Genomic DNA, 57,671 nt, shown 5'->3' with positions numbered 1-57,671 from the left:
CGAGGTTAGAATAGCGCGTTACGTGTGGCGATTAGAACGCCCTCCCACACCTTTTGCAGATAGAAGATTCATGGAAAATTTCTGGCAGACCTGCTCCGCCCAGTTGGAGCTTGAGCTGACGCCGCAACAATTCATGGCCTGGATTAAGCCGCTTGTGCCTCTCGATTTCGAGAACAACAAGCTGCGTGTTGCCGCGCCCAACCGTTTCAAGCTGGACTGGGTGAAGACCCAGTTTGCCAGCCGTATTACGGCCCTGGCCTGCCAGTATTGGGAAACGCCGATCGAGGTGCAGTTCGTGCTCGACCCGCGCCTGAACGCGGTCAAGAAGCCGGCCGCGCCGGCTGTGGTGGCCGGTCCGCTGGGCGATTCGCGTCCGGAAGCGCCTGCCCAGGCCGCTGCGCCGACCGCCGCTGCCGAGTACGCCAACCCGAAAGGCCGCGAACAGAGCCGCATCAACCCCGACCTGACCTTCGAAAGCTTCGTGACCGGTAAGGCCAACCAGCTGGCGCGCGCTGCAGCGATCCAGGTGGCCAACAACCCTGGCGTGTCCTACAACCCGCTGTTCTTCTATGGCGGCGTGGGCCTGGGTAAGACCCACTTGATCCATGCCATCGGCAACCAGGTGATGGCCGACCAGCCGGGCGCCCGCATCCGCTACATCCACGCCGAGCAGTATGTGCGCGACGTGGTGACCGCTTACCAGCGCAAGGGTTTCGACGACTTCAAGCATTACTATCACTCGCTGGACATGCTGCTGATCGACGATATTCAATTCTTCGGTGGCAAATCGCGTACCCAGGAAGAGTTCTTCTATGCGTTCGAAGCCCTGATCGCGGCCAAGAAGCAGATCATCATCACCTCGGATACCTATCCGAAAGAGATCACCGGCATGGATGACCGCCTGATCTCCCGCTTCGACTCCGGCCTGACCGTGGCGATCGAACCGCCCGAGCTGGAAATGCGCGTGGCGATTCTGCTGAAGAAAGCCAAGTCGGAAGGCGTGACCCTGAACGACGACGTGGCCTTCTTCGTCGCCAAGCACCTGCGCTCCAACGTGCGCGAGCTGGAAGGCGCGCTGCGCAAGATCCTGGCCTACTCGCGTTTCCACGGCAAGGACATCACCATCGATATCGTGAAGGAAGCGCTGAAGGATCTGCTGTCCGTTCAGAACCGCCAGATTTCTGTGGAAAACATCCAGAAGACCGTGGCCGACTTCTTCAACATCAAGGTGGCCGATATGTATTCCAAGCGCCGTCCGGCCAACATCGCCCGTCCGCGCCAGATCGCCATGTATCTCGCGAAAGAGCTGACCCAGAAATCGCTGCCGGAGATCGGCGAACTGTTCGGTGGCCGCGACCACACGACCGTGCTGCACGCCGTGCGCAAGATCGCCATGGACCGCACCAAAAACCCGGAGTGCAATCACGAGTTGCACGTTCTGGAACAAACCTTGAAAGGCTAGTGTCAGCCACATCGTGGCTGACACCTGGTTTTAGCCTTGGGTTGTAAGCAAATTGCTATACTGCTGGGCTAGCAAGATTTAAATCGTACTAACTTTTTTGAGGACATTTATGCAACTGGTCAAAACCACCCGAGATACCCTTCTCCGGCCACTGCAGATCGTGAGCGGTATTGTCGAGCGTCGGCACACTATGCCGATTCTGGCCAATATCCTCATCCGCAAGGAAGGCGAAAGCGTCTCGTTCCTGTCCACCGACACGGAAGTGCAGATCACCACGCACGCTGACATCGGCTCGGGTGCCGACGTCACCGGCACCACCGTGGCCGCGCGCAAGCTGCTGGACATCCTGCGCGCCCTGCCGGAAGCGGGCGACGTATCCATCACCCTGGCCAACAAGCGCCTGACCGTCCAGAGCGGCAAGTCGCGCTTCGCCCTGCAAACCCTGGCCGCGGAAGAGTTCCCGACCGTGCAGCAGGCCGACAGCTTCAACGCCTCGTTCGAACTGCCGCAAAAGACCCTGAAGCACCTGTTCAACATGGTGCACTTCTCGATGGCCCAGCAGGACATCCGCTACTACCTGAACGGCCTGCTGCTTGTCCTGGACGGCAAAAACGTCATCGCCGTGGCGACCGACGGCCACCGTCTGGCCTTCTGCCAGGTGGAAACCGAACAGGCTTTCGAGCGCCAGGAAGTGATCATCCCGCGCAAGACCATCATCGAACTGCAGCGCCTGTTGGAAGAATCCGACGACGCCGTGAAACTGGACATCGCCGCCAGCCAGGTCAAGCTGCAATTCGCCGACATCGAACTGATCTCCAAGCTGGTCGAAGGCAAGTTCCCCGACTACACCCGCGTGATCCCGAAGGGCTACACCAATAACTTCACGATCAGCCGCGACGAACTGCTGCGCTCCCTGCAGCGCGCCGCGATCATGACCAGCGATAAATTCAAAGGCGTGCGCTGCATCATCAGCCCCGGCTCGCTGAAGATTTCCTCCACCAACGCCGACCAGGAAGAAGCGGTGGAAGAACTGGAAATCGACTATGGTGGCGACAACATCGACATCGGCTTCAACGTCACCTACCTGCTGGACGTGCTGAACAACCTCAAGTGCGACCAGGTCAACGTAGCCCTCGGCGACAGCAACAGCTCCGCCCTGATCTCGATCCCGGAAAACCAGGACTTCAAATACGTCGTCATGCCAATGCGGATCTAACAAAGATCCGTAGTGCAGCGTAGGGCGGATCATCCGATCCGCCGCAGCAGACCAGTAACATCGTTAATTGAGAAAGCAGTGTCAATGTCCGAAAGCCATAACGAACAACCGAACAAGTCTGAAGAATACGGCGCCTCCTCGATCCAGATCCTGGAAGGTCTGGAAGCGGTGCGCAAGCGCCCCGGCATGTACATCGGTGACACCTCGGACGGCACCGGCCTGCACCACCTGGTGTTTGAAGTGCTGGACAACTCGATCGACGAAGCGCTGGCGGGCTACTGCTCGGAAATCCACGTCACCATCCACAGCGACAACTCCATCTCCATCACCGACAACGGCCGCGGCATTCCGGTCGGCCTGAAGATGGACGACAAGCACGAACCGAAGCGCTCCGCCGCTGAAATCGTGCTGACCGAGCTGCACGCCGGCGGCAAGTTCGACCAGAACGCCTACAAGGTGTCGGGCGGCCTGCACGGCGTGGGCGTGTCCTGCGTGAACGCACTGTCCAAGCTGCTGCGCGTGACCATCCGCCGCGACGGCAAAGTGCACCAGATGGATTTCGTGCGCGGCATCCCGCAGAACCGCGAAATCGAAATGATCGATGGCGTGGCCGTGTCCCCGATCAAGGTGATCGGCGAGACCGACAAGCGCGGCACCGACGTGCACTTCTGGGCCGACGAAGAGATCTTCACCCACGTGGAATTCCACTACGAGATCCTGGCCAAGCGTATCCGCGAACTGAGCTTCCTGAACAACGGCGTCAACATCAAGCTGACCGACCAGCGCACCGGCAAGGAAGAGATCTTCGCCTTCGAAGGCGGCACCCGCGGCTTCGTTGAGTACATCAACAAGGCCAAGACCGTGCTGCACCCGACCGTGTTCCAGGCCACTGGCGAGCGCCAGTCCGACCAGGGCACCAATATCTCGGTCGACGTGTCCATGCAATGGAACGATGCCTTCAACGAACAGGTACTCTGCTTCACCAACAACATTCCGCAGCGCGACGGCGGTACCCACCTGACCGGCCTGCGTGCGGCGATGACCCGTGTCATCAACAAGTACATTGACGAGAACGACTTCGCCAAGAAGGCCAAAGTCGAAATCAGCGGCGACGACATGCGCGAAGGCCTGACCTGCGTGCTGTCCGTGAAAGTGCCGGAGCCGAAGTTCTCGTCCCAGACCAAGGACAAGCTGGTGTCCTCCGAAGTGCGCGGCCCGGTGGAAGAAATCGTGGCCAAGACGCTGACCGACTTCCTGATGGAAAAGCCGAACGACGCCAAGATCATCTGCGGCAAGATCGTGGAAGCGGCGCGTGCCCGTGAAGCGGCCCGCAAGGCGCGCGACCTGACCCGCCGCAAAGGCATCATGGACGGCCTGGGCCTGTCCGCCAAGCTGGCCGACTGCCAGGAAAAAGACCCGGCCCTGTCCGAACTGTACATCGTCGAGGGTGACTCCGCAGGCGGCTCGGCCAAGCAGGGCCGCGACCGTAAGTTCCAGGCCATCCTGCCGCTGCGCGGTAAGGTGCTGAACGTGGAAAAGGCGCGCTTCGAGAAGATGCTGTCCTCCGAGCAGATCACCACCCTGATCGCCACGCTGGGCACCTCCATCGGCGCCGATGAATTCAACATCGAAAAACTGCGCTACCACCGCATCATCATCATGACCGATGCGGACGTCGACGGCGCCCACATCCGTACCCTGCTGCTGACCCTGTTCTACCGCCAGATGCCGCAGCTGGTCGAGCGCGGCCACATCTACATTGCACAGCCGCCGCTGTACAAGGTGAAGGCCGGCCGCGACGAGCGCTACCTGAAGGACGACCTGGAAGAAGCCGGCTACATGATGAACGTGGCACTGAACACCGCCGTACTCACCCCGCGCGAAGGCGCCGACGTGATCCAGGGCGAAGCACTGGCCGCGCTGGCCGACAAGTACAACGTCGCCAACGCCGTGATGACCCGTCTGACCCGCGTGATCGACCGCGCCGCGCTGACCGCCATCATGACCGGCGTCACGCTGGACCTGTCCACCATCGACTCGGCCGAAGCCTCGGCCAAGGCGCTGGCAGCCAACATCAACGACGTGGCCGTGAAAGTGGGCGTGTTCACCGACGAGCTGTCCGAGAAGCACACGCTGCGCATCGAACGCCTGCACCACGGTAACGTGAAAGTGTCCGGCATCGACGCCGACTTTGTGCAAGGCGCCGACTACCGCGTGCTGGCCGACGCCGCCGCCACCTTCACCGGCCTGATCGGCGAAGGCGCCGTGATCCGCCGCGGCGAAGGCGAGCGCACCAAGGAAAGCGCCGTGGTCGACTTCCACCACGCCATGCAATGGCTGCGCGACGAAGCGGAACGCACCGTGTCCAAGCAGCGCTACAAAGGTCTGGGCGAGATGAATCCAGAGCAGCTGTGGGAAACCACCATGGACCCAACCGTCCGCCGCCTGCTGAAAGTGCAGATCGAAGACGCCATTGCCGCCGACCAGATCTTCACCACCCTGATGGGCGACGACGTGGAACCGCGCCGCAACTTCATCGAAACCAACGCTCTGCGCGCTGGCAATATCGACGTATAAACCCCACACGTTGATACTTAAAAAAGGCCCGCCACGTGCGGGCCTTTTTTTCGCCCCTGGGCTAATTCGGTCTAATTCGAGCAGAAACAAGCTAAAACAGTCGAAAAATCGGACCCGTTTATCTAAAACGGTCCCGAAAATCCCACCCGAAGTCTAATCCCTTTTCGCAAGCCGAAAGTCTAAAACGATCCCAATTCCCTTTCTCCGCTCCAAGTTTTAGACTGATTTCGAGGCCATATTGGCGGCCACCTCGCCTTATCATCCAGAATATAGTGTTGTAGATCGATCAATAGCGCCTACCGTTGTGATAGGCTGTAATGTACTTCTCAACATTCGGTAAATCGGGCAACTCAGTGGCTTCCAAATCGATCCAACTCGCACAGGCAATCCAGCGCGACCCAGGTCGAATGAGCACCGCCCTGCTGATCTCCCTGATCGTCCACGCCCTTCTGCTGAGCATCTCCATCGGCGGCCAAACCTTCGGCATGCCCGGCTTCAAATTCCCGTGGAAGGACGGACGCCTCGGTGCCGACGAGCTGCACGTCCTGCTCGCGCCCGCACCCGCGCCCGCTCCGTCCGCAGCCGCACCTGCAAGCGCCCTGCCACCTCCGCCGGACTCATCGCCGGTCCAGCAAATATCCAACCCGATCCTCGCCACCGTAGAAAAGCCAGCAATGGGTAGCACTGTCAGTTCAATGACGATTGCCCCGCGCACCGCCCCACCGCCGGCGCCCGCACAGGCACAAGCCAGCGCACCCGCGCCTGCAGTGGAACCGGTCATGACCGTGCAACAGCCCGCAATACCGATTCCAACCGCTCCTGCGCCACAAACCGCGCCCGTTCAAGTGAGTGAGGCGCCCGCCCCCACCAACGCGCGCGAAGCAGCACCAAAGCCCATCGAACAAGCCGCAAAAGAACAAGCCCTCGACCAAGCCGGCATCGAACTGGAAAAGCAACGCACCGAAAACCTGCGCCAAACCGAACTGATGGCCGCCGCACAGCAAGAAACCGCGCGCCAGGAACAACTACGAATCGCTACCGCACGCGACGAACAAGCCGCACGCGACGAAGCCGCACGACAAGAAGCCGAACGCCAGGAAAACCTGCGCCGCGACGCGCAACGCCAAGAGCAAGCACGCCAAGAAGAAAAAGCCCGCCAGGACGCCGCTCGTCAAGAACAAGAACGCGCCGAAGCCGCACGTCTTGAAGCCCTTCGCCAGGAACAAGCAAAGCAAGCGCAGCTCGAAGCAGCACACCAAGCCCAACAGGAAGCCGCAAGAAAAGAGCAGGCCCGCCTCGCCGAAAAAGCCCGCCAAGACGCCATCCGCCAGGAACAGGAGCGCGCCGAAGCAGCCCGCCTCGAACAGGTCAAGCTAGCCCAACAAGAAGCAGCGCGCCAGGCACAACGCCAACAAGAAGCCGCACGCCAGGAAGCCCTCAAACAAGAGCAAGCCCGCCAAGACGCCATCAAGGCCGAAGCCGCGCGCCAGGAGGCAGCAAAACAAGAAGCAGCCCGTCTGGAACAAGCCAGGAAAGACCAGATAGCACGCGAGCGCGCCGAAGAAGAAGCCAAGCGCGAAGAACGCCTGCGCCAAATCGGCAAACAACTCGACGCAGAACGCGCCCAGCGCGAAGCCGCCGACCGCCAATCAAAATCGCTGCTGCCAACCGTCAGCAGCCTCCGCCGCGGCTGGCTCTTCGGCCGTGCCGACCCGAACGCGGATCTGATCCTCTACGCGGAGACAATGAGCCGCAAGATCGAAAACAACATGACTTTCGACATGGTCCGCGAAGCGGTCAAGCAGCCTCACGCCAACCCGGTTGTGACGGTCGCAATCCGCGCCGACGGCACCGTGGAGAAGATAACCTTCGTAACCTCCAGCGGCGTGCCCGCACTCGACGAAGCCATCCGAAAGGTCGTCGCAAGCCAAGCCCCCTACGGCGCGTTCCCGCTCCCACTGGCACGCCAATACGACGTAATCGAAATCCGCCGCACATGGATCTTCGACATGGCCATCCGCCTGCAGTAAAGAGAAATCAAGAAGCTCCGCTCGGTTCGCTGTGTATGAATCACCCGCAGATCTCAGCAATTTAGGTCAAGTGGCCCTGGCCGAACCGAGCTAGTTATCTTGTAGTTATCTGTTGTTGTCGACAGGCCGAGCCCGAATTGAGCGAGTGATTCGATCCCAAAAGTAAAGCGCATCATCGTCGCTGATTGATGGCTTAGTTCCTCCAACCGTATTTCCAGACACACCTGTATGGGTACTCGTGCCGGACCATAAATTATCTCAGCGTCAGTTGGTACGTCCACAAGAAATCAACCTAAGCAAACTGTCTTAGATTGTTGAACGCTCGCCTTCAGTCGACCGATATTGCTAATCGCATCGTTCTCGATTACTTTCCGATCCTTCCCAAAGGTTAAAGCGCTGCTGTATGCAAGTATGGCCAAAGCCGCGGAACTCATTATATTTCGGCAAGTTCTCATTATCAGGCACGGTATTCTTGAGTTGGTTGACGATCCCACAGCCAAACAGTCCTTGAGAGGCCAAAGCCTGGCATCTACTCACACTACGAAGTAGCGCTCATGCTCAAATTGTCATCGCCGATACTCGCATTTATTGCGTCATCTGTACCTTGGAATCCTTTGCGATAACGCCAGTATCCGGTGGGCTCGACGATGCTTTTGCAGAATCCAGCGTAAGAATCGTGAACATATCGATCAAAGAAATTGGCAACGACCATTGATGGTTCACCCAAGGAGATAGCCCGTTTCAAGACCACTGTAGCCTCTGGGTCAAGCTTCGCCTTAGTGTTAATTGGGATTTCAATCCCCGCTTTGGGATCAAATACAAGGTCTTTGACCACGCGTTTACCTACTGGTTTCGCTAACGGTGCAAGCAACGCCTCAGCATCAGAGATAAGCTTGCGATTTGCAAGCAAAAGCAACTCGCGGTCTGTCGTGGCTAGTCGGACGTGGCTCACTTCTGCATATCGATTGCGAATCGCCCAGCGCCAAGCCAGATATACCTCCATCCAATCTGAGAGCTTTCTATGAACAGCTCCAGTGGCGAACATGAACGCATCAAAATCGCCCTTCAGTTTTTGTGAAATAGCAAACGGGTCGTACACACCAGGGTTGTTCGAAAGGTCCTTTTTTAGGGGAACGAGAGCGGTCACTGCATATTCGAAAAGGTGGTTTAAAGGTACTTGAGACAGCTTCATCGCATCACCGTTCTCTGACGTTTGATCAAAAGCTATACCTAGCACACCCGGTGCGTAACCACCTCCGACATCACTATGCGAGCCTGGGTATGCGACCTCTACTAGATTAGATTTAGTACCGCCTTCAACCGCAACTTTGTCAATTGGGAAGTTCTTTCGCAGTTCGTGCATCGCAACGAAGTGAACGCAATTTACTACTCCGTTCGGTATTAGGAGCGATTCTTTTCTCGCCCAGCCAGCATGCCCACCAGTCTGATTCCTTAACCCTGTTTCGAGCATCTCTCTCATGCCCGCAGACGCCACAGTGTCGAAGAGCCCCATGAATCGTATGCTCAACGGAATACCAGCGAACTTGCCGTCAACCAGAAGCTCACTTAACCACGAGGCATACGCCCGCGCCTCTGCAGCGCCTCTCGAAAAGCCAAAGATGTCGATCACCAGCTCAGTAAGATTCAGTTCTGATTCCGATAGCAGCCGGCGTAAGCGTTTCGTTTCGTTCGCAAGGCAGCCTCTTCGTGCTGCACCTCTATCATCACATTCGAGAAGGCCTTTTTCGTACCCCAGTCGACTGATTGCATGAAGATCAAATTCGTTTGCAGGCACGCTGTCTTTGCAGAGTATTCGCATCTCTTGCTTGCCAAACCTGGGGGCACCTTGCGTCACGAATCGATGAACAAAATCCACTGTCTTGAGTAGTGCAAAAAGAACCCGCGCCTCACACCCGATACCGAAGGCTGTACCTCTCCAACCCTCGGGCCGAGAGTTGATGGCGTGGAATGCGGTGCCTACACCTGGAACGTAAAGACTCTCGACACCACGGGTGAACTGGCTTGGATAGCATTTCCAAAGTCTAGCGATATTCGTGTGTGCAAATTGTGGTTGATCCCGCTCCAGATTATTATCGGTGCCATCAAAAAAGACACCAAATTGCAGCCCAATCTGACACTTCCGAGAATCAGTAGCACGCATATGATATGGCGTAATACGATCAAGAAAAGGTTCTGCCGAGGCGGGCTCAATGTAGCTCAGTAACGTCATCGCCAATCTCCATATTTTTTACGATGCTCCTCAACTTCCTTATCGATTGCAGCGCGATCTTCTTTCGTAATAAGTTCGGTTACATGCCTTCCCTTCGTGGCAAATTTTGCAGCAGCAGCTATATCTGACGTTGAGGCGTACGGCCCATCGAATCTTTGGATGCCTGGGCTCACCCGGATTAACCCTCCTTCAAAGAAATGTACAAATAAATCGTCTGCTTCCTCGTATTTCTCAACCGGTACGTCAGCCCGGTATAGGCCAACAACGCGAATTTTTTTCGCGTCAAAATGAGCCTTGTCGTCAATGGGCGTAAGCGTCCAGTCAGTGACTGACCAGCTAACGTCGACAGTAAGTCCGGGCCTCCACCGTTCAGGGATTGCGATACAGCATAGGCCACTTCCAGCAATGCCATCAAAGCTGCTTGATCCAAAGTAGTGATGATCTATATAGAACTCGTCCACTCTGTATTCGGACGGAAAATAGTGAACGGCATCTACACTGACCAAAACCGGATCGGGCTCCCGCATCAGGAGACAGCCAGCGAGAGGAATAAAAAACATGAACAAAGTGGCTACCCATTTGTGCCTCTGTAGTGCGAACATCACGCTACCTCGCATCTCGCTACAGCATCGTTCAAGTCCCGCCGAAAACGCGCGGCATCTTGATGCGCCAGCACTTGACGAAGCGATGAGGAGTCTAGAAGTCTTCCCTTAGAATCAAAGACTCCTCTTGCGAAAAGAAGGAGGTTCGTCCTATCGGTTTGCCCTGAGCCTTTCCATAGGCTCAGAATTTTTTCAGCCAGCTGAATCTCCAGTTGCGGAGTCTCTGCCCACTGATGGCCAAAGCGCATCGCTCGTAAGTTATGCATCAGCTGATTCGGTTCGTGACAGGCATCTAACGCACTTAACTGCTTCGCCGTAAAGTGAAGTGGCGGTGGCTCCACGTGCGTCTCGTCTGGACATGGCAGCGTCCATAATTTTCCATCAAGACTGTGCACCCTCCAGCGAAGGATTGGTTTGTGAATTGCGCCCCACTGTGACGCTGTCATAACTTGATGTAGCCATGGAACGACCAGGCAGTCAGCAATTCGCAACGTGAACTCGCAACCTTTAGGGTCAACGAAGTACGTGAATTGTCTCAAGTGTTCGGCCAAGCCACTCGCAGATAAACAAGTATCGATAAAAGATGCATGCAACTGAGGCTTGATTTGACTAGCTAAGCGAATCACCGAATCAATTCGATTAGTGCGATATGCAGCTTCAATGTCGACAAGCACTGGACTGACCGACCAAGCAGGCCGATCGTAGAGCGGAAGCAGCCAACGTGAACGGCGCTTAATTTTCGTCCATGGCTTACCTTCTGCCTCCGACATCAAGGCCGTATCCAGCAGTAGAAAAGTAGAGTAATCGCTCATTTCGACGGCGCATATGGGCTGTGGGCTTGTGCGGTAATCCGCAGACATGGAACGCAAATCTTTGTTACTGGTTTGTCTCCCGGGAACTGCAGTTGTTTGCTTTGGCCTGGATGCATTTCGTGCATGGACGCATACATTTGATGCTTGCCCGATGTGTAACCCTTTATCCCGCCTGGGCTCAACTCGATCTCTGTACCACCACCATTTATTCGCACGCCCTTCTTCGCTTTTATCGTGATCCAATCTGCATTGCTGATGATGTCCACGACCTTCTTTGCCAAGAGTTCAAGCTGGTCACCTTGCGCCTGTATAGAGATTTTTCCGCTTGCAGCAGCAGCTTTCACGGCTCCTTCGTTTGCATAGAGGCTAATGTCCCGCACTGCACGGATTGCTGCACTTTCGCCAGCTACAGCAGCGATCGAGGATGCCGTAATGAGATCGATATTCTTCGCAGCCCCAACTGAGAATCCTTCAGGGGTTGCTGCGATCAAGCCGCCGCCTGCGGAAATGGCCATTAGTCGAGATGCCGCCTCATGCATCACTCTCAAATTTTCCGCAGCCTTTTCAAACTGCTCTGCATTCTGTTTATCATCTATGCATTGCGACGCGCGCTCCCCCAACTCCTTTCCCAACCTTAAAATCCCTTCGACTAACTCAGTCATCCCGTCTCTCCCTAACTGATGCGAATCAATGGATTCAAGTGACTCCGTACTAATTAAAATTCCTGACTGCCCCCGTATCGCGACGCTATTCTCGCTACGAAGTTCTACCCCTTCACCGCGATCTTCGGCTTGACCATCTTTCTTCGGACCAGTTAGATATCCAAGGTTTAACTGTGAACTGCCATGGTCGCTAGCCAGCTGCGCGCTGATCTGCTGAAAAGTGTCATCGAAGCACAATTGATTTGCCCGTGCCCCATCTATTTCTCGGCTTCGGATTCCAGATAGATGTCGATTTCCAGGCAATCCACCTGCCGTGCTTAGCGCCGCAGGTTGCGCATCCTGGTTGTATAACTGTCCAACAATCGCAGGCTTGTCTGGATCTCCGCCCAGGAACGCGACCAACACTTCGCTACCTACGCGCGGGAGGCCAAGAAAACCACACTGACTATGCGCACCCCGCCCGTTACCAGCCCAAGTCGTCGCAACGCGCACCCAGGCTGAATCTGAATCGGTATCGGAAGCACCAGTACCTTCTGCATGTTCGTGATCAGGCTCGCGCGTGCCGGTGAACCTAATCTTCACGCGTCCAAGTTCGTCGCAGTGGACCTCTTCGCCTTCTGGGCCGACGACGATGGCACTCTGCACAAGCGCATGCGGAAGTTCGGTGCTCGCATCCCACTTAGGAATAATCTCTATACCGCGCCTGACCGCAGTGAAACGAACCTTGGTGCGAATGTCTTCTTGCGCCACGCCTTCAAGTGCATCATTCTCATAAGACTTCCAGCGATTGCGCGAAAACAGTCGCTCGACGCGCTCGGCCAGGTCCTTCGGAAGATTATTCACTGCGATCACCTGCAGCGACGTGACGACGAAGTCGCGGTCTGCCTCGGGATGCGCGTCGATTTCTGGATGCTCGGCCAGCGTGAAATATTCGCCAGCGCATAAATCGCGCACACTGCCTTCACCGTGGAAGCACTTCGACTCATAGTCATACCTGTTCATTGCCAGTTGCCCCAGCTGGCACAAGTCTTCGTGGTCATCACCGATGTGCGGCGCCTGCACCAAATAGTCATCCAGGCTGGCGGACATCTCATTGCCGCTCGGCCCCTGATCCACACCACTGGCAGAGGTGGCACTCATAAAATCACGCCCCCGCGGATTCATGTAGTCCCAGCTATGCCGCGTCACGCTCCCAGGCTGCAAGGTGCGGACGGCGCACCAAGCGGTGACGGAGTCTCGTTCTTCGGTCGCGTTATCGCGGTGGTAGCGCACCGTGCCGGCAGCATTCGGTGGGATGCTTTCCGCGTTGTTGAACATGACCAGCTTGTGCGCCAGCGATGCGAGACCGTCAGCGCGGAAATACCATGCAATGCCGCGGCGCTTCATCAGGCGCCGAATGAAGGCGGCATCAGACTCGTTGTACTGCATGGTGAACTCGCGCTGAGGATATTCGCGCAGCGCGAACAGTTCATCGGTCTCGTAGTTGAAAGATGTGCCGATGATGGAGTTGGACTGCCGCCATTCATCCAGAATCAGCTGCACGATCTCGACTTCGTTCTTGTTGCGGAACACACGTGTGTTGTTTCGCTTTTCGAGAATAGCCAATGCGTCGCGCATCACGATTTGGTAACTAGCGAGACCGCCATCGCTATCACCAGCCGCAGCTTCGGTGATGATGCCACATACACTGCGCAGGTCTCCTCGGTCGGTCACAAAGTCAACGGCTACAGGCAACGCGATCAATTCCTTCAACGGAAGAAAGGCGTCTAACGCAACGCAGAGAATGCGGTATTCGAGGCCGCCGCAGATGGACTCCGTTCCATACACGCGCTGAGGTAGCAGTACGTCTTCAAGCATTTGAGTTGGATGGGACAAGCGAAGCCGGATCGGGCGATGCTCCGTGACGAGGTCACGTTGTTGTTGCAGGAAGCTGAACAGGGCGTTTTCCAGTTGCATGGCAGGCTCTCTTGTTCAATCGCGCGAGAGAACATGGTTGCATGGCTTGGCACGGCAGAAATTGACCTTCCGCAAAGAAGCAGTTCTACACAAGCGATTGCTGACCGGTCGTGGGCTCAAGCTGGAGCAGCAAGGCTTCCGCGTCCGTGTAGAGGCTCAATTGCGCATACCTATTGCGTGGCACGCGTGACCGAAAAAAGCAATTCAAGACTCGCGCAAACGTATAAATGCTTCGTCCCGCAAAGTAAGCAGCGTCGATCGAAAGCCGAAATCTTGTTCCCGCCATGTAGCGAGTATCAATCCAGGCACAAATCTCATGCTCCGACAGCTTGCGCAGCCCTTCCAGCATGTGCTGGCTTGCCGTACTGGTGATGGGCGCGTGAAGCCGAAGAATGTCGATCAGTTCTGGCAAGCGCGGTGCACGATGTAACAGGGAGAGCAGTATCCAATGCGAGCGACGTGCGGCGAGATATTGCGTGGGACTTGGCTTCTCAAGTACGTGGATCGGGAAGCCAGCAGTGTTCAGTTCTGTTGTAAGTTCGCTCGCATTTTTACTGCTAGCCAAAGACTGCGTCGCGTCGCGGTTTGTACACGTCAGATGAATAGCGAGCGCGCCGGTACTTAAGGCTACAGGTGTGCGAGCGCGGTCAATGAGGTAAAGCGTGTGCTCGTAATCATTGCCTGAGTTCTTCGTTAGCCATTGAATTCCTCCTGGCGCTGTCTCACTATAGGGCATGAATTCGATTGGCGCTTCGTTACAATTTGAGCGATGAAGTAACGACACCTTGTCGATGCTGTATATCTCGCAAGCGGTTTCGGGAAGCTGATCAGGAACGAGAGTGTACTCGGAGCTCGCTGCGTCAAGCTTGATAGGTGCAGCGCGGTAAGGGAACAGATTAATTATCGGCGTACAGCCAAGACGTATGCTGTCGCGCGACAGCTTGCCGGCGTGTGGCAAGTTTGGAAGGATGAGGTGAAGCGTGATTCCATCGCAGCGGGGAATGAAGCTGGCAATGGTGGGCAGGTCAATGTCGATGAAGTTGAACTTTTCGGGAAAGCAGAAGTATTCGGCTAGCAGCCGGTAGCAAGAAAGTGCGGAGGTATCCGGCAAAAGTGCTTCGTTGTCGCTTAGGCCGACCTGATGAAAAGGCGACGCTGGGGAGATCGTCCACTGATCGTTCGCTTGCACGCATACGCACAATGTATGCATCAAGATCGCGTCCATGATCCAGGCAGTCTTCGCTGGGCTACCGCTAACGTGTATACGTAACGGAGCTTCACAGTACAACGCTCTATTCGACGATGTACTGTTGATGGTGAGACGCATAGATGATGCGGCATCTTGCGGAAGACGTAATGCCGCAGGTACCTCTATCGGCGCGATGCAGGCTTCTGCGATGGTGATCGGCGCGATGTTGATGTCATAGGCCGTGCGAAATTTGCAAATCTGCGAGCCCGTTCCGTGTGACTTCAGCATGGTCCCACGAGGGATGTGAGCAACGCTACTGATTGCATTCGGCTTCGCATCGCCATAATCAATCTGCGCAATAGCGCACGACGGAAAAGCCCGCAGCGCCTGATGTGATGCCAGTATCGCGGAAGTCAGCTCTTCATGCTTATCTTCGAGACGCTCTGCCGTGTGCGCATTTAGGAGCGCGATTGACTGAATCAACCGCTCTACTTCGGGGTCCGAGCTTGCCTCGCCAGATAAAGAAATGGCGTGCGCAAGCTGCGGGTAGATACGTGCGAATTCCGCACTTGCACGGCGCAGTCTCGCGAGTTCTTGCTCGTAGTGAGCCAGCAGACTGTCCATAAGGCCTCCTGCGCATTGATAGTCTGGCTATCGTGACACGGGAGGACTTAGACGCGCTTGCGCTGAATCAAGCGAATTTATGAGCTACGTCGCAAATTACTGAAGCGCTTGCGCTTCAGCGAGACGACGCCTAACAAGGCCAGGTCGGCGACGAGCACGCCTGATCCTTGCGAGCACACAAATCAAAGAAACCCTTATATCTTTTGGCTTTCTTTGAATTTAAGGCGGGATTCCAGTGACTACTCAAGTGAGCATATCTGACCAGATATTGGTGGCCCAGCTGTTGGCGTAGGTGGCTTCGAGTTCGGCCGGACCGGGGGAGAGTCCACCGCTGCCTGGGACGACCAGCAGCGTCTTTTTCTCCGCATTCCAGGCGTGCACGCTGGCGACGTGGATCACTTCCTTGTCGTTGATAAAGCTGTAGCAGGTGTTGGTCAGCATCGGGTTTTGCTCGGGCTGGCGGCCGCTCAGCAGGTCGACCACGGCGGCGGCGCAGACTTTGGCGTGCTGGTTGGCCATGTGGCCGGACTTGGGCATCAGCGGCGAGGTCTGAATGGCGTCGCCGATGATGTGGATGTTCTTCGCCTGCGTCGACTCGAAAGTCTGGAAGCCCACTTCGCACCAGCGTTTGTTTATGTTCGCCAGGCCGGCGTCGAAGGCGATGGCGCCGGCGCGCTGGGGTGGGATCACATTCAGCACGTCCGCATGTACTTTGTCGCCCAGTTCGGAGATGGCGGTGCTGCTGCCTGCGTCGATATCCACCGTGCGGAAGCTGGGGCGGTATTCGATGATGCCGCTGTAGCGCTCTTTCCAGATTTTCTTAAACAACGGGCCTTTGCTAGTCACGTCTTCATTCGCGTCCAGCAGCAGCACCTTGGATTTCGGCTTGTGCACGCTGAAGTAGTGGGCGATCTGGCAGGCGCGCTCGTATGGCCCGGGCGGGCAGCGGTAGGGCTGCGGCGGAATCGTCATGGCGTACACGCCGCCGTCGGGCATGGATTCGAGCTGCAGGCGCAGGGCCACCGTTTGTATGCCGGCCTTCCACGCATGCAGGATCTTGGTTTGCGCGCCGGGCGCTTTCATGCCAGGCAATTCGTCCCACAAGAATTCGACGCCGGGGCTGACGATCAGGCGGTCGTAGCTGAGCGTTTGGCCGCTTTGCAGCGTGACCGTGCGCTTTTCCGGATCGATATGGGTGGCCGTGTCACGCAGGAGCTTGATGCCGTGATGGCGGACAAGCGCGTCGTAGCTGGTGGTGAGGTCGGCGATCTGCTTGCTGCCGCCGAGGACCAGGTTTGAGAGCGGGCAGGAGATGAAGTTGGGGTTGGGTTCGACGATAGTGACATCAATGCTGCCCTCGCTCCACATGCGCACGTACTTCGCGGCGGTGGCGCCGCCGTAGCCGCCGCCGATGACGACAACTTGCGGTTTGCTCGATCCGGTAATGCTGGCGCAGCCGGTGGTGGCGGCCAGCGCTCCAGCGCCGGCGGCTTGCAGGAATTGGCGACGGTCCATGTTTGCGGGCTCCTTACGTTATTAGAACCAACGGCATAAAGCAGGTGGCAGCCACGATGTGGCTGCCACCAGGGTTACGTTCCTGGTTTTGCTTGCGCCGCAAAGTAAGCGGCAAGGACTGCGAGCTGCTCGTCGGTGTAGCCTTTGGCGATCTGGGTCATGATCGTGCTTTTCGTGGCGCCGGATTTGAAGTCCTTTAGCTTGGCCAGCAATGCGTCCTTAGGCTGTCCGGCCAATGGTGGCAGGGCGTTGCCTTTGGTGGCGCCGTTGGTGCCGTGGCAGCCGGTGCAGGTGGCTGCAAGACGTGCGCCGGGGTGGATAGCATCAGCGGCGCTGGCTGTCGCACAGCAGATTGTGAGCAGGATGGCGGCAAGGTGCTTCATCGTTGGCTCCTTCAGGGACGGACTCCAGGGGTTTCCAGTGGCATGCCTTTGGCCCTTAACGCGAGCCAGGCTTCAAGGTCGATCAGGTCTTGTGCGCCGAACGGCGGCACTTCGGCACGTACACCGTTCATGCAGTTGCGCAGGCGGCGTTGCAGGCTACCCATGCTTTGCCATTCGAGCCGGTAGATGGGGTAGGCGTTGGCGTGGGCTTGAGGAATTAACGCACCGGCGAGGCGCTTACCCGCGTTGTCGTCGTGGCATTGGGCGCAGGACAGGTTGATTTGCCCCATACGCGTGGTGAAGAGTTTTTGGCCGCGCGTTGCCGAGGCGCGGGTTTCTGCGTCGTCGGGCGGGTTCATGGGCATGCCGCGCGATTGCATGGCGATGTAGCTTTCCAACGCCAGCAGGTCTTCGGATTCGGCTTTGAATGGCGGGGCTTTCAGGGCGCCTTGCCGGCAGATGTTGATCTGGTCGGAAAGGGTGATGACTTTGCCCGCGCCTTTGCTGAAGCGGGGGAAGTGCGTGGCCACGTCGCGCATGCTGGCTTTGGCGTCGTTGTGGCAGGTGGCGCAGGATTTGTTCGTCGCCACAGCTGGCGTGCGCCAGAGGGCCTCGCCGGATGCGATCCAGAGCATGGCGGGGTTTTGCGAGTCGTCGCGCTGCATGGTTTGCGTAGCGGGGCTCATGTACTCCGCTCCGGAGTGGCGGCACGCTTCAACCACCGGCGTGGAGCTGGTGGCTGCCACATCGTGGCAGCCACCCGGGTTTGCCGTGGGGGTAACTCCCAGAACAGCCGCAGCAAGCACAATGACCAAACTCATGGCACCACCGCCAGTTTTGTGGACTCAGTCTGCGCGAAGCCATTATCCCCGGTCCAGGTGAATTCAAGGGTGCCTGTTTCGGTGGCGCGCGTGAAGAAGGCGATGTAGGGGTTGGCGGACATCGCGGGATGCAGTTCAGCCGAGAATACTTCCACGCCGCTGTATTTGCAGACGAAGTTGCGGATGATATCGCGCGGAAGAATTCCGCCTGCATTCCCGGCGCGGAAGCCCGTTTCCATCGGATGCGCGCTCAACGCGCGGATTTCGATGATCTCGCCAGGCTTTGCGGTCGCCGGCATGTGGATCAGCGCACGGGCCATTACATGCCCTCCCCTTCGACGCAGGCCGCAAGCGTGACGATAACGTCGACCGTTTGCTGCCACAGGCTGCCGTCATTGGTACGCGCGATGGCGGTCAGCTTTTGGGAAGTAGCGAGACGAATGCGCGTTGAGACTTCGGCTTTGCCTGTGCGCGGGCCGAGTTTGAATTTGACCACATCGGGCAGCGGATTCTTTTCATTGAACACAGCGATGTCGGTGACGTGGTCTTGCTCGGTCATGGGACTGTCCACGCGGATTGTGACCGGAACTGCATTGCCGTTGTCGATCAGTTTGGCGATTTCGAACGCGAGTTTTCCGGGCTGCGGTGATTTACCACCGGTGAATGCGGCAATGGCGCTGACCATCGCCTCGGGCGTGGCGGATGCTGGTTTGATCAGCACCAGCAGGGGCATGGCTAGCAGATGGCGGCGGCTGATCGTCATGGCTTGCTGCGCAACGTTTGCAAATAGGCGACGACGTCTTCGATCTGCTGCGCGGTCAGGATGGTCTTGCCGCGGTAGGCGGGCGCTACGCGCATCAGGCCTTCGGTGCGGTAGTAGGCGGGCATGATCGTGGACGGATTCAGCTGACTGCTGTCGGCGATGCGCTGACGTAGCTGGGCGGCGGTGTATCGGTCACCCACGCCACTCAGGTCGGGAGCAAGGTTGCCCTGGAATTGCTCTTCGGGGATGGGGGCGGTGTGACACAGCAGGCAGAGGCCGAGCTGGCGGCTGGCGACGATGGCGCGGCCGCGGATGGGGTCGCCCGGTGGCGGTGCTTCCTGGGCTTGGGCTGCGGCGGTGATGAGCAGGAGGGCTTGCAAAAACCCACGGCAGAGACCTGGTGGCAGCCACGATGTGGCTGCCACCTGATTTGCGCCGCGGGTTTTCATTTCAGGCCTTCAGGCTGTGGTTCTTCAGCGGGAGGTCGCGGATGCGCTTGCCCGTCGCGGCGAAGATGGCGTTCAGCACGGCCGGTGCCGCGACGGCAATCGTCGGTTCTCCAACGCCGCCCCAGAACCCTCCGCTTGGCATGACGATGGTTTCGACCTTGGGCATCTCGTCCATCTTCAGCACATTGTAGGTGTCGAAGTTGGTCTGTTCCATCTGGCCATCCTTCAGCGTGCATTCGCCGTACAGCGCTGCGGACAGGCCATACACGAACGAGCCCTCAACCTGCGCTTCGATCTGCTGCGGATTCACGGCATGGCCCGGATCGGTGGCGGCGACGATGCGGTGGATCTTCAGCTTGCCGTCTTTGGACACCGACACCTCCGCGCACGCAGCCACGTAACTGCCGAAGCCCATGCACTGCGCCAGTCCGCGATAGACGCCCTTCTTCAGCGGCTTGCTGTAGCCGGCCTTGTCGGCGACGGCATTCAGCACAGCCAGCGCCTTGGGATTGTCCTTCAACAGCTTGCGGCGCAGCGCCAGCGGGTCCTGCTTGGTGGCGTGGGCGATTTCGTCGATGAAGCTCTCGACATAGACTGTGTTCTGGTTCAGGTTCACGCCGCGCCAGAAGCCCGGGATCACCGGTGGATTGCGCATGGCGTGGTCGATCAGCAGATTCGGCACGCCGTAAGTGAACGATGCCTCCGGACCCGGGGGATTCAGGCCCTGGAACACCGCCGCATCCTTGCCATCCTTGACCGCCTGCGGGAACAGCGCCGCCAGAATCGACTGGCCGGAAATGCGCATGTGCAGCGACTTCAGCTCGCCCTTCTCGTCCAGGCCCGCAGTCATCTTGCATTGCGTGATCGGATGGTAGCGGCCGTGCAGCATGTCTTCTTCGCGGGTCCAGATCAATTTGATCGGCGTGCCCGGCATCTCTTTAGCGATCAGCACCGCCTGCTGCGCCCAGTCGTGCGTGGCGCCGCGGCGGCCGAAGCCACCGCCCAGGTGCAGCTTGTAGACTTCGCACTTGTTCTGCGGCAGACCGGCCGCTTCGGACACGGCGGCCAGCGCCGCTTCACCGTTCTGGGTTGGCGTCCACACTTCGCAGCGTTCCGGCGTCCATTTGGCGGTGGCGTTCATCACCTCCATGGTGGCGTGGTTCTGGTGCGGATAGCTGTAGACCGCTTCGATCTTGCGTGCGGCGCCAGCCAGGCCCGCCTTGATATCGCCGTTGCTGTTGCCCACCACGGCATCCGGCGCATCCAGGCCTTCCTTCAGCGTCTTGTTGACGTCGGCCTGGGAGATGCTGGCGTTAGCGCCCTTGTCCCATTCGATCGGCAGCGCATCCAATGCTGTGCGCGCACGCCACCAGGTATCGGCCACCACGGCCACGGCGCTGTCGCCGACTTGCAGCACTTTTTTCACGCCCGGTTTGCCCGCGATGGCCTTGGCGTCGAAGCTCTTCACCTTGCCGCCCAGGACCGGGCAATCCTTGATCGCAGCGTTCAACATATCCGGCAGCTTCAGGTCCATGCCGTACACCTGCTTGCCGGTGGTCTTGTCGACCGTATCCAGACGCGCCAGGCGCTTGCCAGCCAGCTTCCAGTCCTTTGGATCTTTCAGCTTGATGTCGGTGGGCGCCTGCAGCTTGCCTGCCGCGTCGGACACCGCACCATACGTCAGCTTGCGGCCGGACGGCTTGTGCGTGATCACGCTCTTCTCGGCGACGCATTCAGTGACCGGCACATTCCATTGATTGGCCGCAGCCTGCACCAGCATCATGCGCGCGGCAGCGCCGCCCTTGCGCACATATTCATGCGACTCGCGCACGCCGCGGCTGCCGCCGGTGGAGAAGCTGCCCCACACGCGGTTGCGCGCCAGCTGCTGGCCCGGCGTCGGATATTCGGTGGTGACCTTGGACCAGTCGGCATCCAGTTCTTCGGACACCAGCTGCGCCAGACCGGTCAGCGTGCCCTGTCCCATTTCGGAACGGGCGATGCGGATCACAATGGTGTCGTCAGGCTTCACGACCACCCAGGCGTTGATTTCCGGCGCGATGGTTTCCTGCGCCACGGCGTCAAACGGAATATGGAAACCGAACATCAGGCCCGCGGCAGCGCCGGCCGATTTGCCCAGGAAGCTGCGGCGTGATGGGGATGCGATCTCGCTCATGCCTTGCTCCCTTCGACAATGTTCAGGCCCGCGCTCTTCACATCGCCGCCTTTTGCGACCACGTGAATGGCCTTGCGCACGCGGTTGTAGGTGCCGCAGCGGCAGATATTGGTCATGGCCGCGTCGATATCGGCATCCGTCGGGTGTGGCTTTTGTTTCAGCAGCGCGCTGGCGGCCATGATCATGCCGGACTGGCAGAAGCCGCACTGCGGCACGTCCAGCGCAGCCCAGGCCTTCTGCACCGGATGCGAGCCGTCCTTGGACAAGCCTTCAATGGTCACGATCTTCGATTTTGCATCCACCGTGGAGACAGGACGCACGCAGCTGCGGGTCGGCTCGCCATCGATGTGCACCGTGCAGGCGCCGCATTGGGCGATGCCGCAGCCGTACTTGGTGCCGGTCAGTCCCAGCTGTTCCCGTAACACCCACAGGAGCGGCGTATCTTCCTCCGCCTCGAATTCGTGAACCTGTCCATTGACGTTCAATTTCATGCCTGCCTCCAGTGGTGGGAATTCATCGCGTCGAATATTACTCCCGTTTTTTGCTTCGCGTGTTCATTCAGGCAATTTTGATTTGTATCAATGATTTTGCTGCACCGCGTCAATAAACTGGCCTCGTTTATATGACGAGGAAATGACATGAAACGAGTAGTGATGACGATGATTCTGGCAGCGCTGTCCCTTAACGCAATGGCTGAAACGCCCTGGCTGCTCAGGGCGCGCGCGGTGTATCTCGATCCGGCGGACAAGTCCGATCCGGTGGGCGGAGTGGGCGCTTCCGACCGCATCAGTGTGAGTTCCAGGACGATACCCGAGGTGGACGTCTCCTATTTCTTCACGCCGAATATCGCGGTGGAGCTGGTGCTCACCTACCCGCAAAAGCACACCGTCTACCTGGACGGCAATGCGATCGGCACCTTCAAACACCTGCCGCCCACGTTGATGGCGCAATATCACTTCCTGCCGGATGGGCAGGTCAGCCCCTACCTCGGCGCAGGCGTGAACTGGACCACCTTCTCGAAGAATAAGATGATGAGCGGCGCCGCCAGCCTGGAACATGACAGCGTGGGCCTGGCCGTGCAGGCAGGCGCGGACGTGAAGCTGACCCGCAACTGGTCGCTGAACTTCGACGTGAAGAAGGTGCAGATCCGCAGCGACGTGCTGCTCAACGGCGCAAAAATCAGCAAGGCCAAGGTTGACCCTGTGCTAGTGGCCGTCGGCGTCGGCTACCGTTTCTAAGCGCTGGTGATCGCGTAGCGCAATTCCTGCGCCAGCGCGCGGCGGTGGGGGATGGTGGCGAAGGTGCCGATGTCCACGGCCACGCCACGCGATTCGAGGTGGATCAGTTCACCATACCGCTGCGGCATTTGCAGGCGCAGCCAGTGGCAGTCCAGTGTCACGCTGCGCAGGCGCCCCGCGCTGACCTGCTCCACCACCAGATGGCCGTTGGCGAGGACGATGTGTTCATAGTCAGTGGCATGCCGCGCGTAGTAAAGGAAGGCGGCGGCAACGGCCGTCATCTCCAGCACGGTGAAGATGAGGATGTGCCAGAACCCGACGATCAGGAATGCACCCGCCACGCTGAACGACAGCGCGCACATCACCACATAGGCGATACCCAGCTGCCCCGGCGTGAGCGAGCAATTCCGCCGCAGCAGCCACTCCCTTTCTTCCATTGGCAGGTCGCGTTTCACCTGGAATCTCCCGGCAATCCACACGACCCTATTCTATGACAGAAATGTCATGATCAAAGACACAAAGACGCGTTGTTTCTCTGCGACAAGCAGGCGGTTTTTCGGTAAAACCACCTCTTAATTGGCGAGAATAAGGGTTCCACAGAGGGGGACTCATGTCATTTGCCAATTTGAAAATCGGTGCCCGGCTTGGGCTGGGGTTTGCGGCGGTACTTGCGCTGCTGGTCATTATGCTGGCGATGGGGCTGGGCGGCATGTCGCGTATCGGCAGCCGCACGCAGGATATCGTTTCGGACAAAAACGTGAAAATGGCAGCCGCCAATGACATGGTGGACAACGTCCGCAATATCACGCTGGCCCTGACGACCATGATCGTCGTGCCAAGCACGCCGCAGGTCGAGGAGCAGCTGGCCAAAGTGGGTGACGCACGCAAGAAATACGGCAAGGCGAAGGAGGTCCTGGCCAGCAAGATCGCTACCGACAAGGAGAAGGAGCTGCTGGCGAACGTGGAAGCGGCGCTGAAGGAAGGCGCCGAAAAGAATAACCGCGTCATCCAGCTGCGCAAGGATGGCGAGATCCAGGACGCGACGGAGGCGCTGCTGAAAGACGCCGGTCCGGTCCAGGCCAAAGCCCTGGCCGCACTGGATGCGCTGATCGACTACGAAGCCAGGCAGGTTGAGAACTCGGGCAAGGAAGTGGATGCGGTCTATTCCAGTTCGCAAACCATGTTGATTACCCTGGGCACGCTGGCGGTACTGATCGGCGCCGCCGTCGCCTGGTTCATTACGCGCTCGATCACCGCGCCGATCAACGAAGCGGTCGAAGTTGCTGAAACGGTGGCTTCCGGCGACCTGTCCTCGCAAATCGATGCATCGCGCGGCGATGAAACAGGCCGCCTGCTGAAGGCGCTGAAGTCGATGAACGATGCGCTGCTGAACGTGGTTTCGCAAGTGCGTACCGGCACCGATGCCATCACCACCGCCTCGGGCGAAATCGCGGCGGGCAATCTCGACCTGTCTTCCCGCACCGAGCAGCAAGCCAGCTCGCTGGAGGAAACCGCGTCCTCGATGGAGGAGCTGACGTCCACCGTGAAGCAAAATGCGGATAACGCACGCCAGGCCAACACGCTGGCCGTCAGCGCATCCGAAGTGGCGAGCAAAGGCGGCGACATCGTGGCGCAAGTGGTGTCCACCATGGGCACGATCAACGATTCTTCGCGCAAGATCGTGGACATCATTTCCGTCATCGACGGCATCGCGTTCCAGACCAATATCCTGGCGCTGAACGCCGCCGTTGAAGCAGCGCGCGCCGGAGAGCAGGGCCGTGGTTTCGCCGTGGTGGCGACCGAGGTGCGCAATCTGGCGCAGCGTTCGGCGGCTGCCGCCAAGGAAATCAAGGAGCTGATCTCGGCCTCCGTGGCGAATGTGGAAGAAGGATCGCGCCTGGTGAACAACGCCGGCCAGACCATGGGCGATATCGTGGACAGCATTCAGCGCGTGACGGACATCATGGGCGAGATCACCTCCGCCTCGCAGGAACAGACCCTGGGTATCGAGCAGATCAACGCCGCCATCTCGCAGATGGACGAGGTGACGCAGCAGAATGCGGCTCTGGTTGAAGAGGCAGCCGCCGCCTCGCAGAGTATGCAGGAGCAGGCGGGCAATCTGGTCTCCGTGGTGAGCTTCTTCAAGACGGGCCACGGCGCCGCTGCGGCCGCAGTCCGCAAGCCAGCGCCGGTGCAGGTCTCCGTGCGTCCCGCTGCGGCGGCACATGCGGTGGTGGCCCGTCCGGCACCCGCAAAGCGCGCCGCGCCGGTACAGCAAGCCGAAGATAGCTGGGAAGAGTTTTAAGCCGCAACCGCCTCGCGCGGCAGGATCACCGTGAACACCGAGCCTTCACCCGGCTTGCTGCGCACGGACAGCGATCCGCCGTGCGCTTCCACCAGCTGGCGCGAGATGTAGAGACCAAGACCCAGGCCAGCTGGCGCCTCATTCGCCGCCGCGCGTTCGAAGGGCTCGAAAATGCGCGGCTGCATATCGTCCGGAATGCCGATGCCCTGGTCGGTCACATCGATGCATGCGGCCTTGCCGTCCGATGTCAGGCGAATCTCGATCGGTTTGCCGCCGCCATAACGCAGGGCATTGGTCAGCAGGTTCACGATCACCTGCTCGATGCGGAACTCGTCCCAACACCCCATCACAGGCGTAGGTGCATCAAGCACCAGCGGGCTGCCCACTTCCGCCGCGGCGCGTGACAGATCGCTGGCCACGCGCGCCAGCAGTGCCGCCAGATCCATATCACAAGGCCGGATCGACAGCATGCCGCTACGCATGCGCGACACATCCAGCATGTCCTCAATCAGGCGGATCATGGCGTGGATCTGGCGCTCGTCGCGTGCCACCATGCGCTCCAGCTGTTCGGGATCGCGCGCTTCCGGCTTGCCCGAAGCCAGCTGCATCTTGCGCATCTGCGTTTCGAGATACAGCGTATTCAATGGCGTGCGCAACTCGTGCGCCACCAGGGACATGAAGTCGTCGCGCGCCTTCAGCGCATGCTGCAGCTCCTCCTGCGTAGCGTGCAGCTGGCGCACGATGGCTACCTGTTCTTCGACGCGGCGCCGGACCTCCTGCTTCTGCTTGTGCAGGTCCACGAAAACATTGACCTTGCTCTTTACAGCATCCGGATCGAGAGGCTTGTGCAGGAAATCGACCGCGCCGGCTTCGTAGCCTTTGAAGGCATAATTCAGCTCCCGTCCCGCCGCGCTGACAAACACGATGGGAATGTGACGGGTCTTCTCCATGCCGCGCATCAGCTCCGCCAGTTCGAAGCCGTCCATATCCGGCATCTGCACATCGAGAATGGCCAATGCGAATTCATGTTCCAGCAGCAGGGCGAGCGCCTGCTCACCGGAAGTCGCCTGATGGATCACGCGATCGTCGGCACGAATCAATGCATGCAGTGCACGCAGATTCTCCGCCAGATCGTCCACCAGCAGCACATTGACAGGCTCATTCAACATTCTTCTTCTCCAGCATGAGCAACAGCCGCTGGATATCCTCCAGCGGCAGCACCAGGTCCGGCGTGCGGACACGTATCGCGTGCCGCGGCATTGCATCGACTTCCGCTTCCTGCGGGTCCTGCACCACGGTCAGCCCGCCCGCCTTGCCGATGGCTGCCAGGCCCGCAGCCCCGTCTTCATTGGCGCCTGTGAGCAGAATGCCCACCAGCGCCGGACCATAGGCATCCGCCGCCGTCTCCATAGTGACGTCGATGGATGGCCGGGCAAAGTGCACGGGCGCCTCGCAACTTAAGGCAAAACTGTCGGCATCTTCCAGCAAAAGATGATATCCGGCCGGCGCAAAGTAAAGAGTACCCGGAACCACCTCGTCCTTGTCGCCCGCTTCGCGTACCGGTACAGCCAGGCGCTGCTGAAACACTTCCGCCAGCTGACTTTGCCGGCCCGGCATCACGTGCAGTACGGCGATGATCGGCACCCTGTAGCCCTTAGGCAGGCCAGGCAGCATGTGCAGCAGCGCGCTCACGCCGCCGGCGGATGCGCCGATCACCACCGCCTCTACTTCGCGTCCCTTCAGTGCCTGCTCCAGTGAAGGCGGATGTTCCATCATAGCTTCCTGAACAGCCGTTCGCGCTTGACGATCGGCTCGAAGCGCCGCGCGTACGTCGAGAAATCGATGCTCTCCTTGCTGCCCAGGCCAAGAAAGCCGCGATGGCACAGCGATTCATGGAACAGCCCGAGCGCCCGCTCCTGCAGTGTCTTCTTAAAGTAGATCATCACATTGCGGCAGCTGATGAATTGCGTCTCCGCGAACACGGTGTCCGTCGCCAGGCTGTGGTCCGCAAAGGTCACGTTCTCGCACAGGCTGCGGTCGAACAGGGCAGCGTTGTAGGCCGCCGTGTAGTAATCCGAGAAAGCGCACTTGCCGCCCGCCGCCTGGTAGTTGGCGGTGTAGGACCGCATATTTTCGAGCGGGAACACGCCCTTCTTCGCTTTCTCCAGCGACTGCGGATTGATGTCGGTGGCGTAGATGATGCTGCGCTCCAGCAGTCCTTCTTCCTTGAGCAGAATCGCCAGGGAATGCACTTCCTCGCCGGTGCTGCATCCGGCCACCCAGATCTTCAGCGAGGGGTAGGTGCTCAGCACCGGAATCACATGCTCGCGCAGCGCCGCGTAGTAGGAAGGGTCGCGGAACATCTCCGTGACGGGAATGGTCAGGAATTGCAATAGCTGGCTGAAGGCTTCCGGCTCATGCACCACGCGCGACTGCAGCGCCGAGATCGTGGCGCAGCCCATCTCGCGCAAGGCGTGCGTCACGCGGCGCTTCTGCGATGCGTGGGTGTAATCGCGGAAGTCGTAGCTGTACTTCAGATAGATCGTTTCCATCAGCATTTTCAGCTCGATATCAACGTCGCTGTGGTGTTGCTTATGCATCGTCACACCCGATCCATGGCCGGCATCCAGACGCGCAGCAGCGAATACAGGCGCGACAGATCAATCGGCTTGGCCAGATAGTCGCTGGCGCCCGCGGCCAGGCATTGTTCCTGATCGTCCTTCATGGCCTTGGCCGTGATGACGATGACGGGCAGGCGCGCAAAGCGCTGGTCGGCGCGGATACGGCGCGTGGCTTCCAGGCCGTCCATGCCGGGCATCATGATGTCCATCAGGACCAGATCGATGTCAGGCACTTTGTCGAGCTTTTCCAGGGCTTCGAAGCCGTTGCGGCCAATTTCCACGATAGCCCCTTTCTGCTCCAGGGCGCTGGTGAGAGCGAAGATATTGCGCACGTCGTCATCTACCAGCAGGATGGTGCGGCCTTCGAATACGCGGTCGCGGCTGCGCACCGCCTTCAGCATGTTCTGGCGCTCGCTGGACAGTTCCGACTCGACCTTGTGCAGGAAGAGCGTGACCTCATCCAGCAGGCGTTCCGGTGAGCGTGCGCCCTTGATGATGATGGAGCGCGAATATTTCTGCAGGTCGGCTTCCTCGGCGCGCGTGAGGCTTCTTCCAGTGTAGACGATGACTGGCGGGAAGGACGCGATCTCTTCATGCGACATTCGCTCCAGCAGTTCGTTGCCCTGCATGTCGGGCAGTTTCAAATCCATCACCATGCAGTCGAAGATATGGCTGCGCAGGAGCTGCAGCGCTTCCTCGCCGGTGGCCACGGCCTTGATGTCGATGTCGTCGTCGGCAATCAGCTGGACCACGCTGTCGCGCTGCCGGTCGTCGTCTTCCACCAGCAGGATGTGCTTGATCTTTTGTGTGAACTTTTGCTCAAGCCTGTTGAAGACTTCCTTCAGTTCTTCACGCGAGGCGGGCTTTCTGGCGTAGCCGACCGCGCCGAGGTGCAGTGCCGCTTCGCCGTGGTCGGAGGCCGACACCACATGCACGGGGATGTGGCGGGTTTTCGGGTTGTCCTTCAGGAGCTGCAGCACGGACAGCCCGGAGCGGTCCGGCAACCTGATGTCCAGCAGGATGGCGGCGGGCTGCTGCTCTTCCGCCAACTGCAGGCCTTCCTCGGCGTTGAAGCCGACCAGACAGCGGTAGTTCTTCTCATGCGCGAGGTCGAACAGGATACGCGCAAAGTTGGGCTCGTCCTCGATGACCAGCACCATGCGGTCGGGCGGGGGTGGGATGGCGCGGTCGTCGTCGAAGGGGCGGACGAAGGCTTGCGAGCCGGGGCCGCCTGCGCCTGAAGAGGCGTCCAGCATGGAGCTGCCCGCGTGCATCGCGGCCGCGGACGAGCCGGTGGCGCGCGGCCGTGACCACCCGGCGCCATCTGACGCGCCAGCGAGGCCGGTTGGTGCTCCGGAGGTGGCCGGTACGCCGGCGGAACCCGATCGTGACACGGCGGCGCCTGGTGTCCCAGCGAAGCCGGTGCCTGGCGTGGAGGTGCCCGGCGCCCCGGCAAGGCTGGAGGGCCGCGTGGTTGTGCCCGCAGGACCAGCGAGGCTGGAGCGCGGCGTACTGGCGCCCGGCGCCCCGTCGGGGCCGAATTGCGATGCGGCGGCGGGCGCGGCGGATGTGGACGACAAAGCTGAGGCGCCGGACAGCGTCCCGGTCGCCGTAGCGGCCGAGGCGGACAGCCCGATCGCAGCACCCGGCGCGGCAGCCGGCGCCGGCGGCGCAGCCCACTGCACTGGCAGCGTCAGGGTGAACACACTGCCCTGCGCCACCGCGCTGGTGACATTGATCGCCCCGCCCAGCAGCGTGGCCAGATCGCGCGAGATGGACAGCCCCAGCCCCGTCCCGCCATAACGCCGGCTGGAAGTTCCATCGCCCTGCTGGAAGGCGCCAAAGATCGCTTCCTGCAGGTCCGGGCGAATGCCAATACCCGTATCCTGCACCACAAAGCTGAGCTGCCCGTTCGGCGCCGCGGACAGGCGCAGCATCACCTTGCCCTCGTCCGTGAACTTGAGCGCATTGGACAGCAGGTTTTTCAGCACCTGCTCCAGCCGCTGCGGATCGGTATAAATCGAATCCGGTACGCCCGGGTCCAGATCGATCACAAAATCCAGCCCCTTCTGCCGTGCCTGCGGCTCGAACAGCATGGTCAGGTTGTTCACCACCTGCTGCAGCGGCACGTCTTCCGGCATCAGTTCCAGCTTGCCCGCTTCGACCTTGGAGATGTCGAGAATATCGTTGATCAGATTGAGCAGGTCATTGCCCGATGCGTAGATGGTGCTGGCAAAGCGCACCTGCTCCTCATTCAGGTTACCCGGCTCGTTCTCGGCCAGCAGCTTGGCCAGAATCAGCGCGCTGTTGAGCGGTGTGCGCAGTTCGTGCGACATATTCGCCAGGAACTGCGACTTGTACTGGCTGGCACGCTCCAGATCCTCTGCCCGCTCCTCCAGCTGGGCGCGCGCATCGGCCAGCCAGGCATTGCGCTGGTCCAGCATCACGGCCTGTTCGGCCAGGCGCTCGTTGGTTTGTTCCAGTTCCGCCTTCTGATTTTCCAGATTGACTTGCGACTGCTCCAGCACGCGCGACTGCTCTTCCAGTTCTTCGTTCGCGGTGCGCAGCTCTTCCTGCTGCACCTGCAATTCCTCGTTCAGCTGCTGGGTTTCGGACAGCAACTCCGACATGCGCTGGCGCGCCTGCGTGGCGTCGATGGCGTTGCCGATATTGCTTGCCACCAGCCGCAAGTAATCCATTTCGCGGTCGCCGATGGCGCGCAGGAAGCCCAGTTCCACCACGCCGTTGACATGCCCATCGCTATCCACCGGCACCACCACCAGCTGCATCGGTGCGCCGTCGCCCAGTGCGGAACTGATCTTGATGTAGTTCTTCGGCAGGTCGGTCAAATGAATCAGCCGTTTCGTCACCACAGCCTGGCCGACGATGCCTTCTTCCGCACCGATCACCTGTCCGCGCTCTTCGTCCTCGCGGCTGAAGCCATAGGTCGCGGTGCGATGCAGGCTGCCGTCCATGTCGCGCACATACAGTGCGGCCACTGCCACGTCCAGATAACGCGCCAGGAAGCGCAGCAAGGTGCTGGACAACAGCGGCAGCGCCATCAGGCCGATACCCTGCTCGGCCAGCTGGCTCTGGCCGGAGCGCAGCCAGGCCTGGTGGGTCAGCTTGTCCGCATGCAGGTTCTGCTCATGCAGTGCCGTGCTGTAGACCGTGGACAAGCGCAGCAGGTCACGCCGGCCGAACCAGGCCAGCGAACCGCTGATGATCATGCTGAGAATGAGGAAGCCCGCCACCGTGAAATAGGTGACGTTGCGCGCCTCGCGGCTGCGGGCATCGCGCAGGCGGCGCTCGTAGATCAGGAAGTCGGCAAACTGCTTGCGCAACTCGTCGAAGTCGGCCTTGGTGCGGCCGGCCCGGATCATGCCCATGTAGTCGCCACCGTTGCGGCGCGCGTCCAGGATTTCCTGAGCGGTGTTGTCCCATTGCCGCTGCTGGACGCGCATGGTGCGCAGGCGCTGCACCTGTTCCGAATTATCGGCTACTTCCTCGCTCAGCGCGTCGATCGCCGTCTCGATTTTGGGGCGCGCCAGTTTGTACGAGGTCAGGAAGGTTTCATCGCCGGTCAGCGCAAAGCCGCGCATGCCGGATTCCATATCCACGGACAGCGTCCGCAGCTCATTGGCTTGCGCGATCACGCGCTCGCTGTGCTCGACCCAGGCCAGAGAGTTCAGCAGATAGGCGAAGATGGCAACGAACACGCCGGCCGTGACCACGCCGGCCGCCAGCGGCAGCGTAATGTTGCGGCTCAGGATGCGCCGGAAATTCTGGTCATCGATAGCGGTCGTACGGGGCATAAAATCTTGTCGAAGTTTTACTTGTATGCTTGAGTTTAGCCCAATCGAAATTGCACTGGCGCACTTTGCAATCGTGCGCAGGCGCACCGCAGGCCGCTATAATGGCTTGCAGAATTCATCTTTCCATTTGATTAAGACGCCCATGCGCCAGATCCTCTCTGCTCTGCCCTTGTTGCTGCTCGCAGGCTGCTACAACGACTCCGCGACCTTCTATGCGGACACCAGCCAGGAACACACGCTGACCGTGCGCCGCCAGCAGGATTACTTCTGGAGCGAGGACGCGCGCTACACGCTCATGGCCGCGCGTATGCCGGCCTGCCAGCGCCAGATTCCGCTGGCCGAGCTGCCGATCGAAGACACGGATTTCGAACTGTTTGCGAGCGAAGACAATCGCTGGAGCCTGCGTTCGGGTAAACAGGTGTGGCAGCTGGAGACGCAGACTTGTTCCCTGCTGGGTGAAGGCGGACAGCCGGAAGGACAAAAAATCGGCACCTATCACGCCAGCGCCGACAAGATGACTTACCAGGAGGAGCCGGGGACTGCCCCGGCGCCAGAGCAGCACTGATCGTAGGGCGGATCATTGATCCGCCGCCTACGCGGCCATAACCGCGCCACCTTAGTGCACGCAGCGGCGGATCAAACGATCCGCCCTACGCGGTGCGCACGGTCAAGGCGGTCGAGCGCGACGGGCGCAGGCGCGGCGCGTGAGCGCCCGGGGTGTCCGATCCGAGCCTGAAGCGGCTCACCAGCTGCGCCAGATGCGCCGCCTGCTCCTGCATCGCACCCGCCGCTGCGGCAGCTTCCTCCACCAGCGCGGCATTCTGCTGCGTGACCGAATCCATTTCCGTAATCGCCTGATTGACGTGGCTGATGCCCGTGGTCTGCTCGCTGGACGCCGCCGTGATATCGCCCATGATGGTCGTCACGCGCGACACGCTGGCCACCACCTGCTCCATGGTCGTCCCGGCTTGCGCCACCAGGGCGCTGCCCGCCTCGATGCTACCGACCGAATCGTCAATCAGCGCCTTGATCTCTTTCGCGGCGGCGGCGCTGCGATGCGCCAGATTGCGCACCTCGTTCGCCACCACCGCAAAGCCGCGTCCCTGTTCGCCAGCGCGCGCCGCTTCCACTGCCGCGTTCAAAGCGAGGATGTTGGTCTGGAAGGCAATGCCGTCGATCACGGAGATGATATCCACAATGCGCGTCGCCGATGCATTGATGGTTTCCATCGTGCTCACCACTTCGGACACCACCTCGCCGCCCTTCTGTGCCACTTCGGAGGCCGTCTTGGCCAGTTGATTGGCCTGATGCGCATTGGTTTCGTTCTGGCTGACGGTGGAAGTCAGCTCCTCCATCGACGCAGCCGTCTCTTCCAGCGAACTGGCTTGCGACTCGGTGCGCGCCGACAGATCCATATTCCCGCTGGCGATTTCGCCAGAAGCGGTGGCGATGGTGTCCGCGCTGCGGCGGATTTCGCCGATGGTGTTGGCAAGGCTGGACTGCATGGTTTTCATGGCGAACAGCACGCTGCTGTCGTCACCGGAGCGCGTATCGACGCTGCCGCTCAAATCGCCGGACGCAATGCGCGCCGCCACCTGCTCCGCGTATTCCGGTTCGCCGCCAATCGTGCGCTGCAGGCTGCCGTTGATCACGCTGGAGATCGCAGCCAGCACCGCGATCACAATCGCCAGCACCACGCCCGATTCCAGAAGCTGGTTGCGGAAGGCGGTGTCGATGTCATCCATGTAGACGCCGGTGACCATGTCCCAGTCCCACGGTTTATAGCTGGTGACGCGGCTGACTTTCGAGACCGGCTCGGTTTCGCCGGGCCGCGCCCAGTAGTAGCTGACGAAACCTGCGCCTTCGGTGCTGGAGCCGATGCGGACGATGTCCTTGTAAAGGTAATTCCCTTTCGGGTCCTTAAACTCCAGCATATTTTTGCCATCATTTTCCGGCTTGGTCGGGTTCATGACCGCGATGCCGTCGCCGGAAACAATGCTGATATAGCCATCTTTCGCGTAGCGCATGTTCTTGACGGCGGCTTTGGCGGCTGTCTGCGCGGCTTCCTTGGTCACTGTGCCCGCAGCGACACGGTCGCCGTACATCTTGACCACATTGAGCGCCGCATCGTCCACATTGGAGAGGTCGGCCAGCCGCTCATCGATACGCAGCTGGCGCATCTTCACCGCGTCGTAGATGAAGATGGCAGCGATGCAGAGCAGGCTGCACAAGAGCGGAATCCACAGCTTCTGCCGGAAGGACAGCTGGTTCATGGTCGTCTCCTCGTTTTTGAGAAGAGCATACCCGCCTATCAGCAGAAGCTGGAAAAAATCGCGCCAAGTGTTGCGTCGCTGCTTAATCGATATCGACGACCAGCTTGCCGCGCGCACTGCCGTCCTGCAGGGCTACGTGAGCCTCGTTGGCTTGCGCCAGCGTGAAGCGGCGCGGGTCGAGGCTGATCTTCACCTTGCCCTCATCCACCAGGCGTGCCGCTTCGCGCATGATGGCGCCATGCTGGGCGCGGCCTTTGGCCGAGAGGAGCGGCAGCAAAGTGAATACGCCGGAGTAGGTCGCGGCACGGAAGGACAGCGGCGCCAGCGCATGCGTGCCCCAGCCCAGCGCACTGACCACATGGCCGTGGTACAGGCGGGCGGCACGGAAGGATGCGTCCAGTGTGGAGCCGCCAACGGTGTCGAACACGATGTCGAAGCCTTCGCCGCCGGTGTGCTGTGCCACATAGTCGTCTACGGTTTCCGCGGTGTAGTCGATAAAGGTGGCGCCGTAGCCCTCAATCACGGCGCGGCTTTGCGGCGAGCCGGTGGCCCAGACTTCGGCGCCGAAGGCACGGGCGATCTGCACAGCCATGTGTCCCACGCCACCCGCGCCGCCATGCACCAGCACTTTCTTGCCTGCGCTGACACGGGCGCGGTCCACCAGACCCTCCCATGCGGTGATGAACACCAGCGGCATGGCGGCCGCCTCGCGCATGCCGGCATTGCGTGGCTTATGGGCCAACAGGGCCGCATCGGCCGCCTGGTATTGGGCCAGCGAGCCCTGGTTGCCGCCTACACCGCCCGTCATGCCGAAGACTTCATCGCCGGGCTTAAAGCCGGTGACGCCCTCGCCCACCGCTTCCACCACACCGGCCATATCGATACCGAGAATGGTATTCAAGGGCATTTGCGCGTGGGCGGCTTTGCCCGCGGCGATTTTGCCGTCCAGCGGATTCAGGCCGCTGGCGTGGACGCGGACCAGCACCTGGCCAGCGGCGGGTGCGGGACGCTCTACTTCGCTCAGAGTCAGTGGCTGGCTGTGGGCGGTGAGGATCATTGCTTTCATGGTAAGGCTCCGGTGATTTGTCGATGGAGCCAGTGTAGGCAGGACCTGCCGCGGAAAAAACCGGGCTGGAATGCAAACAGTATCCAGAAAACGTGGATAATCCCCCGCATGGACAGACTCGATGCAATGCGCGTGTTCTGCGCGGTGGTGGAAGCGGGCGGTTTCAGCCGGGCGGCTGAGCGGCTTGGCATGTCCACGTCCTCGGTGACTGCGCAGGTGGCGGGGCTGGAGACACACTTTCGCGTCAAGCTGCTGCATAGGACTACGCGCAGCATGTCGCTCACCGGCGAGGGCCGTGCGTGCTATGAACAGGCTTTGCGCCTGCTGGCCGATATGTTCGAGCTCGAATCGAGCATGCACGATGCGGCTGACACGCCCAGCGGCACGCTGCGCGTCGACATGCCGGGGCTGATCTCGCGCCTGTACGTCGCGCCGGCCCTGCCGCGCTTTCTGACGCAGTATCCGCAGATTATGCTGCGCGCCACGGCCAGCGACCGCATGGTCGATATGGTGGAGGAAGGCGTCGATGTGCTGATCCGCATTGGCGAGGTGGCCGATGCGAACCTGGTGGCGCGCCCCTTGATGCAGACGCGCTTTGTCTGCTGTGCTTCACCGGATTTCGTACGCGAGCATGGCGCGCCTGCTTCACCCGCCGAACTGGCGGACTTCGCCTGCCTCGGCTTCGTACTGCCCAAGTCACGGCGCCTGCGTCCCTGGGTATTCTCCGGCGCGGAAGCCTTTACGCCGCAAGGCCGCGTAGCCTTCGACCATGTGGACTCGCTGCTGGAGCTGTGCAAAGCAGGCGGCGGCATCGCGCAATTCATGTCGCTGTCGGTCGCCGAGGCTTTGCGCAGCGGTGAGCTGGTGCCGCTGCTGGAAGAATGGCAGGCGGACGGTCCCGTCGTCCACGCCCTATACCAGCAGCGCCAGCAACGCGCCGCGAAAGTCCGGGCTTTCGTGGACTTCGCGGCCTCGCTGTTTGCTTAACGCTTTTCGCTATCGAGCACGGACATCTGGTGCTCGTTGTAGCGCGTGCCTGCCACGGCATGCGCGGGCATCGCCAGTCCCAGCGCATTCAGATCGGCGCGCGTCAGATTGACGGTGGTTGAACCCAGCGCTTCCTGCAGACGCTCGCGGGTACGCGCGCCGACCAGCGGTACGATGTCCTGCCCCTGCGCTGCGACCCACGCAATCGCCACTTGCGCCACACTCACGCCCAGGTCGTTTGCGATTTCGCGCAGCCGCTCCACCAGGGCCAGATTGCGGTCCAGGTTCTCACCCTGGAAGCGCGGGCTGGCCAGGCCGCGGAAATCCTGCTCGCCTTCGCGCTGCTTGCTCCAGTGGCCGCTGATCAGGCCACGCGACAGCACGCCATAAGCCGTGATGCCGATGCCCAGTTCACGCGCGGTTTGCAGCACGCCGTTCTCGATGCTGCGCGAGATCAGCGAATACTCGATTTGCAGATCGCTGATCGGATGCACCTTGTGCGCGCGGCGCAGCGTGTCGGCGCCGACTTCGGACAGCCCGATGTGCTTCACGTGCCCCTTCTTCACCAGATCAGCAATGGCGCCGACGGTATCCTCGATTGGCACGTTCGGGTCGAGACGCGCAGGACGATAGATGTCGATGTAATCCACACCAAGACGCTGCAGCGAGTAGGCAGCGAAGTTCTGCACGGCTTGCGGACGAGCGTCATAACCAACCCAGTTGCGGTCCGGGTCGCGCAGCGCGCCGAATTTCACGCTGATCTGCGCCTGCTCGCGGCGGCGGCCTTTCAGCGCTTCACCCAGCAGCATTTCATTGTGGCCCATGCCGTAGAAGTCGCCGGTGTCGAGCAGGGTAGCGCCGGCGTCCAGCGCGGCGTGGATCGTGGCGATGCTTTCGGCGCGGTCGGCGGGGCCGTAGAAATCGGACATACCCATCAGGCCGAGGCCCAGTTGAGCGACTTCAGGACCGGTTTTGCCAAGTTTGCGGGTTTGCATTTGTGATCTCCAGGGGGGGGTTTCGATGGAGGTCATTGTGCTATTATCGATTGAGGTAATAAATACCGATATTCCTACATCTTTATTCGGCGCAATATAACAATGGACCAGATCCGCGCCATGCAGATTTTCCAGGCCGTGGCCGATGCACGCAGCTTCACGCAAGCGGCCGAACAGCTCGATCTGCCGCGTCCCTCCGTCACGAATGCCGTGCAGGCCATCGAACAGCAGCTCGGCGTGCGCCTGCTTCAGCGCACCACGCGCAAGGTGAGCCTGACCGTGGAAGGCATGCTGTATCTGGACCGCTGCCGCGCGCTGCTGAATGATCTGGAAGACATCAATTCGCTTTTTCTTGAGGCGGGACGCAAGCCGTCCGGCACGATCCGCGTTGACTTGCCGGAGCGGACGGCGCACCTGAGCGTAATTCCGGCGCTGCCGGAGTTCTTCCGCCAATACCCCGAGATCAACGTGCGGCTTGGGTCGAATGACCGCATATCGGACATTGTCGGCGAAGGTATCGACTGCGCCGTGCGCGGCGGCACACTGCGCGATTCCACGCTCATCGCGCGGCCACTGGGCCTGATGGAGCAGGTCAATATCGCTTCTCCCGCCTATCTCGCCGAGCACGGACGCCCGCAAACGCTGGACGATCTGCACTCGCACCATGCGGTCAGTTTCTTTTCGTCGCTGACCGGGCGCGATATGCCTTGGGAGTATGTGGACGAACAAGGCGTCGAACAGACGATGACCATGCGCAGCCGCGTTTCCGTCGGCAGCAGCGAGGCTTACGTGGCCGCCTGCCGCGCGGGCTTAGGCCTGATCCAGATCCCGCGCCGCGGCATCGAGCCCTTGCTCGCATCCGGCGAACTGGAGGAAGTCATGCCCGCCTTCCGCCCGTCGCCCATGCCCCTCTCCATCGTCTACTCCCACACCCGCCAGCTCTCGCCGCGTGTACGTGTGTTCGTCGACTGGCTGGCGGCTCTGCTGACGGCCGGTTAAGAAGCGGCCAGCTGCGCGCGCAGGGCTTCGGTGGCGGGACCGCGTGGGTTCAGCGCGTTGAGCTTGGCGAGGAGCCTGGTCGCTTGCGTCAGATTACGCTGGGCGAAGGCGTCTGCGCCGGCGGCGCGGAAGTCTTCGGCGAGGGCGGTGGAGGCGGATTCGATGCGTGCGGCCTCGCTTGGCGCCGTGTCGATCAGGGTGCTCAGATAAGTCACGGCCCACTGGATGCGGGTCGAAGGGCCAACCGACAGGCGCCAGGCCTGTTCGTAAGAGGCCAGCATGCCGGCCGCGTCGCCACGGCGCTTGGCGCTGGAGGCCAGCGAGAGCATGAAGTAGTACGGCGAGTGCGAGCGCGGTGCTTCCGCTTGCAGCAGGGCTTCGGCATCGGCGAACAGGCCGGCGTCGTTCAGGGCGCTGACGGCGGTATTCACCAAAGTGTGACGGCCGTAGCGGTCATCGACTTCAGCCAGCGACGCATCAACCCGCGAGCGCACCAGCGCTGGCAAGCCTTCTGCGGCATAGCCCATGCGGCCCATGCGCATTTGCAGGCGTACGGCAGCCAGGCGGTCCGGCACGCCGAGCCACATATCGTCAGCCCACACTTGAGCGGCTTGCGCCAGCGCGGTCGCCAATTCGGCGTGCTGCGACGTGGCGGCGCGCACCAGCTGGTGGCCGCTATTGGTGAAGATGTCCATGTTCGCACGCGCCAGCGCGGCATCGCAGAATACACGCAGCAGGAATTCGGTGGCGGAAGCATCGGGCACGCGGCCGGCTTGCGCCACTAGCGCGTGCAGGCGCAGGCGGTCGGACGCATTCGAAATTTGCTGTGCAGCGGCAGGCGCTTCGCCCGTTACGGCGGCGGAAGCCAGCTGCGACAGGGTAGTCAGCGTGACGCCAAGATCGCGCGCGCCGAGCAGCACGCCTTCGTCGGTGTCCCAGGAATAGTTGGACAGAAGAGTCCATTCGGCGGGCGACAGCACGCGCGTGCCATCCAGCGCGGCGGACAGCGACTCGGCAGCGGTAAAAGCGGCAAAGCGCGCCGCCATCAGGGCTTCGGTGAATTGCTCGCCATCGAGTTCACAAGGCAGGCGTGTGATCTCGGCGCCGTCCGGACGATACAGGACCAGGGTCGGGTAGCTGCGCAGCTTCAGGCGCGCGGCCAGTTGCTGCGCGCCGGGTGCGTCACCGTCGATCTGCACGCAGACCAGGCTGCGCGTGGCGCCGACGAATTCATCACGCGCAAAGATCTCGGACTTCACGCGATTGCACGGCGGGCACCAGACAGCGCCCCAGTACAGGAACACAGGACGGCCGGCAGACTGGGCCAGCGCTTGCGCGGCTTCGATGCCGCCTTCAACCCACTCGATCGCGCCCGCCATCGCTTAATCCCGCGCCATGGCCAGGAACTCGGTGCGCATCGCCAGGTTCGGCTGCAATTCGCCCAGCATGGCAGAGGTCACCGTTTCTTCGCCCGGCGTCCGGATGCCGCGGCTTTCCATGCACAGGTGGCGGCACTTGACGATCACGCCCACCGCTTTCGGGTCCAGTACCTGCATCAGCGCTTCGGCGATCTGCATGGTCATACGTTCCTGCACCTGCAGGCGGCGCGCGAAGCAGTCCACCAGGCGGGTCAGCTTGGACAGGCCAACGATCTTGCCGTTCGGGACGTAGCCCACGGTGGCCTTGCCGAAGAACGGCGCCAGGTGATGTTCGCAGTGCGAGTACACCGGGATGTTCTTCACCAGGATCAGCTCGTTGTACTGCTCGGCGCCATCCTCGAATGCCTTCAGCAGGTCCACCGGATTCTGCTCGTAGCCGGCGGTCCACTGCTTCCAGGCCTTGGCCACGCGGTGCGGCGTTTCGTGCAGGCCTGGACGGTCGGGGTCCTCGCCAATGCTTGCCAGGAAGCGGCGCCAGTCTTGTTCGGTGAATTCTGCGTTGTTGGACATGATGAGAGCTAGCTGAAAAATTCAAACAGGGCGACAGTATAGCGGCATTCGCCCGTGCTTACCGCGGACTGGCCGGTTGGCGCGGATCAATTCGGAGGCAATGGAAACACCCGGCGGAACCTCGGGGAATTCATCTTCCGGCCCGAACCAGCGCGCCTCGGCAATCTCGTTCGGGTCGACGCGGATGTCGCCGGACAGGTATTCGGCCGTGAAAGCGATCATCAGCGAGTGCGGGAAAGGCCAGCTCTGGCTGCTGAAATATTTCAAGTTATGCACTTTCAGGCCCACTTCCTCTGCCACTTCGCGGTGCACCGCCTCTTCGATCGATTCGCCCGCTTCCAGGAAGCCCGCCAGCGCCGTGAAGCGCTTGTAAGGCGACTGAGCGTGCACCGCCAGTAGCACGGAATCGCCTTTTTTGATCAGCACCATCATGGCCGGCGAAATGCGCGGATACGCCGTGTGCCCGCAATTCGGGCACTTGAAGGCGCGCTCGCCGGGCGTGTGCGCCATCGGCGTCGCGCAGGCGCCGCAGTAGCGATGCGTGCGCGCCCATTCGGCAATTTGCACAGCGCGGCCGGCCAGGCCGAGGAAACCGTCGTCGATGCTACCGAACAGGGAACGCAGGCTGCGCCATTCGCAGGATGAGTCTGGTAGCGTTTCGTCTTCGGTCCAGGCGATCTGGCAATAGCGGCCATTCCACATGCCCAGCGGATGCACGCGCTCGGGCGTCAGCTCAAGCGGCGGCGTTTCAGGCAGCGCCAGCGATTCGGTATGCAGCAGCAGGCGGTGACCGTGGAACACGAAAGTCAGCGGTGCGGGATGATTTTCGGCCCGCAGCAGGGGCGTAAAAGTAGACGGAGTCTGTAACATTCTCGACAAATATGAGAAATGGCCGGGATCCCTATCTTACAGTCTCCCGGCTTTGCCGATGCAAGCGTTGCCGAAATGGCGCTAAGTCTTTGTTTTCATATCAAGATTTACGCCATTTTTTGACAGTTTTTCCCCAAATCAACACCAGCCAGATTAAGATAATGTTGCTGCTAGGAGAGAAAAACATATGCCGACCCTTATTTCAACACTGACAACTGACCTGATCGCTGTACTTTCGACTTCCCAGATCTCTGCGCTATCGACCGCAGAAATGGCGGAGTTTTCGACCTTGCAGCTCGGAGTGTTGAATAGCGACCAGATCCAGGCGATTACGACGCAGGACCTGCGCGCGCTCAATACCAACCAGATCGCCTACGGTTTCGGCACCAAACAGGTGGCAGCACTCAGCACAACGCAGTTGGATGCGCTGACCTCTCTGCAGTTGAATGCAATGAGCGGCACCCAGATTTCGGCACTGGGCTCCGATGGCATTACGGCGCTGCGCACCAATGTGCTGTCGGCACTTGGCACCAGCCAGTTCAGCGGTCTGAATACGGCACAGATTGCAGCAATCACTACGGCACAATCGAGCCAGCTGGCCACACGTCAGGTGGCGGCAATGACTTCGGCTCAGCTGCGTGCCATGGGCACGGAAGATCTGGCAGTCATGGCCAGCTTCCAGCTGAACGCGCTCAGCAGCGATCAGGTACGTACGCTCTCCTCCGACCAGATCGTGGGCCTCGGCACGGCCCAGTATGCGGCAGTTGGCACGCGCTTCCTCGCGTCGCTGACCACGGCCCAGCTCGCAGCAATGGAAACCGATGACCTAGCAGCATTGCGCACGGTGCAGCTGGCGTCCATGGCCGCCGAACAACTCGCCGGCCTGACGACCGACCAGATCGTCGCACTGACGACGGCTCAGTCCTCAGCATTGACCACGCGCCAAGCCAGCTTCCTCAGCTCGGCTCAAGTGGCCGCATTGGAAAATGGCGACCTGGCAGCCATGAATACCGCCGCGATTGCCGCTCTCTCCACCGCAGCAATCGCAGCTCTGGGCACGTCCCAGGTGCAGGCGATAAAGACGCAGCAGCTGACCACGCTGAGCAATGCCCAGCTGGCAGCTATGACGACCGACCAGATCGCCTCCCTGAACTCGGCACAAGCTGGCGCGCTGAAGACCAGCCAGATCAACCTGCTCAGCTCGGATCAGATCGCTGCGCTGGGAACGGCCGGCTTTGCTGCGCTCAAGACCAACCAGATCGCAGCGCTGACGACCAGCCAGCTGAGCAGCCTGGACACCAGCTTCATTGCCGCCCTGACCACTCAGCAGGCCAGCGTGCTGACCACCAATCAGATGGCAGCTCTGACCACCGCGCAGGCGGCTGCGCTGGAAACCAGCGATTTGCTCGCGCTGAAAACCCATCAGCTCAATGCTCTGAACACGGCGGACATCGCCGCGCTGGGTACCGACCAGCTCAGCGCGCTGAATACCCAGCAAGTCGCCAACCTGGGCACGCAACAGGTCGCCGCGCTGAGCACCGACCAGATCGTCGCACTCACCAGCCTGCAAGCGGCCAACCTGACGACACGCCAGATGGGCGCGCTCGGCACCGCACAACTGGCAGCCATGGAAACCCAGGACTGGGCTGCCCTGAAGTCGAACCAGTTGGCGGCCCTGTCCACCCAGCAAATCGCTGCGGTGACCACGGCTGAAATCGCGGCGCTGTCCAGCGCACAAGCAGTTGGCATGGGCACTGTCCAGTTCGCTGCACTGAGCACGGACCAACTGGTGCAGCTGTCGTCGGCCGCCTTGCGCGCCCTGAAATCGCATCAGATCGGCGCGCTGAGCAGCGCGGCCATCGCCGCCCTGACGACCGACCAGTTGGCTGCCCTGACGACTGCCCAGGTCGGCATGCTGAACAGCGCGCAAATGACTGCGCTGACCACCGACCAGATCGTCGCCCTGAGCACAGCCCAGGCCGCAGCATTGAGCACCCGCCAGATCGGCAATCTCAGCACGGCGCAACTGGCCAGCCTCGAAACGGCTGACTTCGCAGCACTGAACACGGCGCAGCTGGTGGCGATGGGCACCGCAGGCGCTTCCGCCCTGACTACCGATCAGCTCGGCGCACTGCGCTCGGCACAAGCTGCCGCACTCAGCAGCGCCCAGCTGGCTGCGCTGAGCAGCGATCAGCTTCTGGCGCTGTCCAGCGCATCCCTGATTGCACTGAAGAGCCAGCAATTGGCTGGTCTGACGACCTCCCAGGTTGCCGCACTCCGTACTGACCAGATTGCGGTCTTCAATACCCTGCAAGTACCACAGCTGGGCACTCAGCAAATCGCTTCCCTGACCACGGACCAGGTCGTGGCGCTGACGACGGCGCAAGTGGGCGCCCTGAGCACCCGCCAGATGACTGCGCTCGGCAGCGACCAGTTGAATGCGATGGAAACCCAGGACTGGGCGGCGTTGAAGACCAACCAGATCGCGAGCCTGAGCACCGCGCAAATTTCCGCGCTCGGCACCAACCTGATCGTCGCGCTGACCACGGCACAGGCCGCGGCCTTGGGCACCCAGCAGTTGGCGGTGTTCTCCACCGATCAGCTGGCAGCAATGGAATCGTCCGACTTCGCCGCTCTGAAATCGCAGCAGCTGGCAGCACTTGGCACCGCCTCCGTGCTGAGTCTGTCGACGAGCCAGATCGGCGTGCTCTCCACCGCCCAGATCGCGCAACTGACCACGGCCCAAATCGCCGCGCTGAGCACGGCGCAGATTGCCGCGCTGACTTCGCAGCAGATGGCTGCACTTGGCACCGTGCAGATGGGTGCATTGACCAGCGATCAACTGAATGCCATTGAAACCCAGGACTTCGTCGCACTGAAGAGCCAGCAGCTGAATGCGCTGAACAGCGCCCAGGTTGCCGCGCTTGGCACGTCGGAACTGGCTGCGCTGACCACACTGCAAGCCGGTGGCCTCAGCACGTCCGTCATGTCCGCGCTGGGAAGCGACCAGATCAATGCCTTCACCAGCAGCGACCTGCTGGCACTGAAGAGCAGCCAGCTCAACGCCCTGACCACCGATACGCTGGCAGCACTGTCCACCCGCCAGCTGGCAACTCTGAGCACGCTGCAAATGAGCGGTCTGAACAGCCGCCAGGTGCGCGCCCTCACCACTGATCAGATCGTCGCCCTGAGCAGCGCCCAGCTGGCAAACCTGGTCACTGCACAGATCGCAGCGCTGAGCACCGACCAGGTCAACGCGATGGAAACCAGCGACTGGGCCAGCCTGCGCAGCAATCAGATCGCGTCCATGACCACGGCACAGATCGCTTCGCTGGGCACCAGCCTGATCGTCGCTTTGACCACGGCACAGGCCGCAGCATTGACCACCCTGCAAATCGGCGCACTGAGCACTGACCAGCTGGCGGCCATGGAATCGTCCGACTTTGCTGCGCTGAAGAGCACGCAACTGAGCGCTTTCGGCACTGGCGTGATCGCCTCCCTGGGCACGGCACAGATTGCCGCCCTGACCACGGCCCAGATCGCGCAACTGAGCACGGCGCAAATCGCGTCCCTGACTACCGACCAGGTGAGCGTTCTGGGCACCCAGCAAGCCGCCGCGCTGACCACGGCACAAGCCGGCGCCCTGCAGACGGTGCAACTGACCGCGTTGAGCACGAAAGATGTCGCCGCCATGCGCAGCGACCAGATGAATGCCTTCGGCACGGCACAGATCGCCAGCCTGTCCAGCGACCAATTGCGCGCACTGACCACGCTGCAGATTGCCAACCTCGGCACGAACCAGGTTGCCGCACTGAATAGCGATCAACTGAATGCGCTGGAAACCATCGACCTCACGACGCTGCGCTCGCAACAGCTGGGTGTGCTGTCTACCGCCAATATCGCCGCATTGGCCACTAGCCAGCTGGCAGCGATGGGCACGGCTCAGGTTGCAGCCTTGAGCACACGCCAAACCCGCGCACTGACATCCGACCAGATCGTCGCCCTTGGCACTGCGCAAGTTGGCGCGCTGGCGACGCAGCAGGTTGCGGCTCTGACGACCGATCAGATCGCAGCAATGGAAACCGTCGATTTCGCCGCATTAAAATCGGCGCAGGTCGGCGTTCTGGCGACCGCTCAGATCGCAGCCTTGACCACCGACCAGATCGCCGCACTGAACAGCGCGCAGGCCGTGGCGCTCAACTCGCGCCAGGTACAAGCCTTGAGCACGGACCAGTTGCTGGCTCTTGGCACTGCGCCGCTGGCCACGCTGAACAGCACCCAGCTGCCGGGCCTGGCTACCGCCTCGATCGGCGTGCTGACCACGCGCCAGGTTCAGGCGCTGGGCACGGCCCAAATCACTTCGCTGTCGGTCAACCAGGTCAAGGGCTTGAACACCGATCAGCTCGTTGCCCTGACGACGGCGCAAGTACGCAGCCTCGCCAGCCAGCAGTTGGCCGCGCTGTCGACTGACCAGGTCAATGCACTGGAAACCATCGACTGGGCCGCATTGAACACAGCACAGATCACCTCGTTCACCACAGCCCAGATCGCTTCGCTGAACACGGCCCTGATCGTCGCCCTGACCACTGCCCAGGCTGCCGCGCTGACAGCCCAGCAAGTGGCGGCTTTGTCTACCGACCAGCTCGCAGCAATGGAAGGCGTGGACCTGGCGCAGCTCAAGTCCAACCAGATCGGCGCGCTGAGCCCGGCGGCGCTGGCGACTCTCGGCACGGCCCAGATTGCGGCCATGACGACCACCCAGCTGGCAACGCTGAGCACCGCGCACATCGCTGCCCTGACCACGGACCAGATCGTTGCTCTCAATAGCCAGCAAGTTGCCGCGCTGGGCACCCTGCAAGTGGGCGCCCTGCAAACCGACCAGCTGGTTGCGCTGGATACGGCGGACTTTGCTGCGATGAGCTCGCAGCAATTGAACGCCCTGAGCACGGCACAGGCCGCAGCATTGGACACGGCCCACATCGCCGCCCTGACCACCCTGCAAATTTCGAACCTGGGCACGCGCCAGTTGTCCGCGCTCAGCAGCGATCAGTTGCAGGCGCTGGAAACCGTTGACCTCGCATCGCTGAAAACCAATCAGCTGAACGCGCTTGGCTCGGCCGGCATCGCCGCCCTGACCACGCGCCAGGTGCAAGCACTGACCACTGCCCAGCTGCAAGGCCTGACCACCGCCGAAGTGGCGGGCATGGGCACGGACCAGATCGTCGCGCTGACCACAGCCCAGGCCGCAGCATTGACAACGGCGGAAGCAGCCGCGCTTGGCAGCGACCAATTGGCCGCCATGGAAACAGTGGACTTCGTCCGCCTCGGCACGCAGCAGATCGCTTCCCTCAGCACGTCCCAGATTGCCGCGCTCGACAGCGCGCACATCAGCGCACTGGAAACCCTGCAAGTAGGCGCGCTCAGCACGCGTCAGCTGGCGGCCCTGGATACTTCGCAAATCCAGGCGCTCTCCACCGCAGCCATTGGCGCGCTGAAGACCAGTCAGCTGCCGGGCCTGAGCACGGACGATATCGGGGCCCTCAGCACCAAACAGGCGGCGGCCATTCCGACCGCCTTGCTGGCAGGCTTCAGTACCGCCCAGATTGGCGCCCTTGGCACCGCCCAGCTCGTCGCACTGAGTTCGCTGCAAGCGTCCAGCCTGACCACGGCCCAGATCGCCGCATTGAATTCCGACCAGATCGCCGCGCTGGAAACCCAGGACTTTGCGGCCCTGAAGTCGCAGCAGATCGCCGCGCTGGCTACCTCACAAGTCGCCCAGCTCGACACTGCCCACATCGCAGCGCTGAGCACGCAGCAAATCGTGGCGCTCAGCACCAGCCAGATCAAGGCGCTGGGAACCGACCAGGTGCAGGCAATTGGCACTGCAGCGCTGGCAGCACTGACCACGCTGCAAGTGGCGGGCCTGTCCAGCGACGACCTGGGTGCACTGTCCACGCGCCAGGTTCAGGCAATGACCACGGCGCAGCTCGCAGCGTTGAGCACAGGCCAACTGCAAGGCTTCGGCAGTGCGCAAATCGTGGCGCTGACCACCGCCCAGGCAAATCATCTGACCACCCAGCAGCTTGTCGCCTTGAGCAGTGACCAGCTGGCAGCGCTTGAAACGGTTGATCTCGCCGCGCTGGCCAGCCAGCAAGTGGCTGCCTTCAGCACCCTGCAAGTCTCCGAACTGAGCACGGCGCAGGTTGCTGCGCTGACCACGCTGCAAGCCTCCAGCCTGAGTAGCCGTCAGTTGGCGGCACTGGACACCAACCAGATCCGTGCACTGAGCACCGCCGATGTGGCGGCGCTGAAGACCAGCCAGATTCTGGGCCTCAGCACCGACGCCGTGGCTGCACTCGTCACCGCGCAATTGGCGGCACTGAATACCGCTCAGTTCGCAGCGCTGAACACCGCGCAAATCCAGGCGCTGGGTACGGCACAGATCACGGCGCTGAATTCTCTGCAGATCAGCAATATGACCACGGCTCAGATTGGCGCTCTGAGCACCACGCAGATCGCGGCGATCGAAACGCGCGATTTCAACGCCTTCAAATCGCAGCAGATCGCTGCCCTGACCACCAGCCAGCTTTCCGCTCTCGACACCGCCCATGTGGTGGCGCTGGCCACGGCACAGATGGGTGCTTTCAGCTCGGCTCAGCTCGCAGCATTTGGCACGGACCAGATCGCAGCACTGGAAACGGCTGACCTCGCGGCATTGCGTACCGACCAGGTGCAAGCCCTGGGTACCCAGCAGCTCGACGCCCTGTCCAGCAAGCAGGTGCAAGGCATGGGCACTGCCCAGATTGCTGCACTGACGACAGCTCAGTTGCACGGCCTCGGCAGCGATCAGCTGGTGGCACTGTCCACGCTGCAGGTGAGCAATCTCAGCACTACCCAGCTGGCTTCGCTCGGCAGCGATCAACTGGCCGCGCTGGAGACCGTCGACTTTGCTGCGCTGAAGACCCAGCAAGTCAACTCGCTCACTACCGCCCAGTTCGCATCGCTGGACACCGCCCACATTGCGGCCTTGTCCACACTCCAGATGAACAACCTTGCGACCGCTCAGCTGGCAGCTCTCGGCACCAGCCAGGTGCAGGCGCTGGAAACGGTGGACCTGGCGGCACTGAAGACCAACCAGATCACCGTGCTGAACAGCGACCAGATTGGCGCCTTGAGCACGCAGCAAATCATCAGCCTCGGCACTGCCCAGGTCGCGGCGCTGGGCACGGCCCAGCTGTCCGGCCTGTCCACGGCACAGGTCGCGGCATTGAGCACGCAGCAAGTGTCCAATCTGGGCACCGCCCAGTTGGCTTCGCTGAGCACCGATCAGATCGGCGCAATGGAAACCCAGGATGTGGCTGCGCTCAAGACCCAGCACATTGCAGCGCTGGGAACCCAGCAGCTGAACGCGCTCTCCAGCAACCAGATCGTGGCCCTGACCACTCTGCAAATTGGCGCCCTGAGCAGCACGCAAATCGCCAATCTGGCCACGGCCCAGATCGCCGCGCTCGAAACGGTCGACCTCGTCGCCCTGAAAACAGGACAAGTGCTTGCCCTGACGACGGACCAAATCGCTTCGCTCGGCACGACGCAGGTACAAGCACTTGCCACGGCCCAGATCGCCGCGCTGTCCAGCACCCAGCTGAATGCGATGACCAGCAATCAGATTGTTGCGCTCACTACGCTGCAAGTGGGCAGCCTGGCCACGGCACAGGTCGCCACGCTGAGCACGGCACAGATCGCTGCCCTGGAGCTGACCGACTTCGCCGCGCTGAAGACTCAGCAAGTGGCAGCGCTCACCACCAGCCAGGTAACTTCGCTGGGCACCGCACAGATCGTCGCCCTGACCACGCTGCAGATGGGTGCGCTTGGCACCGCGCAGCTGGGCGCGCTGTCCACCGATCAGATCCAGGCGATTGAAGCCGTTGATCTTGCCGCCTTGAAGACGGTGCAAGTGGCATCGCTGTCGACCAGCCAGATCGCTGCAATCACGACCGATCAGCTGCAAGCCATGGGTACGCTCCAGATCGGCGCCCTGACCACGGCGCAAATGTCTGGCCTCACCACCAATCAAATGGTGGCGCTAAGTGCAAACCAGGCAGACAGCCTCGGCACGGCCCAGGTGGCGGCATTGTCCACCACCCAGCTCGCAGCGCTGGAACTGGATGACTTCGCTACACTGAAGACCCAACAGGTGGCGGCACTGACAAGCACCCAGCTGAGCGCGCTCAACAGCGATCAGCTGCAATACCTGACCACGCTGCAGATCGGCGCATTGACAACGTCCCAGCTGGCAGCACTGTCCACCACGCAGATCGCTGAGCTGGAAGAGCAGGATGTGGCAGCGCTGAAGACTTCGCAAGTCGCTTCCCTGTCGACAGCACAGCTGCGCGCACTGACCACCGACCAGGTCCAGGCGCTGGGCACGACCCAGCTGGCCGCCATCACCACCGACCAGCTGGCGGGCTTCAGCAGCGACCAGATCGTGGCACTGACCGGCACCCAGGTGACCGGCTTCACCAATGCCCAGATCGCGGCGCTCAGCACCGCTCAGTTCGCAGCAATGGAACTGGGCGACCTGGCGTCGCTGAAAGTGACCCAGATCGCTGCCATCACGCTGTCCCAGTTGGCGTCCTTCAACAGCGACCAGATCGCCGCCCTGACCACGCTGCAAGTGGGCGCACTGACTTCGGATCAGTTGAACGCGCTGACCAGCGACCAGTTGCATGCAATCGAGCTGCAGGATGTCACGGCCCTGAAAGCCACCCAGATCTCCAGCCTGAACAATAGCCAGCTCGGCCTCTTCAACACGGATCAAATCCAGGCACTCGGTAGCAACCAGATCGCGGCCATCGGCACGGCCCAGCTGCCGGGTCTGACAACCGCGCAAATCGGCGCGCTGACCACGCTGCAGGCGTCCAGCCTGAGCACGGCGCAGCTGCGCGGCCTGGCGAGCGAACAGCTTGCTGCCATCTCGGCCGACGAAATTGCGGCGCTGAAGACTTCGCAGTTGGCAGGCTTGTCCAGCGACCAGATCCCGCAGCTGAACTCGGCGCAAATCGTGGCGCTGACGACCGACCAGATGGGCGCACTGTCTACCGTCCAGATCGGCGCGTTGACCACGGCCCAGATCCAGTCGTTGGAAGCGGATGACCTGGCTGCGCTGAAAGCCAGCCAGATCGCGTCCCTCGGCGCCCTGCAGTTGCAAGCCCTGACCACCGACCAGATGCCGGTGCTGGCGTCCCAGCAAATCGGCGCTCTGAGCACGGACCAGATCCTGGCCTTCAGTAGCGACCAGATCGCCGTGCTGACCACCTTGCAGGCCACCAGCCTGACCGCCAACCAGTTGAACGCGCTGGACGGCAACCAGCTGGGCGCCTTCAACCTGGCCGATGTGGCTGCGCTGAAGACATCGCAAGTGTCCAGCCTGGCCACTGCCCAGCTGGCAGCGTTGACCACCGACCAGATGGCGGCGCTGACCACGACCCAGATGGGCGCGCTGACCACCGCGCAGCTGTCCAGCCTGGATGCGACCCATCTGCAAGCAATCGAAACCGACGACCTGGCCGCGTTGTCCACGGCTCAGTTCGCAGCCTTCGGCAGCGATCAGGTGGGCGAGCTGAGCACCGACCAGGTGCAAGCCATGGCGACGGCACAGCTGTCGGCGCTGACCACCGCTCAGCTGGCCGGCATGACGACCAGCCAGCTGGCCGCGCTGAGCACCCAGCAGATCGGCGCCCTGAGCACCGTCCAGTTGAACGGCCTGGACAGCGACCAGCTGGCTGCCCTTAGCACCGACGATGTAGCGGCCTTGACCACCACCCAGCTGTCTGGCCTGGCAACCTCCCAGTTCGCACAGCTGAGCACGCAACAAATTGCAGCGCTGAGCACGCAGCAGGTGCGCGGCCTTGGCACCGCTCAAATCGGCGCTTTGGGCAGCGACCAACTTCAGGCGCTGGGCACGGACGCCCTGTCGGTTCTGACCACCACCCAGCTGGCGGGCCTGACCACCGATCAGGTAGCGTCGCTCAGCACCATCCAGATCGGCGTGCTGAGCAGTGCCCAGCTGGGCGCACTGAGCACGGCCCAATTCGACGCCTTGAACAGCACGCAGTTCGCGGCACTGACGACGCTGCAGATCAGTTGCCTGTCCACCGGCCAGATGGCGATCCTGAACAGCGACCAGATCGGTGCGCTGGAGACGGAAGATATCGCCGTGCTGTCCAGCCGCCAGTTGCAAGCGCTGGATACCAGGCAAATCGGCTACCTCGGCACCGACCAGATCGTGGCGCTCAGCACCGCGCAGGTCGTTTCGCTGACGAGCGACCAGATCGGCGCCCTGTCCAGCGATCAGTTGAACAATATGGAGTCGCAGGACTTCGCCGCCCTGAAGACGGCGCAGATCGCTGCCATCTCGACGTCCGACCTGGGCGCGTTGTCCACTGACCTGATCGCAGCGATGAGCACGCAGCAAGTGGCCGCGTTCACTACGGATCAGATCGCAGCACTGGGCAGCGACCAGATTGTTGCGCTGAGCACGGCGCAAACCGTATCGCTCAGCACCTTGCAGCTGTCCGCACTGGATACCAGCCAGGTGGCAGCGCTGGCAACTGACGACCTCAACGCGTTGCGCAGCCAGCAGATCGGCGGCTTTGGCACCGGCCAGATCGCCGCACTGGGCAGCGCGCAGCTGAATGCGCTGTCCAGCGCCAGCCTCGGCGCGCTGACCACGGAACAAGTGGCTTATGGCCTGTCCAGCACCCAGCTGAACGCCATGCTGGCCAGCCAGATAGCCCTGCTGGGCACGGCGCAGGTTGCCGCACTGAGCACCGATCAGCTCGATGCCCTGAGTACCAGCAACTTCGCAGCCCTGTCGACCCGTGGCATTGCGGCACTCAGCAGCGATCAGTTGTCCAGCCTCGACGCGGCCCACATCGCCGCCCTGAGCACCAGTCAGGTCCGCGCGCTGAGCAGCGTCCAGTTCTCCGTGCTCGACAGCGCGCAGACTGGCGCGATTGAAACGGAAGATATCGCTGCACTGTCCACCCAGCAGGTCGCCGGCCTCGGCACTGATCAGCTGAGCTGGCTGGGCAGCAATCAGCTGAACGCCTTCAGCACCGCCGAACTGGCTGCGCTGACGACCAGCCAGCTGGTCAACGGACTCACCACCAGCCAGATTGCAAGTCTGTCGCTGAGCTTGGTAGGCGCGCTGACCACCGCACAGCTGAGCTCGATGGGCACAGACCAGGTGGCTGCGTTCACCACCGATCAGATCGGTGCGCTGAGCACGGCCGGCGCCGCAGCCCTGAGCACCGATCAGCTGAGCGCAGGCATCTCCAGCGACCAGTTCGCAGCCCTGTCCTCGCAGGACGTGGCGGCGCTGAAGACAGCCCAGATCAGCGTGCTGCGCAGCGACCAGATCGCCGCGCTGACTGTGGACCAGGCTGCCGCACTGAAGTCGAGCCAGACCAGCATCCTGAACAGCGATCAGTTGGGCGCACTGGGCACTTCTCAACTGAATGTCCTGTCGACCTCGGCCATTGCCGGCCTGGCTGCGCAAGTCATCAGCGACGCCTTCAGCACCGAACAGATCGTGGCGCTGGCAACAGCACAGGCTGCAGCACTGACCACCCAGCAAGTTTCCCTGCTGACGACCGACCAGCTGCGCGCGCTGGAAGATGAAGATCTGCAAGCCCTCAGCACCCGTCAGCTCGGCGCGCTGAGCGCCAGCCAGTTCACCAGCCTGCGTACTGCGCAGACGGCAGCGCTGAGCACCGACCAGGTGCGCGGCCTGACGACCTCGCAGATCGCAGCAATCGACACCAGCCAGTTTGCGGCGCTGACCAACGATCAGGTCGGAGTGCTCAGCAGTCCCCAGCTGCAAGCCATCAGTATCGGCACTCTGTCGACCCTCGGTACGGCCCAGTTGGCCGAACTGGGTAGCCAGCAGATCGCCGGCCTGAGTACCCAGCAGGTTGCAGCGCTGAGCCTGACGCAAGTGCCAGCCCTGGGCACCAATCAACTGGCAGGCCTGACCAGCGCCCAGATCGCGGCCCTGACGGCCGACCAGATCCCGGTGCTGAGTACCGATCAGCTGTCCGTCTTCAGCACCGCCCAGATCAGCTACCTGACCGCGGTCCAGATTCCTGTGCTGTCCAACGGCCAGGTACAGAACCTGACCACTGCGCAGATCGCCGCACTCAAGCTGAGTCAGCTGACCCAGCTGACGGTGGACCAGGTTGCTGTGCTGGGTACCGACCAGCTCGCCGCTCTGACCACGCAGCAGGTGCAGAACCTGACCAACACCCAGATCGGCGCGCTGACCTCGTCGCAACTGGGCGGTTTGAGCACGCTGCAAATGTCCGTGCTGAAGAACAGCCAGATCGCTGTGCTGACCGTGGACCAGTTGCCGGGCTTCGGCACCGATCAGCTGGATGCACTGAACACCAGCCAGTTCGGCGCCCTGACGTCCGACCAGATCGGCTACCTGACCGCTAGCCAAGTGGCGGGTCTGACCACGCTGCAGATCGCAAACCTGAAGTCCTCGCAGCTGCAAGGCATGAGCGTGAGCCAGGTGCAGGCGCTGACCACCACCCAGCTGCCGGCCATGGCAACGGCGCAATTCAGCAATATGTCCACGGCTCAGCTGGCCGGCCTGTCGGTAGCCCAGCTCGATTCGCTGACCACCGCACAGATTGCCGCGCTGAAAGATACCCAGGCGGTCGGCCTCACCACCGCCCAGGTGGCTGGCCTGACCAGCGAGCAAACGGCGGCGCTGTCCACCGCGGCCCTCGCTGCCTTGACCACCACCCAGATCGTGGCGCTGGAGACCGCCGACCTGGCTGCGCTCAGCGTGGCCCAGGCAGACGCCTTTACGGCCGCGCAGGTTGCAGCAATGAACACGGCCCAGACCATGGCGCTGAACCCGAGCTCTGTCCACTACGCCACTCCGTTGGTGTTGGATCTGGACGGCAACGGCATCAAGACTTTGTCCGTGACCGCAGGCGTGCAGTTCGATATCTGGGGCAGCGGCCACGCCGTGAGCACCGGTTGGGTAGGTAGCGGTGATGGTCTACTGGCTCTGGACCGCAACAATGACGGCATCATCAACGATGCAAGCGAGTTGTTCGGCAGCGCCACCCGCCTCGACGATGGCAGCCAGGCTGACAATGGCTACCTGGCTCTATCTGCACTGGATGAGAACGACGATGGCCAACTCAGCAATGCCGATGCGTCCTTCAGCAAGCTGCAAGTGTGGGTCGACGGCAATGCCGATGGCATCAGCGAAGCGGATGAGCTGTTCTCGATGGCCGATCTCCACATTACCAGCATCAGCACCACGGCCACCAAGGGCGGCGCCCAGGACCAGGGCAATATTCTGGGCCTGAGCTCCTCCTTCACAACCGACGATGGCAGCACCCACGCCACCGCCGACGTGTGGTTCGTGGCGGATCGTCCAACCCAGAGCAACATCAGCGCCAGCGTCAGCTCGCTGAAGCAGGCACTGACCGGCTTCACGGAGCAGACTTCGGTGCCGGCGGCGGCGGGCCAGTTGAACGATCCGACCCGGACTTCGGTGCAGCAGATGGCCGCAGCACTGGGCGAGTTTGACGCCGATGGCCGCCCAGTGGTTGCCGCAGCGACCAAGACGCCGTTCAAGCTCGATGCGCTGGACGACAAGAAACAATCCGGCTGGTTCGGCGCGCCGCACAAGTAAGAAACCGGCGGGTCAATGACCCGCCCTACGACACTTCGCCGCAACGCGCGATGATGGTCGTAGGGCGGATCATCGATCCGCCGTTGCCCGCGCCGCCTTACGGCTTTAGAATGACCACACGACAAAATCCGAAGGACTACAGATGAAAGCAGTGATTCTTGCCGGTGGCCTGGGTACCCGGCTGAGTGAAGAAACCACCGTCCGCCCCAAGCCGATGGTTGAAATCGGCGGCAAGCCGATTCTGTGGCACATCATGAAGTCCTACTCTGCGCATGGCATCAACGAATTCGTGATCTGCTGCGGCTACAAGGGCTACATCATCAAGGAATTCTTCGCCAACTACTTCCTGCACACTTCCGATGTCACCTTCGACATGCAGAAGAATGAAATGGAAGTGCACCAGCGTTTCGCCGAGCCATGGCGCGTGACCCTGGTCGACACCGGTGACAACAGCATGACCGGCGGCCGCCTGCGCCGCGTGCGCCAGTATGTGCAGAATGACGAAGCGTTCTGCTTCACCTACGGCGACGGCGTAGCCGACGTTGATATCTCCGCCTCCATCCAGTTCCACAAGGACCACGGCGCACTAGGCACCATGACCGCCGTGCAGCCGCCAGGCCGCTTCGGCGCCATCGACATGGACGGCCAGCGCATCACCGCGTTCAAGGAAAAGCCGCAAGGCGACGGCAACTGGATCAACGGCGGCTACTTCGTGCTGTCGCCGAAAGTCATCGACTACATCGACGATGACAGCAGCATCTGGGAAAAGGAACCGATGGAGCAGCTGGCACGCGAAGGCCAGATGAATGCCTACCTGCACCGCGGCTTCTGGCAGCCGATGGACACCTTGCGCGACAAGGTTCTGCTGGAAGAGCTGTGGCAGGAAGGTAAGGCGCCGTGGAAAGTGTGGAAATGAATCCAGCTTTCTGGCGCGGTAAAAAAGTATTCCTGACCGGGCATACCGGTTTCAAAGGCAGCTGGCTTAGCCTGTGGCTGCAGCAAATGGGCGCACAGGTGACCGGCTTAGCGCTGGCGCCTTCGTCCAATCCGAATCTGTTCGAAACGGCACGCGTTGCCGACGGCATGCGCCACATCGTTGGCGACATCCGCGACGGTGCGGCGCTGCGCGAAGCGATGCAGCAGGCGCAGCCCGATATCGTGATTCACATGGCTGCGCAGGCGCTGGTGCGCTACTCCTACCAGCATCCGGTGGAGACGTATGCAACCAACGTCATGGGCCTGGTGAACCTGTTCGAAGCCGTGCGTGCCACGCCGGGCATCAAGGCGGTGGTGAACGTCACCAGCGACAAGTGCTACGAAAACAAGGAGTGGCCCTGGGGCTATCGCGAGAACGAGCCGATGGGCGGCTACGACCCATACAGCAACAGCAAGGCTTGCGCCGAGCTGGTGACCAGCGCCTACCGCAATTCCTTCTTCAATCCGGCCCAGTACGCGCAGCACGGCGTGGCGCTCGGCTCGGGCCGCGCCGGGAATGTGATCGGCGGCGGCGACTGGGCGGAAGACCGATTGGTGCCGGACATGATGCGCGCCATTGCAGCCGGCCGTCCGGTGCATATTCGCAGCCCGCATGCGATCCGTCCGTGGCAGCACGTGCTTGAGCCGCTGTCCGGCTATCTGGCGCTGGCTGAGCGTCTGTTCACTGATGGCGTGGCGTTTGCGGAAGCCTTCAACTTTGGCCCGCACGATACGGATGCACGTCCGGTGCAGTGGATCGTCGAGCGCCTGTGCGCTGAGTGGGGCGATGGCGCTTCGTGGCAGCTGGATTCCGCGCCGCAGCCGCATGAAGCAACCTATCTGAAGCTCGATTGCTCGAAAGCGCGCGCGTCGCTGAAGTGGAATCCGCGCTGGTCGCTGGATCAGGCCTTGCAGCGCATCGTGGCATGGCACAAGGCGCAGTTGAATGGCGACGATATGCGCGCGCTCACGCTGGCGCAGATTGCCGACTACCAGGCCGCAGCATGAGCCGCATCGCCCTGCTGGGCGCAAGCAGCAAGATCGCCCGTGATCTGATTCTTTCGTACGCCGCGCGCGGGCAGGCTGGGCGACTGCTGCTCTACGTGCGCGACGTGGCGCGCGCCGAACAGTGGCTGGCGGCGCAAGGGCTCGCGGGCCAATGCACTTTGCGTGAGTATGGCCAGTACGGTAGTGAGGCGCACGATGCGGTGCTGAACTTCGTCGGCATCGGCGATCCGGTCAAGACCGCGCAGATGGGCGGCGATATCTTCACCATCACGCGCCAGTATGACGAAATGGTGTTGTCGGCGCTGGCCGACGCGCCGCAGCGGCGCTACATCTTCCTTTCCAGCGGCGCGGCTTACGGCTCGCGCTTCGAGCAGCCGGCGGATGAGAATACGCCTGCGATCGTGCCGCTGAATGCCATGGGGCCGCAGGATTTCTATGGCCTGGCCAAGCTGGCTACTGAGGGACGTCACCGCGCTTTGCCTCAGTTCGCGATCACTGACCTGCGCGTGTTCAATTACTTCAGCCGCAGCCAGGAACTGGAGGCGCGCTTCTTTATCACCGATATTCTGCGCGCGATTCGCGATGGCAGCGTGCTGCGCACTTCGTCCGGCTATATGGTGCGCGATTACCTGCATCCACAGGACTTTTATCAGATGGTGGAGTGCGTGCTGGCGGGACCGGCGCAGAACCAGGTGCTGGACTGCTACAGCAAGGAGCCGGTGGACAAGCCTGCGCTGCTGCAGGCGATGCAGGAACGTTTCGGTCTGCAGTATGAGGTGGTGCAGGAAGCGGGCGTGACGGCCACTGGCGCCAAGCCCCACTACTACTCCGTGAACCGCCGCGCGGCGCCCCTCGGTTATCAGCCTTCGCTGACTTCGATCGAAGGCATCATGCTGGAATCGGCAGCCCTGCTCGGACGCGCATAAGCCAGCAGCCTTTCACGGCGGATCAATGATCCGCCCTACGCCGTGTGTGCCACGCCATCCACACGCCGATCCGGCCCACCGTGTGTGCCACGCCATCCACACGCCGATCCGGCCCACTGTGCGTGCCACGTCATCCACACGCCGATCCGGCACACTGTGCGTGCCACGTCATCCATACGCCGATCCGGCACACTGTGCGTGCCACATCATCCATACGCCGATCCGGCCCACTGTGCGTGCCACGTCATCCATACGCCGATCCGGCCCACCGTGTGTGCCACGCCATCCACACGCCGATCCGGCCCACTGTGCGTGCCACGTCATCCATACGCCGATCCGGCCCACTGTGCGTGCCACGTCATCCATACGCCGATCCGGCCCACTGTGCGTGCCACGTCATCCATACGCCGATCCGGCCCACTGTGCGTGCCACGTCATCCATACGCCGATCCGGCCCACCCAC

The 57,671-nt window shown here is 61.3% G+C and carries 38 protein-coding genes; 13 read left to right on the top strand and 25 right to left on the bottom strand.

Annotated features, from left to right (window positions below):
* Positions 1-70: 70 nt before the first annotated feature.
* The 4 genes from dnaA to AB4Z19_RS29535 all read left to right on the top strand — a co-directional run bounded on the left by dnaA (position 71) and on the right by AB4Z19_RS29535 (position 7,285).
* Positions 71-1,462, top strand: a complete 1,392-nt coding sequence (gene dnaA / locus AB4Z19_RS29550; protein WP_442037036.1) for a chromosomal replication initiator protein DnaA — start codon at positions 71-73, stop codon at positions 1,460-1,462.
* Positions 1,463-1,571: 109 nt separating this feature from the next.
* The gene (dnaN, locus tag AB4Z19_RS29545) at positions 1,572-2,678 is read left to right on the top strand and encodes a DNA polymerase III subunit beta (RefSeq protein WP_442024871.1); all 1,107 of its coding nucleotides are present in this window, start codon (positions 1,572-1,574) and stop codon (positions 2,676-2,678) included.
* An 84-nt stretch (positions 2,679-2,762) separates the two neighbouring features.
* Entirely contained in the window at positions 2,763-5,255 is a 2,493-nt protein-coding gene (gyrB, locus tag AB4Z19_RS29540) for a DNA topoisomerase (ATP-hydrolyzing) subunit B (protein ID WP_442037034.1), read from the top strand.
* 407 nt (positions 5,256-5,662) lie between these two features.
* Positions 5,663-7,285: a TonB C-terminal domain-containing protein gene (locus AB4Z19_RS29535; protein ID WP_442028924.1), complete on the top strand. Its 1,623-nt coding sequence runs from the start codon at positions 5,663-5,665 to the stop codon at positions 7,283-7,285.
* 105 nt (positions 7,286-7,390) lie between these two features.
* Here AB4Z19_RS29535 and AB4Z19_RS29530 read toward each other — a convergent pair whose 3' ends face one another.
* The 14 genes from AB4Z19_RS29530 to AB4Z19_RS29465 form a co-directional block, all read right to left on the bottom strand.
* Positions 7,391-7,507: a T6SS immunity protein Tli4 family protein gene (locus tag AB4Z19_RS29530; protein ID WP_442028925.1), complete on the bottom strand. Its 117-nt coding sequence runs from the start codon at positions 7,505-7,507 to the stop codon at positions 7,391-7,393.
* A 316-nt stretch (positions 7,508-7,823) separates the two neighbouring features.
* The gene (locus tag AB4Z19_RS29525; protein WP_442037032.1) at positions 7,824-9,515 is read right to left on the bottom strand and encodes a T6SS phospholipase effector Tle1-like catalytic domain-containing protein; all 1,692 of its coding nucleotides are present in this window, start codon (positions 9,513-9,515) and stop codon (positions 7,824-7,826) included.
* A complete protein-coding gene (locus AB4Z19_RS29520) occupies positions 9,512-10,117 on the bottom strand; it encodes a DUF3304 domain-containing protein (RefSeq protein WP_442037030.1) in 606 nt (201 codons plus the stop codon). The genes AB4Z19_RS29525 and AB4Z19_RS29520 overlap by 4 nt, the downstream gene beginning before the upstream one ends.
* Positions 10,117-10,929, bottom strand: coding sequence for a DUF4123 domain-containing protein (locus AB4Z19_RS29515; protein WP_442037028.1), 813 nt, complete (start codon positions 10,927-10,929; stop codon positions 10,117-10,119). Before AB4Z19_RS29515 ends, AB4Z19_RS29520 begins: the two co-directional genes overlap by 1 nt.
* Positions 10,926-13,547, bottom strand: coding sequence for a type VI secretion system Vgr family protein (locus AB4Z19_RS29510; protein WP_442037026.1), 2,622 nt, complete (start codon positions 13,545-13,547; stop codon positions 10,926-10,928). Before AB4Z19_RS29510 ends, AB4Z19_RS29515 begins: the two co-directional genes overlap by 4 nt.
* Before the next feature lie 85 nt (positions 13,548-13,632).
* Positions 13,633-15,360, bottom strand: a complete 1,728-nt coding sequence (gene tssF / locus AB4Z19_RS29505; RefSeq protein ID WP_442037024.1) for a type VI secretion system baseplate subunit TssF — start codon at positions 15,358-15,360, stop codon at positions 13,633-13,635.
* A 243-nt stretch (positions 15,361-15,603) separates the two neighbouring features.
* Positions 15,604-16,875 carry an FCSD flavin-binding domain-containing protein gene (locus tag AB4Z19_RS29500; RefSeq protein ID WP_442037022.1) on the bottom strand — a complete coding sequence of 424 codons (1,272 nt, stop codon included), beginning with the start codon at positions 16,873-16,875 and terminating at the stop codon, positions 15,604-15,606.
* Positions 16,876-16,949: 74 nt separating this feature from the next.
* Positions 16,950-17,258 (bottom strand): c-type cytochrome, encoded by a 309-nt coding sequence (locus AB4Z19_RS29495; protein ID WP_442028991.1) that lies wholly within the window; start codon positions 17,256-17,258, stop codon positions 16,950-16,952.
* A gap of 11 nt (positions 17,259-17,269) precedes the next feature.
* Entirely contained in the window at positions 17,270-18,079 is an 810-nt protein-coding gene (soxA, locus tag AB4Z19_RS29490; protein WP_442028990.1) for a sulfur oxidation c-type cytochrome SoxA, read from the bottom strand.
* Positions 18,076-18,399 carry a thiosulfate oxidation carrier complex protein SoxZ gene (soxZ, locus tag AB4Z19_RS29485; RefSeq protein ID WP_442028989.1) on the bottom strand — a complete coding sequence of 108 codons (324 nt, stop codon included), beginning with the start codon at positions 18,397-18,399 and terminating at the stop codon, positions 18,076-18,078. The genes soxA and soxZ overlap by 4 nt, the downstream gene beginning before the upstream one ends.
* Complete coding sequence (locus tag AB4Z19_RS29480; RefSeq protein WP_442028988.1) at positions 18,399-18,842, bottom strand: SoxY-related AACIE arm protein; 444 nt, start codon at positions 18,840-18,842, stop codon at positions 18,399-18,401. The genes soxZ and AB4Z19_RS29480 overlap by 1 nt, the downstream gene beginning before the upstream one ends.
* Positions 18,839-19,222: a sulfur oxidation c-type cytochrome SoxX gene (gene soxX, locus AB4Z19_RS29475; protein ID WP_442028987.1), complete on the bottom strand. Its 384-nt coding sequence runs from the start codon at positions 19,220-19,222 to the stop codon at positions 18,839-18,841. The genes AB4Z19_RS29480 and soxX overlap by 4 nt, the downstream gene beginning before the upstream one ends.
* Before the next feature lie 70 nt (positions 19,223-19,292).
* Positions 19,293-21,464 carry a molybdopterin cofactor-binding domain-containing protein gene (locus tag AB4Z19_RS29470; RefSeq protein ID WP_442037020.1) on the bottom strand — a complete coding sequence of 724 codons (2,172 nt, stop codon included), beginning with the start codon at positions 21,462-21,464 and terminating at the stop codon, positions 19,293-19,295.
* The gene (locus tag AB4Z19_RS29465) at positions 21,461-21,955 is read right to left on the bottom strand and encodes a (2Fe-2S)-binding protein (protein ID WP_442037018.1); all 495 of its coding nucleotides are present in this window, start codon (positions 21,953-21,955) and stop codon (positions 21,461-21,463) included. The genes AB4Z19_RS29470 and AB4Z19_RS29465 overlap by 4 nt, the downstream gene beginning before the upstream one ends.
* A 147-nt stretch (positions 21,956-22,102) precedes the next feature.
* On the opposite strand from AB4Z19_RS29465, the gene AB4Z19_RS29460 reads away from it, so the two are divergent.
* Positions 22,103-22,702, top strand: coding sequence for an OmpW/AlkL family protein (locus tag AB4Z19_RS29460; protein WP_442026627.1), 600 nt, complete (start codon positions 22,103-22,105; stop codon positions 22,700-22,702).
* On the opposite strand, the gene AB4Z19_RS29455 is transcribed toward AB4Z19_RS29460, so the two are convergent.
* Positions 22,699-23,157, bottom strand: a complete 459-nt coding sequence (locus tag AB4Z19_RS29455; protein ID WP_442026628.1) for a DUF2244 domain-containing protein — start codon at positions 23,155-23,157, stop codon at positions 22,699-22,701. The genes AB4Z19_RS29460 and AB4Z19_RS29455 overlap by 4 nt on opposite strands.
* Before the next feature lie 155 nt (positions 23,158-23,312).
* Here AB4Z19_RS29455 and AB4Z19_RS29450 point away from each other — a divergent pair, with 155 nt between their 5' ends.
* On the top strand, positions 23,313-25,007 hold the full coding sequence (locus tag AB4Z19_RS29450) for a methyl-accepting chemotaxis protein (protein WP_442026630.1): 1,695 nt from the start codon (positions 23,313-23,315) through the stop codon (positions 25,005-25,007).
* Here the strand turns inward: AB4Z19_RS29450 and AB4Z19_RS29445 are convergent.
* From AB4Z19_RS29445 to AB4Z19_RS29430, 4 genes are read right to left on the bottom strand one after another with little or no spacing between them, the layout of a single operon-like run.
* On the bottom strand, positions 25,004-26,176 hold the full coding sequence (locus AB4Z19_RS29445) for a hybrid sensor histidine kinase/response regulator (protein ID WP_442026631.1): 1,173 nt from the start codon (positions 26,174-26,176) through the stop codon (positions 25,004-25,006). The genes AB4Z19_RS29450 and AB4Z19_RS29445 overlap by 4 nt on opposite strands.
* Positions 26,166-26,780, bottom strand: a complete 615-nt coding sequence (locus AB4Z19_RS29440; protein WP_442037050.1) for a chemotaxis protein CheB — start codon at positions 26,778-26,780, stop codon at positions 26,166-26,168. Before AB4Z19_RS29440 ends, AB4Z19_RS29445 begins: the two co-directional genes overlap by 11 nt.
* The gene (locus AB4Z19_RS29435; RefSeq protein WP_442026632.1) at positions 26,780-27,607 is read right to left on the bottom strand and encodes a CheR family methyltransferase; all 828 of its coding nucleotides are present in this window, start codon (positions 27,605-27,607) and stop codon (positions 26,780-26,782) included. The genes AB4Z19_RS29440 and AB4Z19_RS29435 overlap by 1 nt, the downstream gene beginning before the upstream one ends.
* A gap of 2 nt (positions 27,608-27,609) precedes the next feature.
* On the bottom strand, positions 27,610-31,443 hold the full coding sequence (locus tag AB4Z19_RS29430; protein ID WP_442037016.1) for a response regulator: 3,834 nt from the start codon (positions 31,441-31,443) through the stop codon (positions 27,610-27,612).
* Between the two features lie 142 nt (positions 31,444-31,585).
* On the opposite strand from AB4Z19_RS29430, the gene AB4Z19_RS29425 reads away from it, so the two are divergent.
* Positions 31,586-32,008 (top strand): hypothetical protein, encoded by a 423-nt coding sequence (locus tag AB4Z19_RS29425; RefSeq protein WP_442027674.1) that lies wholly within the window; start codon positions 31,586-31,588, stop codon positions 32,006-32,008.
* An 85-nt stretch (positions 32,009-32,093) separates the two neighbouring features.
* Here the strand turns inward: AB4Z19_RS29425 and AB4Z19_RS29420 are convergent, their stop codons facing one another.
* Together AB4Z19_RS29420 and AB4Z19_RS29415 are read right to left on the bottom strand one after the other, a co-directional pair.
* Positions 32,094-33,716 carry a methyl-accepting chemotaxis protein gene (locus AB4Z19_RS29420; protein ID WP_442037014.1) on the bottom strand — a complete coding sequence of 541 codons (1,623 nt, stop codon included), beginning with the start codon at positions 33,714-33,716 and terminating at the stop codon, positions 32,094-32,096.
* 82 nt (positions 33,717-33,798) lie between these two features.
* Positions 33,799-34,782, bottom strand: a complete 984-nt coding sequence (locus tag AB4Z19_RS29415; protein ID WP_442023303.1) for a zinc-dependent alcohol dehydrogenase family protein — start codon at positions 34,780-34,782, stop codon at positions 33,799-33,801.
* A 108-nt stretch (positions 34,783-34,890) separates the two neighbouring features.
* On the opposite strand from AB4Z19_RS29415, the gene AB4Z19_RS29410 reads away from it, so the two are divergent.
* A complete protein-coding gene (locus tag AB4Z19_RS29410) occupies positions 34,891-35,769 on the top strand; it encodes a LysR family transcriptional regulator (RefSeq protein ID WP_442023301.1) in 879 nt (292 codons plus the stop codon).
* On the opposite strand, the gene AB4Z19_RS29405 is transcribed toward AB4Z19_RS29410, so the two are convergent.
* On the bottom strand, positions 35,766-36,764 hold the full coding sequence (locus AB4Z19_RS29405; protein ID WP_442023300.1) for an aldo/keto reductase: 999 nt from the start codon (positions 36,762-36,764) through the stop codon (positions 35,766-35,768). The genes AB4Z19_RS29410 and AB4Z19_RS29405 overlap by 4 nt on opposite strands.
* 102 nt (positions 36,765-36,866) lie before the next feature.
* Between AB4Z19_RS29405 and AB4Z19_RS29400 the strand changes: the two genes are divergently transcribed.
* Positions 36,867-37,763 carry a LysR family transcriptional regulator gene (locus AB4Z19_RS29400; protein WP_442023298.1) on the top strand — a complete coding sequence of 299 codons (897 nt, stop codon included), beginning with the start codon at positions 36,867-36,869 and terminating at the stop codon, positions 37,761-37,763.
* Here AB4Z19_RS29400 and AB4Z19_RS29395 read toward each other — a convergent pair.
* The 3 genes from AB4Z19_RS29395 to nudC are packed head-to-tail and all read right to left on the bottom strand — an operon-like array spanning position 37,760 to position 40,582.
* Positions 37,760-39,142 (bottom strand): thioredoxin family protein, encoded by a 1,383-nt coding sequence (locus tag AB4Z19_RS29395; RefSeq protein WP_442023296.1) that lies wholly within the window; start codon positions 39,140-39,142, stop codon positions 37,760-37,762. The genes AB4Z19_RS29400 and AB4Z19_RS29395 overlap by 4 nt on opposite strands.
* Before the next feature lie 3 nt (positions 39,143-39,145).
* Complete coding sequence (gene folE, locus AB4Z19_RS29390) at positions 39,146-39,712, bottom strand: GTP cyclohydrolase I FolE (protein ID WP_442037012.1); 567 nt, start codon at positions 39,710-39,712, stop codon at positions 39,146-39,148.
* A gap of 21 nt (positions 39,713-39,733) precedes the next feature.
* A complete protein-coding gene (nudC, locus tag AB4Z19_RS29385) occupies positions 39,734-40,582 on the bottom strand; it encodes an NAD(+) diphosphatase (protein ID WP_442023293.1) in 849 nt (282 codons plus the stop codon).
* A gap of 187 nt (positions 40,583-40,769) precedes the next feature.
* Between nudC and AB4Z19_RS29380 the strand changes: the two genes are divergently transcribed.
* The 4 genes from AB4Z19_RS29380 (at position 40,770) to AB4Z19_RS29365 (ending at position 57,208) form a co-directional block, all read left to right on the top strand.
* A complete protein-coding gene (locus AB4Z19_RS29380) occupies positions 40,770-54,299 on the top strand; it encodes a beta strand repeat-containing protein (protein ID WP_442037010.1) in 13,530 nt (4,509 codons plus the stop codon).
* Positions 54,300-54,441: 142 nt separating this feature from the next.
* Complete coding sequence (gene rfbF, locus AB4Z19_RS29375) at positions 54,442-55,215, top strand: glucose-1-phosphate cytidylyltransferase (RefSeq protein WP_442037008.1); 774 nt, start codon at positions 54,442-54,444, stop codon at positions 55,213-55,215.
* Positions 55,212-56,282, top strand: a complete 1,071-nt coding sequence (gene rfbG, locus AB4Z19_RS29370; RefSeq protein ID WP_442021999.1) for a CDP-glucose 4,6-dehydratase — start codon at positions 55,212-55,214, stop codon at positions 56,280-56,282. Before rfbF ends, rfbG begins: the two co-directional genes overlap by 4 nt.
* A complete protein-coding gene (locus tag AB4Z19_RS29365) occupies positions 56,279-57,208 on the top strand; it encodes an NAD-dependent epimerase/dehydratase family protein (protein ID WP_442037006.1) in 930 nt (309 codons plus the stop codon). Before rfbG ends, AB4Z19_RS29365 begins: the two co-directional genes overlap by 4 nt.
* Positions 57,209-57,671: the final 463 nt, after the last annotated feature.

It is taken from the genome of Pseudoduganella sp. RAF19 (genome assembly GCF_052114165.1).
GTDB lineage: Bacteria > Pseudomonadota > Gammaproteobacteria > Burkholderiales > Burkholderiaceae_D > Rugamonas.
The sequence above is the reverse complement of the archived record's forward strand: the minus strand, read 5'-3'. Positions and strand labels throughout refer to the sequence as shown.

Excerpts from the sequence above, each read along its gene's own strand:
- AB4Z19_RS29380 (WP_442037010.1), top strand. The coding sequence starts at position 40,770 with ATGCCGACCCTTATTTCAACACTGACAACTGACCTGATCGCTGTACTT.
- AB4Z19_RS29410 (WP_442023301.1), top strand. The coding sequence starts at position 34,891 with ATGGACAGACTCGATGCAATGCGCGTGTTCTGCGCGGTGGTGGAAGCG.
- soxZ (WP_442028989.1), bottom strand. The coding sequence starts at position 18,399 with ATGGCCCGTGCGCTGATCCACATGCCGGCGACCGCAAAGCCTGGCGAG.
- AB4Z19_RS29440 (WP_442037050.1), bottom strand. The coding sequence starts at position 26,780 with ATGGAACATCCGCCTTCACTGGAGCAGGCACTGAAGGGACGCGAAGTA.
- AB4Z19_RS29500 (WP_442037022.1), bottom strand. The coding sequence starts at position 16,875 with ATGGACCGTCGCCAATTCCTGCAAGCCGCCGGCGCTGGAGCGCTGGCC.
- AB4Z19_RS29520 (WP_442037030.1), bottom strand. The coding sequence starts at position 10,117 with ATGTTCGCACTACAGAGGCACAAATGGGTAGCCACTTTGTTCATGTTT.
- AB4Z19_RS29515 (WP_442037028.1), bottom strand. The coding sequence starts at position 10,929 with ATGAGCGATTACTCTACTTTTCTACTGCTGGATACGGCCTTGATGTCG.
- AB4Z19_RS29425 (WP_442027674.1), top strand. The coding sequence starts at position 31,586 with ATGCGCCAGATCCTCTCTGCTCTGCCCTTGTTGCTGCTCGCAGGCTGC.
- AB4Z19_RS29535 (WP_442028924.1), top strand. The coding sequence starts at position 5,663 with ATGAGCACCGCCCTGCTGATCTCCCTGATCGTCCACGCCCTTCTGCTG.
- soxA (WP_442028990.1), bottom strand. The coding sequence starts at position 18,079 with ATGAGTTTGGTCATTGTGCTTGCTGCGGCTGTTCTGGGAGTTACCCCC.
- AB4Z19_RS29465 (WP_442037018.1), bottom strand. The coding sequence starts at position 21,955 with ATGAAATTGAACGTCAATGGACAGGTTCACGAATTCGAGGCGGAGGAA.
- AB4Z19_RS29450 (WP_442026630.1), top strand. The coding sequence starts at position 23,313 with ATGTCATTTGCCAATTTGAAAATCGGTGCCCGGCTTGGGCTGGGGTTT.
- tssF (WP_442037024.1), bottom strand. The coding sequence starts at position 15,360 with ATGGACAGTCTGCTGGCTCACTACGAGCAAGAACTCGCGAGACTGCGC.
- AB4Z19_RS29395 (WP_442023296.1), bottom strand. The coding sequence starts at position 39,142 with ATGGCGGGCGCGATCGAGTGGGTTGAAGGCGGCATCGAAGCCGCGCAA.
- AB4Z19_RS29420 (WP_442037014.1), bottom strand. The coding sequence starts at position 33,716 with ATGAACCAGCTGTCCTTCCGGCAGAAGCTGTGGATTCCGCTCTTGTGC.
- AB4Z19_RS29445 (WP_442026631.1), bottom strand. The coding sequence starts at position 26,176 with ATGTTGAATGAGCCTGTCAATGTGCTGCTGGTGGACGATCTGGCGGAG.
- AB4Z19_RS29405 (WP_442023300.1), bottom strand. The coding sequence starts at position 36,764 with ATGCAAACCCGCAAACTTGGCAAAACCGGTCCTGAAGTCGCTCAACTG.
- AB4Z19_RS29470 (WP_442037020.1), bottom strand. The coding sequence starts at position 21,464 with ATGAGCGAGATCGCATCCCCATCACGCCGCAGCTTCCTGGGCAAATCG.
- folE (WP_442037012.1), bottom strand. The coding sequence starts at position 39,712 with ATGTCCAACAACGCAGAATTCACCGAACAAGACTGGCGCCGCTTCCTG.
- AB4Z19_RS29460 (WP_442026627.1), top strand. The coding sequence starts at position 22,103 with ATGAAACGAGTAGTGATGACGATGATTCTGGCAGCGCTGTCCCTTAAC.
- AB4Z19_RS29365 (WP_442037006.1), top strand. The coding sequence starts at position 56,279 with ATGAGCCGCATCGCCCTGCTGGGCGCAAGCAGCAAGATCGCCCGTGAT.
- AB4Z19_RS29495 (WP_442028991.1), bottom strand. The coding sequence starts at position 17,258 with ATGAAGCACCTTGCCGCCATCCTGCTCACAATCTGCTGTGCGACAGCC.
- AB4Z19_RS29525 (WP_442037032.1), bottom strand. The coding sequence starts at position 9,515 with ATGACGTTACTGAGCTACATTGAGCCCGCCTCGGCAGAACCTTTTCTT.
- dnaA (WP_442037036.1), top strand. The coding sequence starts at position 71 with ATGGAAAATTTCTGGCAGACCTGCTCCGCCCAGTTGGAGCTTGAGCTG.
- AB4Z19_RS29415 (WP_442023303.1), bottom strand. The coding sequence starts at position 34,782 with ATGAAAGCAATGATCCTCACCGCCCACAGCCAGCCACTGACTCTGAGC.
- gyrB (WP_442037034.1), top strand. The coding sequence starts at position 2,763 with ATGTCCGAAAGCCATAACGAACAACCGAACAAGTCTGAAGAATACGGC.
- AB4Z19_RS29480 (WP_442028988.1), bottom strand. The coding sequence starts at position 18,842 with ATGACGATCAGCCGCCGCCATCTGCTAGCCATGCCCCTGCTGGTGCTG.
- AB4Z19_RS29510 (WP_442037026.1), bottom strand. The coding sequence starts at position 13,547 with ATGCAACTGGAAAACGCCCTGTTCAGCTTCCTGCAACAACAACGTGAC.
- AB4Z19_RS29400 (WP_442023298.1), top strand. The coding sequence starts at position 36,867 with ATGGACCAGATCCGCGCCATGCAGATTTTCCAGGCCGTGGCCGATGCA.
- dnaN (WP_442024871.1), top strand. The coding sequence starts at position 1,572 with ATGCAACTGGTCAAAACCACCCGAGATACCCTTCTCCGGCCACTGCAG.
- rfbG (WP_442021999.1), top strand. The coding sequence starts at position 55,212 with ATGAATCCAGCTTTCTGGCGCGGTAAAAAAGTATTCCTGACCGGGCAT.
- AB4Z19_RS29430 (WP_442037016.1), bottom strand. The coding sequence starts at position 31,443 with ATGCCCCGTACGACCGCTATCGATGACCAGAATTTCCGGCGCATCCTG.
- rfbF (WP_442037008.1), top strand. The coding sequence starts at position 54,442 with ATGAAAGCAGTGATTCTTGCCGGTGGCCTGGGTACCCGGCTGAGTGAA.
- nudC (WP_442023293.1), bottom strand. The coding sequence starts at position 40,582 with ATGTTACAGACTCCGTCTACTTTTACGCCCCTGCTGCGGGCCGAAAAT.
- AB4Z19_RS29435 (WP_442026632.1), bottom strand. The coding sequence starts at position 27,607 with ATGCATAAGCAACACCACAGCGACGTTGATATCGAGCTGAAAATGCTG.